Source organism: Variovorax sp. LjRoot130 (assembly GCF_964253755.1).
In the GTDB taxonomy this organism is placed as follows: domain Bacteria; phylum Pseudomonadota; class Gammaproteobacteria; order Burkholderiales; family Burkholderiaceae_C; genus Variovorax.
Genome location: NZ_CAXURM020000002.1, coordinates 1,292,221 through 1,348,285, shown reverse-complemented (window position 1 = coordinate 1,348,285; position 56,065 = coordinate 1,292,221). Strand labels below are relative to the sequence as shown.

Annotated in this window: 53 protein-coding genes and 1 pseudogene (2 of these 54 running past the window's edge); 23 read left to right on the top strand and 31 right to left on the bottom strand. The window is 66.0% G+C overall.

Features of this window, described 5'->3' with window-relative positions; all coding sequences use genetic code 11:
- The 6 genes from trhA to hemN all read right to left on the bottom strand — a co-directional run.
- On the bottom strand, positions 1–289 hold the 5' end (the start) of the coding sequence (gene trhA / locus ACSQ86_RS36230) for a PAQR family membrane homeostasis protein TrhA (RefSeq protein ID WP_436306428.1). Its footprint begins 329 nt before the window's first position; only the first 289 of its 618 coding nucleotides appear in the window; its start codon is at positions 287–289; its stop codon lies off the left edge, out of view.
- A 12-nt stretch (positions 290–301) separates the two neighbouring features.
- Complete coding sequence (locus ACSQ86_RS36225) at positions 302–1,201, bottom strand: acyltransferase (protein WP_436306429.1); 900 nt, start codon at positions 1,199–1,201, stop codon at positions 302–304.
- Positions 1,202–1,365: 164 nt separating this feature from the next.
- On the bottom strand, positions 1,366–1,917 hold the full coding sequence (locus ACSQ86_RS36220; RefSeq protein ID WP_436306430.1) for a hemerythrin domain-containing protein: 552 nt from the start codon (positions 1,915–1,917) through the stop codon (positions 1,366–1,368).
- Positions 1,914–2,540, bottom strand: coding sequence for a nitroreductase family protein (locus ACSQ86_RS36215; protein ID WP_436306431.1), 627 nt, complete (start codon positions 2,538–2,540; stop codon positions 1,914–1,916). The genes ACSQ86_RS36220 and ACSQ86_RS36215 overlap by 4 nt, the downstream gene beginning before the upstream one ends.
- A gap of 126 nt (positions 2,541–2,666) precedes the next feature.
- Positions 2,667–5,072: an adenosylcobalamin-dependent ribonucleoside-diphosphate reductase gene (locus tag ACSQ86_RS36210; RefSeq protein ID WP_436306432.1), complete on the bottom strand. Its 2,406-nt coding sequence runs from the start codon at positions 5,070–5,072 to the stop codon at positions 2,667–2,669.
- 297 nt (positions 5,073–5,369) lie between these two features.
- The gene (gene hemN, locus ACSQ86_RS36205) at positions 5,370–6,788 is read right to left on the bottom strand and encodes an oxygen-independent coproporphyrinogen III oxidase (protein WP_436307724.1); all 1,419 of its coding nucleotides are present in this window, start codon (positions 6,786–6,788) and stop codon (positions 5,370–5,372) included.
- A 132-nt stretch (positions 6,789–6,920) separates the two neighbouring features.
- Here hemN and ACSQ86_RS36200 point away from each other — a divergent pair, with 132 nt between their 5' ends.
- On the top strand, positions 6,921–7,055 hold the full coding sequence (locus ACSQ86_RS36200) for a hypothetical protein (protein WP_436310828.1): 135 nt from the start codon (positions 6,921–6,923) through the stop codon (positions 7,053–7,055).
- Between the two features lie 236 nt (positions 7,056–7,291).
- Here ACSQ86_RS36200 and ACSQ86_RS36195 read toward each other — a convergent pair whose 3' ends face one another.
- Entirely contained in the window at positions 7,292–7,810 is a 519-nt protein-coding gene (locus ACSQ86_RS36195; RefSeq protein ID WP_436310827.1) for a universal stress protein, read from the bottom strand.
- A 370-nt stretch (positions 7,811–8,180) separates the two neighbouring features.
- Here ACSQ86_RS36195 and ACSQ86_RS36190 point away from each other — a divergent pair, with 370 nt between their 5' ends.
- From ACSQ86_RS36190 to ACSQ86_RS36140, 11 genes are all read left to right on the top strand, one after another.
- Positions 8,181–10,094 carry a type IV pili methyl-accepting chemotaxis transducer N-terminal domain-containing protein gene (locus ACSQ86_RS36190; protein WP_436310826.1) on the top strand — a complete coding sequence of 638 codons (1,914 nt, stop codon included), beginning with the start codon at positions 8,181–8,183 and terminating at the stop codon, positions 10,092–10,094.
- 6 nt (positions 10,095–10,100) lie between these two features.
- Complete coding sequence (locus tag ACSQ86_RS36185; protein WP_436306436.1) at positions 10,101–10,784, top strand: response regulator; 684 nt, start codon at positions 10,101–10,103, stop codon at positions 10,782–10,784.
- 164 nt (positions 10,785–10,948) lie between these two features.
- Positions 10,949–12,238, top strand: coding sequence for an MFS transporter (locus tag ACSQ86_RS36180; protein WP_436306437.1), 1,290 nt, complete (start codon positions 10,949–10,951; stop codon positions 12,236–12,238).
- Complete coding sequence (locus tag ACSQ86_RS36175) at positions 12,235–13,887, top strand: MFS transporter (protein ID WP_436306438.1); 1,653 nt, start codon at positions 12,235–12,237, stop codon at positions 13,885–13,887. The genes ACSQ86_RS36180 and ACSQ86_RS36175 overlap by 4 nt, the downstream gene beginning before the upstream one ends.
- A 27-nt stretch (positions 13,888–13,914) precedes the next feature.
- Positions 13,915–17,733, top strand: a complete 3,819-nt coding sequence (locus ACSQ86_RS36170) for a nitrate reductase subunit alpha (protein WP_436310825.1) — start codon at positions 13,915–13,917, stop codon at positions 17,731–17,733.
- Positions 17,730–19,262: a nitrate reductase subunit beta gene (narH, locus tag ACSQ86_RS36165; RefSeq protein WP_436306440.1), complete on the top strand. Its 1,533-nt coding sequence runs from the start codon at positions 17,730–17,732 to the stop codon at positions 19,260–19,262. The genes ACSQ86_RS36170 and narH overlap by 4 nt, the downstream gene beginning before the upstream one ends.
- Before the next feature lie 2 nt (positions 19,263–19,264).
- Positions 19,265–19,960, top strand: coding sequence for a nitrate reductase molybdenum cofactor assembly chaperone (gene narJ / locus ACSQ86_RS36160; protein WP_436306441.1), 696 nt, complete (start codon positions 19,265–19,267; stop codon positions 19,958–19,960).
- Entirely contained in the window at positions 19,957–20,691 is a 735-nt protein-coding gene (narI, locus tag ACSQ86_RS36155) for a respiratory nitrate reductase subunit gamma (RefSeq protein WP_093110344.1), read from the top strand. The genes narJ and narI overlap by 4 nt, the downstream gene beginning before the upstream one ends.
- 20 nt (positions 20,692–20,711) lie before the next feature.
- Positions 20,712–21,536 carry a peptidylprolyl isomerase gene (locus ACSQ86_RS36150; protein WP_436306442.1) on the top strand — a complete coding sequence of 275 codons (825 nt, stop codon included), beginning with the start codon at positions 20,712–20,714 and terminating at the stop codon, positions 21,534–21,536.
- 19 nt (positions 21,537–21,555) lie between these two features.
- A complete protein-coding gene (locus tag ACSQ86_RS36145; RefSeq protein ID WP_436306443.1) occupies positions 21,556–22,284 on the top strand; it encodes a carbonic anhydrase in 729 nt (242 codons plus the stop codon).
- Positions 22,285–22,441: 157 nt separating this feature from the next.
- Positions 22,442–23,650 (top strand): NAD(P)H-dependent flavin oxidoreductase, encoded by a 1,209-nt coding sequence (locus tag ACSQ86_RS36140; protein ID WP_436307725.1) that lies wholly within the window; start codon positions 22,442–22,444, stop codon positions 23,648–23,650.
- Positions 23,651–23,673: 23 nt separating this feature from the next.
- On the opposite strand, the gene ACSQ86_RS36135 is transcribed toward ACSQ86_RS36140, so the two are convergent.
- The 4 genes from ACSQ86_RS36135 to ACSQ86_RS36120 are packed head-to-tail and all read right to left on the bottom strand — an operon-like array spanning position 23,674 to position 25,576.
- Complete coding sequence (locus ACSQ86_RS36135) at positions 23,674–24,075, bottom strand: ribonucleotide reductase subunit alpha (RefSeq protein WP_436310824.1); 402 nt, start codon at positions 24,073–24,075, stop codon at positions 23,674–23,676.
- Positions 24,072–24,461 carry a cupin gene (locus ACSQ86_RS36130; protein WP_436306445.1) on the bottom strand — a complete coding sequence of 130 codons (390 nt, stop codon included), beginning with the start codon at positions 24,459–24,461 and terminating at the stop codon, positions 24,072–24,074. Before ACSQ86_RS36130 ends, ACSQ86_RS36135 begins: the two co-directional genes overlap by 4 nt.
- A gap of 30 nt (positions 24,462–24,491) precedes the next feature.
- Positions 24,492–25,136, bottom strand: coding sequence for a hemerythrin domain-containing protein (locus ACSQ86_RS36125; protein WP_436306446.1), 645 nt, complete (start codon positions 25,134–25,136; stop codon positions 24,492–24,494).
- Positions 25,133–25,576: a group III truncated hemoglobin gene (locus tag ACSQ86_RS36120; RefSeq protein ID WP_436306447.1), complete on the bottom strand. Its 444-nt coding sequence runs from the start codon at positions 25,574–25,576 to the stop codon at positions 25,133–25,135. The genes ACSQ86_RS36125 and ACSQ86_RS36120 overlap by 4 nt, the downstream gene beginning before the upstream one ends.
- On the opposite strand from ACSQ86_RS36120, the gene ACSQ86_RS36115 reads away from it, so the two are divergent.
- From ACSQ86_RS36115 to ACSQ86_RS36105, 3 genes are all read left to right on the top strand, one after another.
- Positions 25,575–25,850 (top strand): hypothetical protein, encoded by a 276-nt coding sequence (locus tag ACSQ86_RS36115; RefSeq protein WP_436306448.1) that lies wholly within the window; start codon positions 25,575–25,577, stop codon positions 25,848–25,850. The genes ACSQ86_RS36120 and ACSQ86_RS36115 overlap by 2 nt on opposite strands.
- A gap of 272 nt (positions 25,851–26,122) precedes the next feature.
- Entirely contained in the window at positions 26,123–26,500 is a 378-nt protein-coding gene (locus tag ACSQ86_RS36110; protein WP_436306449.1) for a YbaN family protein, read from the top strand.
- A 77-nt stretch (positions 26,501–26,577) separates the two neighbouring features.
- The gene (locus tag ACSQ86_RS36105) at positions 26,578–26,862 is read left to right on the top strand and encodes a hypothetical protein (protein ID WP_436306450.1); all 285 of its coding nucleotides are present in this window, start codon (positions 26,578–26,580) and stop codon (positions 26,860–26,862) included.
- 26 nt (positions 26,863–26,888) lie between these two features.
- Here the strand turns inward: ACSQ86_RS36105 and ACSQ86_RS36100 are convergent, their stop codons facing one another.
- Both ACSQ86_RS36100 and ACSQ86_RS36095 read right to left on the bottom strand, forming a co-directional pair.
- Positions 26,889–27,389 (bottom strand): universal stress protein, encoded by a 501-nt coding sequence (locus ACSQ86_RS36100; RefSeq protein ID WP_436306451.1) that lies wholly within the window; start codon positions 27,387–27,389, stop codon positions 26,889–26,891.
- A 33-nt stretch (positions 27,390–27,422) separates the two neighbouring features.
- Complete coding sequence (locus tag ACSQ86_RS36095; RefSeq protein ID WP_436306452.1) at positions 27,423–28,298, bottom strand: hypothetical protein; 876 nt, start codon at positions 28,296–28,298, stop codon at positions 27,423–27,425.
- 137 nt (positions 28,299–28,435) lie between these two features.
- Between ACSQ86_RS36095 and ACSQ86_RS36090 the strand changes: the two genes are divergently transcribed.
- Positions 28,436–29,164: a Crp/Fnr family transcriptional regulator gene (locus ACSQ86_RS36090; RefSeq protein WP_436306453.1), complete on the top strand. Its 729-nt coding sequence runs from the start codon at positions 28,436–28,438 to the stop codon at positions 29,162–29,164.
- Here ACSQ86_RS36090 and ACSQ86_RS36085 read toward each other — a convergent pair.
- Entirely contained in the window at positions 29,158–29,307 is a 150-nt protein-coding gene (locus ACSQ86_RS36085) for a hypothetical protein (RefSeq protein WP_170855734.1), read from the bottom strand. The genes ACSQ86_RS36090 and ACSQ86_RS36085 overlap by 7 nt on opposite strands.
- A 30-nt stretch (positions 29,308–29,337) precedes the next feature.
- Here ACSQ86_RS36085 and ACSQ86_RS36080 point away from each other — a divergent pair, with 30 nt between their 5' ends.
- Positions 29,338–29,496, top strand: coding sequence for a hypothetical protein (locus tag ACSQ86_RS36080; protein ID WP_170855733.1), 159 nt, complete (start codon positions 29,338–29,340; stop codon positions 29,494–29,496).
- Between the two features lie 18 nt (positions 29,497–29,514).
- Here the strand turns inward: ACSQ86_RS36080 and ACSQ86_RS36075 are convergent, their stop codons facing one another.
- Entirely contained in the window at positions 29,515–31,977 is a 2,463-nt protein-coding gene (locus ACSQ86_RS36075; RefSeq protein ID WP_436310823.1) for a response regulator, read from the bottom strand.
- Positions 31,974–33,677: a SpoIIE family protein phosphatase gene (locus tag ACSQ86_RS36070; RefSeq protein ID WP_436310822.1), complete on the bottom strand. Its 1,704-nt coding sequence runs from the start codon at positions 33,675–33,677 to the stop codon at positions 31,974–31,976. The genes ACSQ86_RS36075 and ACSQ86_RS36070 overlap by 4 nt, the downstream gene beginning before the upstream one ends.
- Before the next feature lie 467 nt (positions 33,678–34,144).
- Here ACSQ86_RS36070 and ACSQ86_RS36065 point away from each other — a divergent pair, with 467 nt between their 5' ends.
- The gene (locus ACSQ86_RS36065) at positions 34,145–34,618 is read left to right on the top strand and encodes an SET domain-containing protein (protein ID WP_436294679.1); all 474 of its coding nucleotides are present in this window, start codon (positions 34,145–34,147) and stop codon (positions 34,616–34,618) included.
- A gap of 660 nt (positions 34,619–35,278) precedes the next feature.
- Here the strand turns inward: ACSQ86_RS36065 and istB are convergent.
- The 6 genes from istB to ACSQ86_RS36035 form a co-directional block, all read right to left on the bottom strand.
- On the bottom strand, positions 35,279–36,043 hold the full coding sequence (istB, locus tag ACSQ86_RS36060; RefSeq protein ID WP_436303544.1) for an IS21-like element helper ATPase IstB: 765 nt from the start codon (positions 36,041–36,043) through the stop codon (positions 35,279–35,281).
- A complete protein-coding gene (gene istA / locus ACSQ86_RS36055) occupies positions 36,040–37,647 on the bottom strand; it encodes an IS21 family transposase (protein ID WP_436303543.1) in 1,608 nt (535 codons plus the stop codon). Before istA ends, istB begins: the two co-directional genes overlap by 4 nt.
- A gap of 819 nt (positions 37,648–38,466) precedes the next feature.
- Positions 38,467–38,898 carry a YybH family protein gene (locus ACSQ86_RS36050; RefSeq protein WP_436310821.1) on the bottom strand — a complete coding sequence of 144 codons (432 nt, stop codon included), beginning with the start codon at positions 38,896–38,898 and terminating at the stop codon, positions 38,467–38,469.
- A gap of 444 nt (positions 38,899–39,342) precedes the next feature.
- The gene (locus ACSQ86_RS36045) at positions 39,343–40,461 is read right to left on the bottom strand and encodes a hypothetical protein (protein ID WP_436310820.1); all 1,119 of its coding nucleotides are present in this window, start codon (positions 40,459–40,461) and stop codon (positions 39,343–39,345) included.
- A 12-nt stretch (positions 40,462–40,473) separates the two neighbouring features.
- Complete coding sequence (locus ACSQ86_RS36040; RefSeq protein WP_436310819.1) at positions 40,474–41,496, bottom strand: hypothetical protein; 1,023 nt, start codon at positions 41,494–41,496, stop codon at positions 40,474–40,476.
- Between the two features lie 331 nt (positions 41,497–41,827).
- Positions 41,828–43,570 (bottom strand): winged helix-turn-helix domain-containing tetratricopeptide repeat protein, encoded by a 1,743-nt coding sequence (locus tag ACSQ86_RS36035; RefSeq protein WP_436310818.1) that lies wholly within the window; start codon positions 43,568–43,570, stop codon positions 41,828–41,830.
- 102 nt (positions 43,571–43,672) lie between these two features.
- Between ACSQ86_RS36035 and ACSQ86_RS36030 the strand changes: the two genes are divergently transcribed.
- Positions 43,673–44,338, top strand: coding sequence for a tetratricopeptide repeat protein (locus ACSQ86_RS36030; RefSeq protein WP_436306462.1), 666 nt, complete (start codon positions 43,673–43,675; stop codon positions 44,336–44,338).
- Between the two features lie 61 nt (positions 44,339–44,399).
- Here ACSQ86_RS36030 and ACSQ86_RS36025 read toward each other — a convergent pair whose 3' ends face one another.
- The gene (locus tag ACSQ86_RS36025; protein ID WP_436310817.1) at positions 44,400–44,579 is read right to left on the bottom strand and encodes a hypothetical protein; all 180 of its coding nucleotides are present in this window, start codon (positions 44,577–44,579) and stop codon (positions 44,400–44,402) included.
- A gap of 595 nt (positions 44,580–45,174) precedes the next feature.
- Complete coding sequence (locus ACSQ86_RS36020; RefSeq protein WP_436306463.1) at positions 45,175–45,387, bottom strand: hypothetical protein; 213 nt, start codon at positions 45,385–45,387, stop codon at positions 45,175–45,177.
- A gap of 373 nt (positions 45,388–45,760) precedes the next feature.
- On the opposite strand from ACSQ86_RS36020, the gene ACSQ86_RS36015 reads away from it, so the two are divergent.
- The gene (locus ACSQ86_RS36015; RefSeq protein WP_436306464.1) at positions 45,761–46,483 is read left to right on the top strand and encodes an SIR2 family NAD-dependent protein deacylase; all 723 of its coding nucleotides are present in this window, start codon (positions 45,761–45,763) and stop codon (positions 46,481–46,483) included.
- Positions 46,484–46,628: 145 nt separating this feature from the next.
- Here ACSQ86_RS36015 and ACSQ86_RS36010 read toward each other — a convergent pair.
- Positions 46,629–46,781: pseudogene (locus tag ACSQ86_RS36010) on the bottom strand (type VI secretion protein); the annotation flags it as partial.
- A gap of 519 nt (positions 46,782–47,300) precedes the next feature.
- Here ACSQ86_RS36010 and ACSQ86_RS36005 point away from each other — a divergent pair.
- Complete coding sequence (locus ACSQ86_RS36005; RefSeq protein WP_436306465.1) at positions 47,301–47,729, top strand: hypothetical protein; 429 nt, start codon at positions 47,301–47,303, stop codon at positions 47,727–47,729.
- A gap of 105 nt (positions 47,730–47,834) precedes the next feature.
- Here ACSQ86_RS36005 and ACSQ86_RS36000 read toward each other — a convergent pair whose 3' ends face one another.
- The gene (locus ACSQ86_RS36000; RefSeq protein WP_436307781.1) at positions 47,835–48,125 is read right to left on the bottom strand and encodes a hypothetical protein; all 291 of its coding nucleotides are present in this window, start codon (positions 48,123–48,125) and stop codon (positions 47,835–47,837) included.
- Between ACSQ86_RS36000 and ACSQ86_RS35995 the strand changes: the two genes are divergently transcribed.
- Both ACSQ86_RS35995 and ACSQ86_RS35990 read left to right on the top strand, forming a co-directional pair.
- Positions 48,024–48,692, top strand: a complete 669-nt coding sequence (locus tag ACSQ86_RS35995) for an EAL domain-containing protein (protein ID WP_436307726.1) — start codon at positions 48,024–48,026, stop codon at positions 48,690–48,692. The genes ACSQ86_RS36000 and ACSQ86_RS35995 overlap by 102 nt on opposite strands.
- A gap of 363 nt (positions 48,693–49,055) precedes the next feature.
- Positions 49,056–49,493 (top strand): hypothetical protein, encoded by a 438-nt coding sequence (locus tag ACSQ86_RS35990; protein ID WP_093110321.1) that lies wholly within the window; start codon positions 49,056–49,058, stop codon positions 49,491–49,493.
- 51 nt (positions 49,494–49,544) lie between these two features.
- On the opposite strand, the gene ACSQ86_RS35985 is transcribed toward ACSQ86_RS35990, so the two are convergent.
- The 5 genes from ACSQ86_RS35985 to ACSQ86_RS35965 form a co-directional block, all read right to left on the bottom strand.
- Positions 49,545–50,192, bottom strand: coding sequence for a nucleotidyl transferase AbiEii/AbiGii toxin family protein (locus tag ACSQ86_RS35985; protein ID WP_436310816.1), 648 nt, complete (start codon positions 50,190–50,192; stop codon positions 49,545–49,547).
- Entirely contained in the window at positions 50,189–50,899 is a 711-nt protein-coding gene (locus ACSQ86_RS35980; RefSeq protein ID WP_436306467.1) for a DUF6088 family protein, read from the bottom strand. Before ACSQ86_RS35980 ends, ACSQ86_RS35985 begins: the two co-directional genes overlap by 4 nt.
- 1,101 nt (positions 50,900–52,000) lie before the next feature.
- Positions 52,001–54,307 carry a molybdopterin-dependent oxidoreductase gene (locus ACSQ86_RS35975; RefSeq protein WP_436306468.1) on the bottom strand — a complete coding sequence of 769 codons (2,307 nt, stop codon included), beginning with the start codon at positions 54,305–54,307 and terminating at the stop codon, positions 52,001–52,003.
- A gap of 14 nt (positions 54,308–54,321) precedes the next feature.
- Positions 54,322–55,302 carry a Bug family tripartite tricarboxylate transporter substrate binding protein gene (locus ACSQ86_RS35970; RefSeq protein ID WP_436306469.1) on the bottom strand — a complete coding sequence of 327 codons (981 nt, stop codon included), beginning with the start codon at positions 55,300–55,302 and terminating at the stop codon, positions 54,322–54,324.
- Between the two features lie 44 nt (positions 55,303–55,346).
- Positions 55,347–56,065, bottom strand: the 3' portion of a protein-coding gene (locus ACSQ86_RS35965) for a sulfurtransferase (RefSeq protein WP_436310815.1). 151 nt of this gene lie beyond the right edge of the window; only the last 719 of its 870 coding nucleotides appear in the window; the start codon falls outside the window, past its right edge; its stop codon occupies positions 55,347–55,349.

Sequence of the window (56,065 nt, the reverse complement as noted above, 5' to 3'; positions counted from 1 at the left end):
CGCCACGCAGCGACACCAGCGCGAACGGCGTGTAGCTGCCGGCGATCAGCAGGTAGATGGTGCAGTGATCGAATTTGCGCAGGACATCTTTCGCGCGTCCCTTGAAGCTGTGGTACAGGGTCGAGAACAGGTAGAGCGCGACCAGCATCGCGCCGTAGATGCTGAAGCCTGTGATCTTCCAAGGGTCGCCCGCGCGACTGGCCTGCGTGATCAACCAGGCGGTGCCCGCCGATGCGAACCCGGCGCCGGCGAGATGGCTGATGCTGTTGAAACGTTCGCCGCGGTACATGCCTTGCACTGCTTATTCGCGAGCGCTGCGGCGCTCGCCCAGCAAGCGCTGGATCAGGCGGTCCTTCTCTGCCCATTGGGCCTCGACCCATTCGCGAATCCGCTGGCGGTGCGCCCTGTCGCCCGATGAATCCCCGCCCAGCAGGCTGGGCGGAATGGCACATCGACGGACGTCGACGGTGACGGCCTTCACCTTGCCGCACAGCAGCGCCCAGAAGCTGGGCGTCCCCTCGGGGTAGACGATGGTCACGTCGAGCATGGCCTCGAAGCGCTCGCCCATCGTGGCCAGCGCCACGCCGAGGCCACCCGTCCTGGGTTCGAGCAGATGGCGGTAGCTGCTGTTCTGCGCGGCATGCTTGGCCGCCGTGAAGCGGGTGCCCTCGGCGAAATTGATGACTGCCGTCGGAACGCGCTTGAACTTCTCGCAGGATCGTCGGGTCGCTGCCAGATCCCCTCGATGCGCATTCCGGCCTCGGCCGCGTTTCATGAACGGAAAGTCGAGCGCCCACCAGGCCAGCCCGATCACCGGCACCCAGATGAGCTCGCGCTTCAGAAAGAATTTGAGAAACGGGATGCGTCCATGGAAGGCACGCTGCAGCACCAGGATGTCGACCCAGCTCTGGTGATTGCTCGACACCAGATACCAGCCGCGGCGATTCAGGCCCTCGAGGCCCCGGATCCTCCATGGCGCCGGGCACGCGGGCGCGATCCACGCGTTGTTGACGGCCACCCATCCGGTGGCCAGGGTGTTCAGGATCCGGTCACAGCCGGTGCGCACGCTGCCGGCGGGCACGATCAACTTGACCAGCGCCGGTGGCACCATCAGGGTGAACGCGACCAGCGTGTTCAAGCCGAGCAGTGCAGCGCTGAGGGCACCGCGCAGCAGGGCGAGCATTGGTTGGAGGGCAGACAAGGAATGGCGTGCAGAAGGAGGAGCAGGGCGCCTGCGTTTGCGCAGACCTTCAGCCATTCTGCGTGGGCTGCACCTTTGACTTGTTGATCCCGCTCAACCTTCCATGGCTTGCCGGGCATCGATGGCTGCCTCGCGCAGCGTGGCGATCGAGCCCGTCGGTGCCGTCAGGAGGCCGCACCGCGGCGACGCCGCATCTCCGCGCCCATCGCGTCGCGCGCGCCATCGTCGAGCAGCGCGGCCGCAGCCGGATAGGCGAGCTGCTCTTCGGCTTCGATGTGAGCTCCATACAGGCGCGTGAATGCATCGATCTCCGCTGCACTGGCCGTCGAGATTGCTTGCATCTCTGCGCGCTCGAGCCGTTCGAGGATCGCGCGCACCGTGCGCCAGCGCGCATCCATCTGAAGATGTTCCTGCTGCAGGCGAGCGACCAGCGCGAGCATGGAAGGATCGCCGCGCACGACCAGCGTCGGGAACACATGCATCTCCTCGTCGAGATGGTGCTGCGGCGCGGCCATATCGAAGTAGCGCATGACGTCGCGGGCGGCCTGCCGCGCCTGTTGATCGGCGCCGTGACGCGCGACATGGGCGCGCAGCCGCTCGAGCAGCCCGAGGGTGCGCTCCAGGCGCTCATGGCAGGCTTCCATCATCTCGAAGGGTTGTTCGAATCCGGCCGCTGGCGATGCGATGAGAGAGGCCAGGCGCGAAGAGCGGTTCATGGCGCGGGGACCAGTTCGGAGACATAGCGCTCGAGGTCCGGCCGCGCCGGACCGGCCGCGTGGGCCAGCACGGTGCCCACGCTGATGAAGCAGAGCGGTTCCTCTTGTGGGTCCAGAGCGAACAGTGCGCGCAGTCCGGTGGATTGCAGCGCCTTGCCGGAGGTCAGTGCCGAACCGTAGCCCAGGACTGTCGCGGTCAGAAGCATGTTCTGGATGGCGCATCCGGCCGACACGATCCTCTCGGCGGCCGGAATCTCCTCGTTGTCGGGGCCCAGCCGCACGATCGCCAGCATCAGGACCGGAGCGCGAAAGGCCTTCTCGCGCGCCTTGCCCCGTTCGTCAGGCGTGGCTTGCTGCAGGGCCTGCGCGAATACATCAGCGAGGCGCCCGCGTTGCGGCGGCGGCACGATGACAAAGCGCCACGGGACCAGGCCGCCGTGATCGGGGGCCGCGGCCGCGGCGCCGAGGATCTGCTCGAGTTCGGACCGCTCAGGTCCGGGCGTGCCGAGCCGCTTGGGCAGTACCGTGCGGCGCGTGTGCAGGAGTGCTGCCAGTTGCCGTTCAGTGACAGGCGGATCAGCCAGGATGGCCGTCGAAGCGCAGGCGTCCGTATCAGGAGGCATGTCGAATTCCCCGGATGAGCATGAGAGCGGCTCGCGAGAGGGCAACGAGCGTCAGCATGGTCCGGCCGAGCCGGAAGGTCAAGGTGGCGGAAACACGCAGCAGCGTCGCGGCCGCCCGGGCCGCGTTCATCCGCAACTTCCGAGGTGCCCGCACTGCGTGCAGTAGTCGCAGCCGTCCTTTCGGATCATGGCGTGGGCGCCGCATTCCGGGCACTTGGCGCCCATCAAGGGCGAGGGTGCAGCAGCCGTCGGCGTCGAAACGTCCGGCGCCGTTGGCGCCGAGCCGCTTCGCTTCGCGATCAGCTGCTGAATCGCGTACGCGATGGCGCCGACTTCGGAGTCGTGCCACATGGGCACCTGGCTGCCATCGGCCTTCACGTGATGGCCCAGACGCACGGGACCGCGGTCCCATGCCACCTTGCGCATGTCAGCGAGCGCGCGTTCGAGGAAGCCCCCGCGTGCGGCCAGCGACAGCAGCCGCATGCTCGCGGTGATCCACTGCTGCGATTCGCCGCTCTGGCCCACGGGCATGAAGAACTCGATGGCCCGTTCCCGCCCGTCGGCCAGGGGCAGGAAGGACACCACCAGATAGAGCGTCTGCCGGCCCTGCTGCGTCCAGTACTCGATCTTCTCGGCGCTGGCATTCAAGGCACCCGTCGGACGGCTCTCGATCATCGCGCGCATCGGGTCGGCCGCGGCGTTGTCAGCGCGCGAGGGCGCGCCCTCTTGCGCCGTCGGCGCGACCTCCAGCACCGACCCCAGGATGCTGTTGGGCCGGTAGGTGGCCAGTCCCTTCAGGTTGGCGGTCCAGGCGTGCAGGTAGAGTCCCTTGAAGTCCTCATAGGGGTAGTCGGCGGGCACGTTGACCGTCTTCGAGATGGCAGTGTCGACGAAGGGCTGCACCGCTTCCATCATCGCCAGATGGCCGGCCGCGGGCATCGACAGTGCCGAGACGAAGTAGGCGGGTAACGCGTCGGTGTCCCCACCCAGGGAGCGGTACAGGCGCCAGGCGTAATCTTCAACCTCGTACTCGGAGATGCTGCCGTCGGCTTCGCGCTTCTTGCGCCGATAGGTCCAGGAGAACGCCGGCTCGATGCCGTTCGAGGCGTTGTCGGCGAACGCCAGGCTCACGGTGCCGGTGGGTGCGATCGACACCAGATGGCTGTTGCGGATGCCATGCATGCGGATCTGCTCCTGCAATGCCTGGTCCAGGCGGCTGGCGAAGGTGCCGCGCGCGAGGTAGCGCTGCGCATCGAATAGTGGGAACGGACCCTTCTCGCGCGCCAGCGCCACCGACGCCGCGTAGGCGGCGTCGCGCAGGCTGCGTGCAATGCGCATGGCCATGGCCCGGCCCTCGGGCTGGTCATAGCGCTGGCACAGCATGGCCAACGTGTCGCCCAGCCCCGTGAAGCCCACGCCGATGCGGCGCTTGGCCATGGCTTCGGCGCGCTGCTGCGGCAGCGGCCAGAAAGTGAGGTCCAGCACGTTGTCGAGCGCCCGAACCTGCAGTGCGACGGCTTCGTTGAAGCGCTGGAAATCGAACTGCGCCGTCCCGCCGATCCCGAACGGATGGTCGACGAAGCGCGGCAGGATGATCGGCCCGAGGTCGCAGCAGCCGTAAGGCGGCAAGGGCTGCTCGCCGCAGGGATTGGTCGCCTCGATGTGCTCGCAGTAGCGCAGGTTGTTGTCGTTGTTGATGGCGTCCGTGAACAGGATCCCCGGTTCGGCGAAGTCGTAGGCCGAACGCATGATCGTGTCCCAGAGTTCTCGCGCCGGCAGGCGCCGGTAGATCCAGTGGCCGTCCAGGGCCTGCGTGGCGCCTCGCGCGATCAGTTCGGACCCCGGCTTGGCGCTGTGCACGAGCGCCCATTCCTCGTCGGCCGCCAGCGCGCGCATGAACTGGTCGCTGACCGCGACGGACACGTTGAAGTTGTTCCAGCGCCCCGGCGTCCGCTTGGCGGTGATGAACTCCTGCACGTCGGGGTGGTCGATGCGCAGCACGCCCATCTGCGCGCCGCGGCGCGCCCCTGCGCTCTCGACGGTCGCACAGGACCGGTCGAACACGTCGATGTAGCTGCACGGGCCCGAGGCCAGCGAAGCGGTGGCGCGCACCTGGGCGCCGCGCGGTCGGATACGGGAAAAGTCATAGCCCACGCCGCCGCCACGGCGCATGGTCTCCGCGGCCTCGCGCAGTGCCTCGTAGATGCCGGCATAGCCGGCCTCGTCCTGGCCTTGAATGCAGTCACCTACCGGCTGCACGAAACAATTGATCAACGTGGCATCGAGCTCGGTGCCGGCGGCACTCATGATGCGCCCGGCCCCAATGGCTCCTGCGCGCAGGTTGGCGAGGAAGCGCGCCTGCCACTGCGCGCGTTCGCCTTCGGCCTCCACCGACGCCAGCGCGCGCGCGACGCGCGCAAACAGGTCCTCGGCCTCCTGCTCGCCGGGCTTGAGGTACTTTTCCAGCAGCACGTCGCGGCTGATGGGCTGCACCGGCAGCAACGAGCCCAAACCAAGGTCGTCACGCTTCATACGACGGTCTTCTTGGTCGCGGCGCCCGAACGGCACGAGCCGGCGCCCGGGTAGAACAAGCGGTGCTCTTCGCGAGCGCTTGAGCGGGCATCGCCGCGCGCGGCGGGCTGCTGCGAAAGGGTTGGGCTGGATATGACTGTGTGCTGATGCACGATGGGTCTCCTGAAGGGTGCTTGAGCTCGGGGATCAGACGCTCGAGCCGCCCGTGACCCGCGTCCGGCAAGAGCCAGTTGGGCCGTCGACGATTGGCGAGCTGCAGGCGAGGTGCATTTGGCAGGGCAGGGTGCGACGCAGTGGCTAGATGATTCGGGAGAAGCGAGCGCGCTTGCGATCCGTTTGCAGATAGCGGTCGAAGACCATCGCCACGGCCCGTACGAAGAACCAGCCTTTGTCGGTGACAGTGAGATCGCGGTCCGTGAGGCAAACGAGGCCGTCCGCCTCCAGCTGGCCGAGAGCGGCCAGTTCGGACGCGAAGTAGTCACGAAAGGTGATCAGGTGGGCGATGTCGATCGACTCGAAGTCGACATGGCCCTGGCACATGATGGCCATGATCACCGCGCGACGCAGCACGTCGTCGCGCGACAGCGCGAGCCCGCGCACCACCGGCAGCCGTCCCTGGTTGAGATGGTCGTAGTAGTCCTCCAGGGTCTTTGCGTTCTGGCTGTAGGTGCCACCAACCCTTCCGATCGCCGATACGCCAAGCGCGACAAGGTCGCAGTCCGGCTGCGTGCTGTAGCCCTGGAAATTGCGGTGCAGCCGACCTTGGCGTTTGGCGACAGCCAGGCTGTCGTCCGGCAACGCGAAGTGGTCCATGCCGATGTAGACATAGCCAGCGCAGGTGAGGGCGGTGATGGAGCGCGACAGCATCTCGATCTTCGTGGCCGCGTAGGGCAATTCGTCGGCGGCGATCCGGCGCTGCGGCTTGAACCTCTCGGGCAAGTGCGCGTAGGCATAGAGGGCGATGCGGTCCGGACGCAGCTCGCAGATCTGCGCCAACGTGCGGTCGAACGAGGCAGCGCTTTGACGCGGCAGTCCATAGATCAGGTCGACGTTGATGGACTGGAATTTCAGCTCGCGCGCCGAGGCGACCAGATCGAATACTTGTTGTGCCGGCTGGATGCGATGTACCGCTTGCTGGACGTCGGGGTCGAAGTCCTGGACGCCGAAACTCAGCCGATTGAAGCCCAGCCGGGCCAGGTGGGCAAGACGGCCGGCGTCGACCGTGCGTGGATCGACCTCGATGGAACATTCGGCGCCCGGCGCGAATGAAAAAGCTTCGCGCAGCATCCGCATCAGGTCGCTCAGCCCGTCATCGCTCAGGAAGGTCGGCGTCCCGCCGCCAAGGTGAAGCTGGCTCACCGGCGTCCGTGCGCTCAATTGCGCCGCGTGCAGGGCGATCTCCTTCTCCAGGTATCCCAGGTACTCACGCGCACGGGAGGCATGCCGCGTGATGATCTTGTTGCACGCGCAGTAGTAGCACAGCGACGCACAGAACGGAATGTGGACGTAGAGGGAGATGGGGGTCATGACTGCGCTGATGCCCAGCCTTCGCTGCCGCGCCGCGGCACCGTAGTCGTCGGGGCCGAAGGCCTCGACAAAGCGGTCCGCCGTCGGATAGGACGTGTAGCGAGGCCCGGCCACATCGAAGCGGGCCAGCACGTCGGCCGAGACCGAAGACGGTGAGGTTTCGTGGGGCGGAGCCAGGACAGTGGACATCATTGCGTTCAACCAAGGAAAGGCAGGTCTTCACTGTGCCTTCGTCGCGCCGGTCGTTGGTTGATGCTTGTCAACATAAGCAGCCGGACCGCTCGGCAGGAGGCATCTGAACAACGATCTGCACGAGCGCCGATGACGACGATGACGACGATGGCGACGATGGCGACGATGGCGACGATGGCGACGATGGCGACGATGACGCCGAGCGACTCGGCGCCCGGCGAGACGCTGGCGGGAGAGCGGTCGGATGCGGCGTCGAGGCCATGACTGCCGCGACGGTCAGGGGGCGACGTTGCGTTGTGCGCGGAGCTTGCACGCTGAAGCGCCCGCGCTGCGTGCTGCCTACGAGCAGCAGGTGGTCCAGATCAATACGGTCTCGGAGATCTCAACTTCAGCGCTCGTTCGCAAGGGCATCCACCTGGGGTTCGAGCCGGGCTCGGCAGCAAATGGATCAGCGCGCAGCGCGCCTTGGCGCTTATCAGGAAAGCGCGCGGGCCAAGGTATCAGCGCAGTACCAGCACGGGCACGTCGGAGTTCGCAAGCACATGCGCGGTTTCGCTGCCCAGGAAAGCGCGTGCCAGCCCTTTTCGTCCGTGCGAGGCCATCACGATGAGATCGCTGCCGTGCTTGATGGCGGCACCAATGATTGAATCGGCCACTCGATTCGATTTGACAGACGCCGTGCTGACCCGTACGCCGCATGCTTCGGCGCGCTTCTCGAGCGCCTCGAGCATGGTCTTCGCCTGCTCAGCGCGCCGGCACCCGATGCGGTCGATCTCCTCGGCTTCGAATTCGATGGTGCCGTCCATGTAGCTCTTGGCTTGCCGTCGTACCACGGTCACGGCCCTGAGCTCGGCCTTGTGCTCCGCAGCCAGGTCGATGGCTTTCGAGACGGCCTTTTCCGCCAGCACGGAGCCGTCAGTGGCAACAAGAATGCGCTTGAACATGAACTGTCTCCTCGGAGGTTGAGTTTCTGCAGCGTAGCCCCGCGGGGGCTTTGGAGCTTGATCCAGATCAAGCATGCACCCGGTTTCAAACGCAGAATGCGGCAAGCGAACGAGTACATGGACCTGCCGACGCACCCGAGAAGGCGACGACTGCGGGGAATGGTGAGCGCGCGTCGAGCGCGCGCAACATAGGAATGCAGCTGTATCCGAACGAGGAGCCGATCCCGATGACTGACCGAACTCGTGAGCCCGCCTGGGCCCATGGATCCCAGCAACAAGGCCGGGATCGGTGCGTCAGCAGTGGGGCGCATGCGATGTGCAGCATGTCCCACTTGAGCCTCGCTGTCTCGAACGCCTACGCGCGTCGACTCGTCGGCCGGCCGGATCTGCTGCATCGAACACGCTCCACTTGTGCGGCCGCTGCCGCAACGCTGACATGCGCTCGATGAACAGATCTCGGCAATGGACGCTGGGCGCCAAGCTGGCGCTGGTCGCCATGCCGTTCCTGTTGGCAGCCCTTGGCGCCATCGCGACCTTGGTCTACATGTCATGGCAGATCGAGGGGGGCGCCGCTGCGGTCAACGAAGCCGGGCGCATGCGCATGCAAACCTATCGGATGGTGCTGTCGGCTGGCGCGGGCGATGTACGGGCGCTGTCTCAGCAGGTGGCAGAGTTCGAGCGCAGCCTCCAGGGACTGCGCCGCGGCGACACCGAACGGCCGTTGTTCGTGCCCTGGGACGACACCGTGCGTCAACGCTTCGCCGTCGTCGAACGCGACTGGGCCGCCTTTCGCCGGCGCCTGAACGATTCGATGCCGCCGGGCGTCGCGACCCGCCTCGGCGAAGACGCCGTCGCGTTCACGTCGAGCATCGATGCATTCGTCGCCGGCATCGAGGCCCATTTGTCGCGATGGACTGCGCTGATGCATTTGCTGCAGGTCGCGATGATGGGCGTGGCGCTCATCGGCGCGGCGGTGCTGGTCCATACCGGTTACCGCTTCGTCCTGGAGCCGCTGGGATTGCTCAAGCGAGCGATTCACCGCCTACAGGATGGCGATCTCGGCGCCCGCGTCGAGCGCACCAGCACGGACGAGTTCGGCACCCTGGCGGAGGGATTCAACAACATGGCCGAGCAGCTGCAGGCCATGTACCGGAATCTGGAAGGCCGGGTCCAGGAGAAGACGGCGCAGTTGGAGAAAGAGCGCGGCCGGCTGGAATGCCTCTATGAGGTGACGACGTTGGTCGCCAAGGCCTCGACACTCGACAAACTGGCGCAGGGGTTCACGCAGAGCATCGCACAGATCGCACATGCCGACGGCGTCGCCTTGCGCTGGTCGGACGAGGCGAACCGCCGGTACCTGATGCTCGCCTCACAGGGCTTGCCGCAGGCGATGACCGATGCCGAGCATTGCCTGGCGGCAGGCGATTGCCATTGCGGCTCGCCACTGGCATCGCCGGGCGCGCGTGTCATTCCGATCCGTACCATGCACCCCCTGCGGATGCGACATTGCGCCCAGGCCGGCTTCGAGACCGTGGTGTCCATACCGATCCGGCTGCATGAGCGGCTGATGGGTGAGGTGGACCTCTTCTTCCACGCCCAGATCACGATCTCCGAAGCCGAGCGCTCCCTGCTCGAATCGCTCACGGTCCACCTCGCGGGCGCGATGGAGAACCTGCGCCTAAACTCGCTCGGGCTGGAGGCCGCCATCTCGCAGGAGCGCGGCTTCCTCGCGCGCGAGCTGCACGACTCGATTGCCCAGTCGCTCGCGTTCCTGAAGATCCAGGTCCAGCTCATGCGCGACGCGATCGCTGCCGGCGATCCGCTGAAGGTCCAGCACGTATTGGGCGAGATCGACGTCGGCGTGCGTGAGAGCTACGGCGACGTGCGGGAGCTGCTGATGCACTTCCGCACCCGGGCCAACAGCGAAGACATCGAACCCGCACTTCTCACGACGCTGCGAAAGTTCGAGCACCAGAGCGGCCTGAAGGCAAGCCTGCAGATGCTCGGCCAGGGCATGCCCTTGCTCCCGGACACTCAGATCCAGGTGCTGCACATCGTGCAGGAGGCGCTGTCGAATGTTCGCAAGCACGCCCGTGCCAGCCAGGTGTGGCTGGACGTGCAGCAGGCGCCGCAGTGGCGGCTCGAGGTGCGCGACGATGGCCTCGGGTTTCCCGACGGCCACGGCGCGCCCGACGAGACTCACGTGGGCCTGCGCATCATGGCGGAGCGCGCCGAACGCCTGGGTGCGCAGCTCGACGTGATGTCCTCGCCCGGCCGCGGCACCTCGGTCGTCCTGACCCTGCCAATGATGTCCCGCACCGGTGGCGCGGTGGCGCCACCGCAACGCCAAATCGCCTGAATCCCCATGACCGAGCTGCCCCCGAAGATCCGCATCCTGGTTGTCGACGACCACACGTTGTTCCGGCGTGGCCTGACGGCACTGCTGCATCGCGATCCGCAATTCGAGGTCGTCGGCGACGCCGGCGATGCGGGCGAGGCGCAGCGCCGCGCCCAGGAGTTGAAGCCCGACGTGATCCTGCTGGACAACCACCTGCCGGGCGTCACGGGCGTCGATGCCCTGCCAGCCCTGCGCGAAGCCGTGCCCGCGGCACGGGTGCTGATGCTGACGGTGAGCGAAGACGAACGCGACCTCGCGGGCGCGCTGCGCGCCGGCGCGAGCGGCTACCTGCTCAAGACCATCGAGGGCGATGCGCTGGCCGCGGCGATCCGTCGCGCCATGCGCGGCGAGAGCATCGTGGCCGAGGAGATGACCGGCAAGCTGGTGGCGGCCTACCGTGATGCCGCCGCGCCGCAGCCTGCCCAGGTTGTGGAGCCCGCGGCGCCGGCGTCGCCGCTGCACGCGCTGTCGCCGCGCGAGCAGGACATCCTGCGCGGTATCGCGAACGGCCAGGGCAACAAGGAGATCGCGCGCTCGCTGGGCATCGCCGAAACCACGGTGAAGATCCATGTGCAGCACATCCTGCGCAAGCTCGACGTGAGCTCGCGCGTGCAGGCTGCCGTTATCGCAGTCGAGCACGGCCTGGCTTGATCCAGCGCAAGCGCGCGGCGTTTTCCCACAGCGCTAGTTCTTCATGAGGATGCCGGCGAACGGCCGCATCGTTCTTGTGCCGCCCCGCGGCCCTCCCACCGAAGGATGTCGCAGAGCGCCGATGCTTCCTAAAGTCGGTTCATGAGCAACGAGCGGACTTCGTCATGAGCAAGAAGAGCCAGGCACTGGCGGTGCTGATGGTCAGCACGCTGGCATTCACGGTGTGCTTCATGGTTTGGATGATGTTCGGCGTGATCGGTATCCCGATCAAGAAGACGCTGGGTCTCAACGCCACCGAGTTCGGCCTGCTGACCGCCACGCCGGTGCTCACCGGTTCCCTGATCCGCGTGCCCCTGGGCATCTGGACCGACAAGTACGGCGGGCGCATCGTGATGGCGCTGCTGATGGCGCTCACCGTGCCCGCCATCTGGCTGATGAGCTACGCCACGGCGTACTGGCACTTCCTGGTCATCGGCCTGTTCGTCGGCCTGGCCGGCGGCTCGTTCTCGGTGGGCACGCCGTATGTGGCGCGTTGGTTCCCGAACAACCGCCAGGGCTTCGCGATGGGCGTCTACGGCGCCGGCAACTCGGGCGCGGCGGTCAACAAGTTCATCGCGCCGGCGCTGGTCGTCGCCTTCGGCTGGGCCATGGTGCCGCAGGTCTATGCCGCGGTCATGCTCGGAACCTTGCTGGTGTTCTGGATCTTCAGCGCGAGCGACCCGGCGCACTGCGTGCCCAGCCACACCCGCTTTTCGGACCAGATGCGCGCGCTGAAGGACCCGAAGGTCATCAAGTACTGCCAGTACTACAGCATCGTGTTCGGCGGCTACGTGGCGCTGAGCCTGTGGATGGTGCAGTACTACATTGGTGAGTTCGGCCTCGACATCCGCGCCGCGGCGCTGCTGGCCGCGTGCTTCTCGCTGCCGGGTGGCGTGCTGCGCGCGGTGGGCGGCTGGCTGAGCGACAAGTACGGCGCGCATTCGGTCACCTGGTGGGTCATGTGGGTCAGCTGGATCTGCCTGTTCCTGCTGAGCTACCCGCAGACCGACTTCACCATCGTCACCATCACCGGCCCCAAGACCTTTCATCTCGGCCTGAACGTCTACGCCTTCACCGCCCTGATGTTCCTGCTCGGCATCGCCTTCGCCTTCGGCAAGGCCTCGGTGTTCAAGTACATCGCCGACGACTACCCCGAGAACATTGGAACCATCAGCGGCATCGTCGGCCTGGCCGGCGGGCTGGGCGGCTTCGTGCTGCCGATCATGTTCGGCGCGCTGGTGGACTTCACTGGCATCCGCTCCAGCGCCTTCATGCTGATGTACGGCGTGGTCTGGGTGTCGCTGATCTGGATGTACTGGACCGAGGTGCGCGGCACCGAGGTCATGGGCCGGCACGCCCACGCCTTCAGCCTCGACGGCCGCAGCGCTTCCCCCTCCTTGCAGGAACCCGCATGAACACCACCATCGAAACCAAGGCTCCGGTGCGGCCCACGAACGGCGCCGACATCGCCGACTGGCGCCCCGAGGACGAGGCCTTCTGGGCGTCCACCGGCCGGCGCATCGCCTACCGCAACCTGTGGATCTCCGTGCCCAGCCTGTTGTGCGGCTTCGCGATCTGGGGCATGTGGGGAATCATCACGGTCCAGATGCTGAACCTGGGCTTTCCGTTCAGCCAGGCCGAGCTGTTCTCGCTCACCGCGATCTCGGGGCTGGCCGGCGCGACGATGCGCATTCCGGCCTCGTTCCTGATTCGCCTCGCGGGTGGCCGCAACACCATCTTCCTGACCACCGCCATGCTGCTGGCGCCGGCCATCGGCACCGGCATCGTGCTGCAGCACAAGGACTGGCCTCTGTGGTCCTTCCAGCTGATGGCGCTGTGGTCGGGCGTGGGCGGCGGCAACTTCGCAAGCTCGATGTCCAACATCAGCACTTTCTTTCCCAAGCGCCTGCAGGGAACGGCATTGGGGCTGAACGCCGGCCTGGGCAACTTCGGCGTGACGAGCATGCAAATCGTCATTCCGCTGGTCATGACCGTCGGACTGTTCGGCGCGCTGGGTGGCGAACCGATGACGCTCGTCAAGGACAGCGGCTGGATCTTCGGAAAGATCGCGGCCGGCACGCCCACCTGGATCCAGAACGCGGGCTTCGCCTGGCTGCTGTCGCTGGTGCCGCTGGCGGCTTTGTGCTGGTTCGGCATGAACAACCTGAAGACCGTCTCGCCGAACACGGGCGGCGCAATCGTCGCCTTCCTGAAGATCATCTGGCTCTACACGCTGTCGTTCGTTCCGGCCGGCCTCGGTCTGTACCTGTACCTGCCGCCGCCCACCGGCCTTGGGGTGCTGAATATGTGGGTCGCGATGCCGCTGATCATCGTCAGCACGCTGCTGGTGCTCAAGCTCACCGCGTTCGGCCCGATGAAGGAGAGCATTGCCAAGCAGTTCGAGATCTTCCGCAACCGGCACACCTGGGCGTTGACGCTGCTGTACATCGTGACCTTCGGCTCGTTCATCGGGTTCTCGATGGCGCTGCCGCTGGCCATCACGGTGATCTTCGGTGTCAGCCATGTACCCGACGCGACCGGCGTGATGCAGCACGTGCTGAAGAACCCGAATGCGCCTTCGGCCCTCACCTACGCCTGGATCGGGCCCTTCGTCGGCGCGGCAATGCGGCCGCTGGGCGGTTGGATCTCGGACAAGATCGGCGGCTCGATCGTCACCCAGATCATCTCGGCGGTGATGGTGCTCGCCTCGACGGCGGTGGGCTACGTGATGCTGCTGGCCTACCGCTCGGCCGCGCCCGAGCAGTACTTCCTGATCTTCATGGTGCTGTTCGTGGTGCTGTTCACCGCCAGCGGGATCGGCAACGGCTCGACCTTCCGCACCATCGGCGTGATCTTCGACCGCCAGCAGGCCGGCCCCGTGCTCGGTTGGACCTCGGCCGTGGCGGCCTACGGGGCCTTCATCGCACCGGTAGTGATCGGCGCCCAGATCAAGGCCGCCACGCCCGAGCTCGCCATGTACGGCTTCGCGGCGTTCTACGCCCTGTGCCTCATTCTCAACTGGTGGTTCTACCTGCGCGCCAACGCGTACGTGAAGAACCCCTGAGCCATTGAATTTTCCGGAGACCCTCCAATGAGCCATTTCCTAGACCGTCTCAGCTATTTCAGCCAGCCCAGGGAGTCCTTCTCCGGCGACCACGGCGTCACCACCGGCGAAGATCGCACGTGGGAAGATGCCTACCGCAATCGCTGGGCGCACGACAAGATCGTGCGCTCGACCCACGGCGTGAACTGCACCGGCTCGTGCTCGTGGAAGATCTACGTCAAGGGCGGCATCGTCACCTGGGAAACCCAGCAGACCGACTACCCGCGCACGCGCTGGGACATGCCCAACCACGAGCCGCGCGGCTGCGCGCGTGGCGCCAGCTACAGCTGGTACCTGTACAGCGCCAACCGCGTCAAGTATCCGATGGTGCGCAGCAGGCTCTTGAAGAGCTGGCGCGAGGCGCGCGTCGCACACGACCCGGTCGACGCATGGGCGTCGATCGTCGAGGACGATGCCAAGCGCCGCGACTACCAGCAGGTGCGGGGCCTCGGCGGCTTCGTGCGCTCGTCGTGGGACGAGGTCAACGAGATCGTCGCCGCGGCCAACGTCTACACGATCAAGAAGCACGGCCCCGACCGGATCATCGGCTTCTCGCCGATCCCGGCGATGTCGATGATCAGCTACGCCGCGGGCAGCCGCTACCTCAGCCTGATCGGCGGTGTGTGCATGAGCTTCTACGACTGGTACTGCGACCTGCCGCCGGCAAGCCCGCAGGTCTGGGGCGAGCAGACCGACGTGCCCGAATCGGCCGACTGGTACAACTCGAGCTTCATCATCGCCTGGGGGTCCAACGTGCCGCAGACGCGCACGCCGGACGCGCACTTCTTCACCGAGGTGCGCTACAAGGGAGCGAAGACAGTGGCGGTGACGCCGGACTATTCCGAGGTCGCCAAGCTGGCGGACATCTGGATGCACCCGAAGCAGGGCACCGACGCGGCGGTGGCAATGGCGATGGGCCATGTGATCCTGAAGGAGTTCTACTTTCCCGATGGCGGCCGCGAGCGCAGTGCCTACTTCGACGACTACGTGCGCCGCTACACCGACATGCCGATGCTGGTGATGCTCAAGGAACACCAGCTGCCCGGCGGCGAAGTCGTCATGGTGCCCGACCGCTATGTGCGCGCCTCGGACTTCAACGGCAAGCTCGGCCAGGCCAACAATCCGGAATGGAAGACCGTCGCCTTCGACGACGAGGGCAAGGTGGTGCTGCCGCACGGCGCGATCGGCTTCCGCTGGGGGCCTGACGGACGCGCGGACGAAGGGCAGTGGAACCTCGAGGCCAAGGAGGCGCGCCACGGCCACGAGGTGAAGCTTCGGCTGTCGGTGCTGGAGGGCGAGCAGCCGAGCACCGAGACCGCTCGGGTCGGCTTCCCCTATTTCGGCGGCATTGTCAGCGAGCATTTCCCCGGCAACGAGCAGGCCGAGGTGCTGGTGCGCACCGTGCCGGTCAGGCGCATCGCGCTCGGCAAGGCAGGCGAGCAGCGAGACGCGCTGGTGGCGACCGTGTTCGACCTGCAGGTGGCGAACTACGGCGTGGCGCGCGGGCTGAGCGGCGAGCTGGCGGCCAGCAGCTTCGACGACGACACCCCCTACACGCCGGCCTGGCAGGAGCGCATCACCGGCACCCCGCGCGCGCAGCTGATCACGGTGGCACGCCAGTTCGCCGAGAACGCGCACAGGACGCAGGGCAAGTCGATGGTGATCATCGGCGCGGCGATGAACCACTGGTATCACAGCGACATGAACTACCGCGGCGTGATCAACATGCTCATGATGTGCGGCTGCATCGGGAAAAGCGGTGGTGGCTGGTCGCACTACGTGGGCCAGGAAAAGCTGCGCCCGCAGACCGGCTGGACCGCGCTGGCCTTCGCGCTCGACTGGATCCGCCCGCCGCGCCAGATGAACAGCACCAGCTTCTTCTACGCGCACACCGACCAGTGGCGCTACGAGAAGCTGGGCATGGAAGAAGTGCTCTCGCCGCTGGCCGACAAGAAGGCGTACGCGGGCAGCATGATCGACTACAACGTGCGTGCCGAGCGCATGGGCTGGCTGCCCAGCGCGCCGCAGCTGCAGACCAATCCGCTGCAGGTGGTGCGCGACGCGCAGGCTGCCGGCATCGATCCGAAGGACTACGCGGTCCGTTCGCTGAAGGATGGCTCGCTGAAGATGAGCTGCACGGACCCCGACCACCCGGACAACTGGCCGCGCAACATGTTCGTGTGGCGCTCCAACATCCTGGGCTCCAGCGGCAAGGGCCATGAATACTTCCTCAAGCACCTGCTCGGCACCAGCAACGGCGTGCAGGGCAAGGACCTCGGCGCAGAGGAGGCGAAGCCCGAAGAGGTCGTGTGGCACGACAAGGCGCCCGAAGGCAAGCTCGATCTGCTGGTGACGCTCGACTTCCGCATGAGCACCACCTGCCTCTACAGCGACATCGTGCTGCCGACGGCCACCTGGTACGAGAAGAACGACCTCAACACCAGCGACATGCACCCTTTCATCCACCCGCTGTCCACGGCGGTGGACCCGGCCTGGCAGTCGCGCAGCGACTGGGACATCTACAAGGGCTTTGCCAGGAAGTTCAGCGAGGTCTGCGTCGGCCATCTCGGTGTCGAGCGTGAGCTGGTGCTGACGCCCCTGATGCATGACAGCCCCTCGGAACTGGCCCAGCCTTTCGAGGTCCGCGACTGGAAGCGCGGGGAGTGCGAGCTGGTGCCGGGCAAGACCGCACCCAACCTGCAGGTGGTCGAGCGCGACTACCCCAATGTCTACAAGCGCTTCACGGCGCTGGGACCGCTGATGGGAAAGGCCGGCAACGGCGGCAAGGGGATCGGCTGGAACACGCAAACCGAAGTGCGGCAGCTCGGCGAACTCGCCGGCTTCGTCACCGATCCCGGTGTCACCTGCGGGATGCCGAAGATCGAGAGCGACATCGACGCCGCAGAGGTGGTGCTGATGCTGGCGCCCGAGACCAACGGTCACGTGGCAGTGAAGGCCTGGCAGGCGTTGGGCAAGCAGACCGGGCGCGATCACACGCACCTGGCGATCCACCGGGAGGACGAGAAGATCCGCTTTCGCGACATCCAGGCGCAGCCGCGCAAGATCATCAGTTCGCCGACCTGGAGCGGCATCGAGAGCGAGACCGTCTCGTACAACGCCGGCTACACCAACGTGCACGAGCTGATTCCGTGGCGCACGCTGACCGGACGGCAGCAGTTCTACATGGACCATCCGTGGATGATCGCGTTCGGCGAGGGCTTTGCCAGCTACCGCCCGCCGGTGGACCTGAAGACCACCGCAGGGATCCAGGGCGTCAAGCCGAACGGCAACCCCGAGATCGCGCTGAACTTCATCACGCCGCACCAGAAGTGGGGCATCCACTCGACCTACACCGACAACCTGCTGATGCTGACCCTCAGCCGCGGCGGGCCCTGTGTGTGGATCAGCGAGGACGACGCGAAGCGCGTGGGCATCGTCGACAACGACTGGATCGAGCTGTTCAACCTCAACGGCGCCATCGCGGCGCGCGCGGTGGTGAGCCAGCGCGTCAAGCCGGGCATGGTGATGATGTACCACGCGCAGGAAAAGATCGTGAACACGCCGGGCTCCGAGATCACCGGCGCGCGCGGCGGGATCCACAACTCGGTGACCCGGATCGTGCTCAAGCCCACCCACATGATCGGCGGCTACGCGCAGTTCAGCTACGGCTTCAACTACTACGGAACCATCGGCACCAACCGCGACGAGTTCGTCGTGGTGCGCAAGATGAACAGGATCGACTGGCTCGACACGCCGGTCGCCGATGAACTGATCCGCCCCGTGCAGGCCCAAGGAGAAGTCGCATGAAGATCCGCGCACAGATCGGCATGGTGCTCAACCTGGACAAGTGCATCGGCTGCCACACCTGTTCCGTCACCTGCAAGAACGTCTGGACCAGCCGCCCCGGCATGGAGTACGCCTGGTTCAACAATGTCGAGACCAAGCCCGGGATCGGCTACCCGAAGGAGTGGGAGAACCAGGACAAGTGGAACGGTGGCTGGGTGCGCAAGGCCAACGGCGCGATCGAGCCGCGGCAGGGGGCGAAGTGGAAGCTGCTGATGCGCATCTTCGCCAACCCGAACCTGCCCGAGATCGACGACTACTACGAGCCCTTCACCTTCGATTACGGCCACCTGCAGTCGGCGCCGGAGATGAAGGCGACGCCCACGGCCCGTCCGCGCAGCCTGATCACCGGCAAGCAGATGGACAAGATCGTGTGGGGTCCGAACTGGGAGGAGATTCTCGGTGGCGAGTTTTCCGGGCGCAGCAAGGACAAGAATCTGGATGGATTCGAGCAGATGCAGAAGGACATGCTCGGCCAGTTCGAGAACACCTTCATGATGTACCTGCCGCGGCTGTGCGAGCACTGCCTGAACCCGGCGTGCGTCGCGTCGTGCCCGTCGGGCTCGATCTACAAGCGCGAGGAAGACGGCATCGTGCTGATCGACCAGGACAAGTGCCGCGGCTGGCGCATGTGCGTGAGCGGCTGCCCGTACAAGAAGATCTACTACAACTGGAAGAGCGGCAAGGCCGAGAAGTGCATCTTCTGCTACCCGCGCATCGAGGCCGGCCAGCCGACCGTGTGCAGCGAGACCTGTGTCGGCCGCATCCGCTACCTGGGCGTGCTGCTGTATGACGCGGACCGGATCCAGGAGGCCGCCAGCGTCGAGCACGACCGCGACCTGTACCAGGCGCAGCTCGACATCTTCCTCGACCCGAACGACCCGAAGGTGATCGCGCAGGCGCGCCTCGACGGCATCCCCGACAAGTGGATGGAGGCCGCGCGCAATAGCCCGGTCTACAAGATGGCGGTGGAATGGAAGGTGGCATTGCCGCTGCATCCCGAATACCGCACTTTGCCGATGGTCTGGTACGTGCCGCCGCTGTCGCCGATCAGCGCCGCGGCCAACGCGGGGCATGTGGGCAGCAACGGCGAGATCCCCGACGTCAACCAGCTTCGCATTCCGGTCAAGTACCTGGCCAATCTGCTGACCGCCGGCGACACCGTGCCCGTCGTGAAGGCGCTCGAACGCATGCTGGCCATGCGCGCCTACCAGCGCGAGAAGCATGTCGACGGGCGCATCAACCAGGCCGTGCTGGCGCAGGTCGGCATCAGCCAGGCGGAGGTCGAGGAGATGTACCAGGTGATGGCGATCGCCAACTACGAGGACCGGTTTGTGATCCCCACGACCCACCGCGAATACGCGGAGAACACCTTCAATGTGCGCGGCGGCTGTGGCTTCACGTTCGGCAACGGATGCTCGGAAGGAACCAGCGAAGTCAGCCTGTTTGGCAGCGAGAAGAAGCGCACGATTCCTATCCGGGCGGAGGTTTGACCATGTTCGCACTGAACTCCCCGCGCCCGATGACGAAGAGCCTGCGCGTGCTCGCGGCGCTGCTCGGCTACCCCGATGGGCGGCTGCGCAGCGATCTGCCGGAGATGCGCGAGCTGCTGCAGGACGAGCGTGCGCTGTCGCCTTCGCGCCTTGCCGAGCTCGATGCGCTGATGGACATGCTGTGGCGTGCCGACGCCCTGGAGGCTGAATCCGACTATGTCGAGCTGTTCGACCGGGGTCGTGGCACCTCCTTGCACCTGTTCGAGCATGTGCACGGCGATTCGCGCGAGCGCGGCCCGGCAATGATCGATCTGGGACAGACCTACGAAAAGGCCGGCCTGATCCTGGCCGAGGGCGAGCTGCCCGACTACTTGCCGGCCGTGCTGGAGTTTGTCTCCACGCAACCGGTGCGCGAGGCACGAGCCTTTCTCGGTGAGATGGCGCACATCCTGAATGCCATCTTCGGCGCACTGCAGCACCGCAACAGTCCCTACGCGAGCGTGCTCGGCGCGCTGCTCGAACTGGCCGGCGAGAAGGCACAACCGGTCAAGCCGCCGGCCGAGGAGGCGCTCGACGAGAGCTGGGCCGAACCGGTCGTGTTCGACGGCTGCTCGTCGAAGGGCCAGGCCAAGCCAGGCCAGGCGCAACCCATTCACATCGTGCGCAAGAGCCACGTGACACAAGGAGCATCGTCATGACAGGCGTGTATGGTTTTCTCTTCCAGGTCTATCCGTATGTCTGCTTCATGGTGTTCGTGATAGGCAGCCTGATCCGCTTCGACCAGAGCCAGTACAGCTGGAAGAGCGACTCTTCCCAGATGCTGCGGGCCGGCAGCCTGCGCTGGGGCAGCAACCTGTTCCACTTCGGCGTCCTGTTCCTGTTCTTCGGTCACATGGTCGGGCTGTTCACGCCGCACAGCGTCTACGGCATCTTCATGAGTGCGGCGACCAAGCAGATGCTGGCCGTCGTGGCAGGCGGCATCGCGGGCGCGCTGTGCTTCGTCGGCCTGACGCTGCTGCTGCACCGGCGCGTGTTCGATCCGCGCATCCGCCTCACCAGCCATCCCACGGACATCGCGGTGCTGGTGGTGCTGTGGGTGCAGCTCGTGGTCGGGCTGATCACGCTGCCGTTCTCGTGGCAGCATGCCGACGGCAGCGTGATGCTGATCCTGGCGGACTGGGCGCAGCGCATCGTCACGCTGCGGCCGGTGGATGCCACCGCGCTGGCCGCCCTGCCGTGGCCCTACCAGTTCCACATCGTGTTCGGCATGACGATCTTCCTGCTGTTCCCGTTCAGCCGCCTGGTGCATGTGTGGAGTGGCTTCGGGACGGTCCGATTCCTGTTCCGCTCACACCAGGTCGTGCGCAGCCGCCGGCTGAACGTGCCGGCTGGCCACAACCAGCCGCGTGAGCCCCGCGCCGGCGCATGAGCTCCAGGAGACATACCTTCATGAATGTCGATACTGTCAATCTCGGCGCCGCGCCCCACGCCATCGCGCCCCGGGTGGCGCGCATCAATGGCGTGGCCCTCCACGGCGCGGCCGAAGCCCTGTCGATCGAGGAACTGCGCCAGCGCGCGTGTTCCGAGTTGCTGCGTCAGGCAGCCATCCACGGCGGACTGCTGCCATCCACGGACGCGGCGCCCGGCGACGGCGTGCTCAGCGAAGCCGCCTCGCAGGCCATCGACGCCTGGCTGGAACGCGAACTGCAGTTGCCCGAGCCGTCCGAGGAAGCCTGCCGGCGCCACCATGCGGCGCACCCGGCGCGCTACCGCACGGGACAGCGCGTGCGGATGCGGCATGTCCTGTTCGCAGTGACGCTGGGCATGGACGTGGTGGCATTGCGCAACCGCGCAGAGGCCTGCCTGCTCGATGTCCGCTGCCACGACGGCAAGGCGAGTGGCGGCGCCAGCGCCGGCTTCGAGCGGGCCGCCCGCGCGCTGTCCAACTGTCCGAGCGGTGAGCACGGGGGTGAGCTGGGGTGGTTGACACCGGACGACTGCGCCCCCGAGTTCGCTCGGGAGATCTTCGGTCATGTCGAGGTCGGCGTTCTGCCGCGCCTGGTGCACAGTCGCTTCGGCCTGCACGTGGTGGAGGTGCTGGAGCGCGAGGGCGGCGAGCCGCAGCCCTTCGAGTCGGTGCGCGGCGCGGTCGCGATGGCGCTGCGCCAGCAGACCTATGTGACGGCGCTGCGCCAGTGCCTTCAGCTGCTGGCCGGCCAGGCCACGGTCGAGGGCGTGGACCTCGATGCGGCCGAGACGCCGCTGGTCCAGTAGCGCCGCAGGCGGGTGCGCGATGCCCGACGACCTGCTGCAGCGGCTACGGCGCTTCCACGACGACTATTTTCCCGGTGTGCAGGACCGGTTCCAAAGCCTGGTGCGCGACGGCCAGCATCCGAACATCCTGTTCATCGGCTGCTCCGATTCGCGCCTCGTGCCCTACCTGCTGACCGGCACCGGGCCCGGCGAGCTGTTCATCGTCCGCAACGTCGGCGCGCTGGTGCCGCCGCACGATGGCTCCGCCGGCTACCACGGAACGGCTGCCGCGATCGAGTTCGCCGTGCTCCGGCTCGGCGTCGAGCGCATCGTCGTCTGTGGCCATAGCCATTGCGGCGGCATCCGGGCGCTGTACGAGGAGAACGTGCCGCAGGCGACCAACCTCGCGGCCTGGCTCGACCTCGCGCGCGAGGCCGTACTGCCGGTGCGGGTGACGCCCGAGGCGCTGCGTCGCACCGAGCAGCGCTGCGTCGTGTTGCAGCTGGAACGACTGATGGGCTACCCGATGGTGCGCGAGCGCGTCGAGTCCGGCCGGCTCGCGCTGCACGGCTGGCACTATGTGATCGAGGAGGGCGAGGTCCATGTCTTCGACCTGCGCAGCGGAAGCTTCGTGCCGGCGTCCGACGCCGACCACAGCGGCACCGGCCCGTTCGACCACGCGCCGGTCGACGATGGCAGCGGCACCAGCATCTTCAACGAGATCGACGAAGCACTGGCGCCGGCGCGGCGCAGCGCGGCGCAAGGTTGACCTTCGTCAACACCACGTTCGCAGCGAAGCACTACCGTGCAGGGGTTTCAACACACACGCGGCGCGCACGCGCTTTGCCGCGGCCGCAATGACCACTGCCACCCACCTCGACCCCATCCCTGACACCGGCGACACCGCCGACACCGCCGCTCAACTGATGGCGTTGCTGCGCGAATGCGGCCTGAGACCGCTGCGTCTGGGTGAGCGAACCCTCCTGCCGATCGTCCAGGGCGGCATGGGCGTCGGCGTGTCGGCGCATCGCCTCGCCGGCAGCGTCGCCGCGCTCGGCGCGATGGGCACGATCTCGTCCGTCGACCTGCGGCGCCATCATCCGGACCTGATGGAGCGCACCCGCGACCTGCAGCCGGGAGAGGCCGCCACGCGCCATGCCAAGGAAGCCATCAACGCGGCCAATCTCGAAGCGCTGGCGCGCGAGATCCGTGCCGCGCGCGAGCGCTCGGGCGGGCGCGGCCTGCTCGCCATCAACGTGATGCGCGCGGTGGGCGAGTACAGCCCGTCGGTGACGCGCGCGCTCGAATGCGGGATCGATGCGGTGGTGGTCGGCGCCGGCTTGCCGCTCGACCTGCCCGAGCTCGCGCAGGACCACCCCCGCGCACTGCTCGTGCCCATCCTTTCGGATGCGCGCGGCGTGCAGCTGCTGGTTCGCAAGTGGGAGCGCAGAAAGCGCCTGCCCGATGCGATCGTGATCGAACACCCGCGGCTGGCTGGCGGCCACCTCGGCGCCGCGAAGATCGCCGATCTGGCCGACCCGCGCTTCGACTTCGAGAACGTCATCCCGCAAACGCTCACATTCCTGCGCGCGGCGGGAATCGAGAAGGAGATCCCGCTGATCGCGGCCGGTGGCATCCGCCGCTTCGAAGATGTCGCGCGCGTGCAGGCGCTGGGCGCCGCCGCCGTGCAGCTCGGCACGCCCTTTGCCGTCACGCAGGAGTGCGACGCGCACCCCGAATTCAAGCGCGTGCTGGCTCAGGCGCGCGAGGAGGACATGGTCGAGTTCACGAGCGTGGCCGGCCTGCCCGCGCGCGCCGTGGCAACCCGGTGGCTGAAAGGCTACCTGAAGGCCGAGGCGAAGCTGCAGAGCGTGGCGCACGTCAAGCCGCGCTGCACGCTCGCCTTCGACTGCCTGGCGCAATGCGGGTTGCGCGACGGGCTGGCCGGCTGGGGCCAGTTCTGCATCGACACCCAGTTGGCTGCCGCCCTGCGCGGCGACGTGAAGAAGGGCTTGTTCTTCCGCGGCGTGGGCGCGCTTCCGTTCGGCGACCAGATCCGCAGCGTGCGCGAGCTGCTGGCTCGGCTGTTGACGCCGCACGAGGCCGCGCCCTCGCTCGGCGTCAACGCGTCCTGAGCGGACGGAGCGACAGCGCTCTCTCATTCGAGCTGCACGGGCTGGCCTGCGCCGTCAAAGGCGATGAAGCCGGCGATACCGCCGGACTTGATCGACTCGACCATGCGCTGCAGCGGCACTTCGGCCTGGGCGCTGGTCGGCCCGTGGCCCGCGCTGCCCGACATCGCGGCGGCGAACACGAGGTCCCAGGCCTGGCCGAACTGCTGCGACTCTTCGCGCAGCGCCTCGAAAGAGCCCAGTTCGTCGGGCGCCTTGTCCACGCACATCAGCGGCGTCAGCGTGCCGCCTTGACCGGACTGGAAACGCTCGCGCTGCTCGGGCGTCGCGTGGTCCGGCAGGCCTGCGGCTGCGAAGACGAACAGCAGACGCTGCGGCCGTGCCTGTGCGCGCGCAAAACGCAGCAGGTCGTCGAAGCTTGAAATCATGGCGGGCTTTCGGTGTCGGGGAAATGGGTGAGGCGCTGGCCTGGGACGGCCGGTTGCCCCGTGTGCAGGAGGATCGTGACCAGCAGCGAAGCGTCCGTCAACGCGTGCACCGCGTGCGGTTCGCCTCCCTCGAGCGCCACCAGGCGGCCGGCGGCGAGATGGCAAGCGCGCGAGGGCGTCCTGACTGTCGCTTCGCCTTCCAGGCACTGCACGGTGATCGCGCCGGACACACTGTGCTGCGGTACGTCCGCGCCGGCGCGCAAGACCATGCGCATGAGCTGCAAGGCGGGCGTCTTGATCAGGCTGGTCGTGACGGCCCTGGGCAATTGGTCGCCCAGCGGGCTGATGTCGATCACGTCGAGGGCTCGGGCATGGGGAAGGGCCATGGAATCTCCTCAAGGGCGCGCGGTGTATTGTCAATGGCGCGGCGAGAACGTCGGCAGCGCGGCGCCTGCGAAGGCTTCGAGCACCGAGCCGACGCCGCCCGAATTCTGCAGCGCGCCGACGATCTTCTTGAAAAGCGGCCGGTAGGCCTCATCGGCCTCGTAGCCTGCGAGCGGATCGCGGTTCATTAGGAACGCCGCGTCGAGTTCGGCCCATTCGTCGGCACTGAGCACGGTCTCGGCCAGCGGCAAGATCTCGGCCTCCTCGACGTGCATGTGATCGAGGTAGAAGTCGGCGTACTGCTTCATCAAGGTCTCGAAGTTGTCCCGGCGGGCTTCACCCTGATCGGTCCCACTCATCATCCGAAATCCGAGCAGCGCGTGTTCGAGTTCACGGATCGCCTGCTCGCCACGCGCATGGTCGCGGTCAAGGCGGTCGAGCACGGCGTCGGTCTGCGCGTTGCGCCCGCGCAGCTTGGGAAAGAGCAGGCGGCTCTCCTTGGGGTGGTGCAGCTTCTCCGGGAACTCGTCGACGTAGAACAGCATGGCCTGCAGCGCATCGAAGTCGGGCAGCGTGCCCCGTCGCCGATGTTCACCGAGGAGCAGGGTGATCGAGCGCAGCATCGCCGACAGCGCCCGGTGTTCGTGGCGGATGATGGTCAGGCTGGGGTGCGTCATGGCGCGGTCTCCCTTGTGTTTCGACTGTGGCGTTCTGCCGCGAGCTCGCAACCCACTGCCGGGTGGTCGGCGCCATGCCGCGCCTGATATCCATACCAGAGGCTCCCGGCGATGCGGTGTGCAAGGTCGTCGGCCCGTTCCTGGAGATCTGCGTTGCCCAATGCCTGCGTGGTATCGCGAAACAGTGCGAGCCAGCGGTGGAACAGCTGCGCCGTGAGCCCCGGCAATGCAACATGCTTGGGCATTGGCGCGCCCCTGTAGCGGGCGGTGCCTCTCAGGGCAGACGACCAGAAGTCCACCATCTTCGCCAAGTGCCGGTCCCAGTCGACGATTCGCGATTCGAAGATCGGAGCGAGCATCGCGTCGTCGCGCAGCTTTGAATAGAAGGTATGGACCAGGCGGACGACGTCCTCTTCGGTACAAAGGTCAGGATCCGGCATGATGGAACTCGCCGCGTTCGAATGGGAGATCGTGCGCGATGGAACCCTGGTTCAGCGCTTGCCGGCCGCGGGCGGTGACCTCGAAGACCTTGGCCGGGTCCTGCCTTGTGCAGTCGTCAGGGTCGATGTGCACTGGCGCAATGAAAGCATTGACGTAGCCCGCCGCTTCCAGCAGTCGGACCTTGTCGATCTGGGACGGGCTGGCTGTCGTGAATGGAAGCTGCGCGTTCGCAAGCCTCAGCAATATTTCCATGCACATCCCACACCTCCTTGAATCCTGGCGGGCTGTTCAGCACCGGCACTCCAGCCTAGCGCGGCCAAGCCGTTGCGTCTTTGATTTGAAGCAAGCTTTCTGCCGGGCATCCGCTGTGCGGATCGAATCGGCCACGGGTGGATCGCGCCATCTCAGATCGGTGAGCGCCGCCGCAGATCACACTCAGCTGCACGCCGAGGCGGGCAAGCAGCCAATGTCGAGGGGCGATTGACCTACCATTCGCAGGTGCCTCCTTCGCAGTTCCCGGCAGATCGCTCCAGAGGGCTCGCTCGTTGAAGCGGCTCGAGGGTGCCATCGCAAGGCTGCTTTGGCGGGTGTTGGCCTTGGTACTTGTCGCTCTGGGCCTGCTCGGCGTCTTTCTACCCGTTCTGCCGACGGTGCCATTTCTGCTTGCGGCCGCCTGGGCGGGCGGACGCGGCTGGCCGGCGCTGGAGCATTGGCTACTCGACCACCCGCGCTACGGCGAGTCCATCCGGCGCTGGCGACAGGGGGGTGCGGTGTCACGCCGCGCGAAGTGGGCCGCGAGTTGGATGATGTTCTTCAGCACAGCCGTGCTGCTCGTCACCGACGCGCCGATCGTCGTGAAGGTCGCAGCGCCGCTCCTCATGGCGGTGATTGCGATCTGGCTGTGGAAACGACCCGAGCCGTGAACGCGTTGGCCGCAGCGGCGGCGCGGTCTGCCGACGGCAACGATTGATGTACGTCAAATGCGGGCTTGGGGAACGGCATGTACCTGTCCATGGGCAACGTGTTGGTCAATCCAAAGGTCGGGATCCTGTTCATAGACTTCGAGAAGCCCAACCGCCTGCGGATCAGCACAGAGACGTCCGTGATGAAGGATGACCCGTTGATCTCCGAGTACCCGGAAGCCCGGTTCGTGGTCCGGGTTGCCATCGGCCTTGGGCCTGCAGCCGAAGGTCAGAAGGTTCCGAGCGGTCGCAACGCGCGGTGTCGCCCCGACCGGAAGTGCAACCAGACGGCAGTGAAGGTGAAACGGTACGCCGGGGGCTGAGACAGTCGAGCCAGCCATCGGTCTCGTCACTCGAATGCAAGCGCTGGCGCGAGAGCTGCCTGTTGCCTGGTCGAGGAGCGCTTGTCGACAGCTTCTTCGACCGGCTCGGGAACCAGCATCACGGGAACTGTTGACGTTCGCAGGAAGCGCTCTGCATCGCTGCCCATCGCCCACCGCCCGCAACGCCCAGGCGTGCTCAGAACAATGAGGTCTGCCGGCCACATTCTTGCTTCGTATGCGACAGCGTCGGCGAGGGGAGTGGCAAAGTCGCTGTACAGCATCACATCCGCATGCACACCGCGAGCCTCGGCAGCTTTTTTCGCTGCTTCAAGGATCTCCCGCCCCCAATTGTGCAGCGTACCCAGCCAGGTGTCCGTATCGGTGGATCTGCGCGCGAGCGAGAGATCGTCCACCACGTGAACCAGCCGCAGCAGGCCCCTGGTGGTCCTTGCGATATCGATGGCCTCGTCCAAGCTTCTTTTGGAAGCCGGACTCCCGTCGATGAGAACCAGAATCCGTTTGTGCATGGCGAGTTCCTCTTGAGCGAGGTGAAGGAGCCATCAGTATCGAAGGAGCGAGGATTCGTGCCTTGATATGGCGCAAGAACCGGCGCGGGAGGACCCCTGAGTCCGGGCCGCCGCGAGCGCGCCCGAATTGACTTTGACGATCGTCTCGAGCAGTTCGGTTTGCATCATGCAGCGATGGTTTTCCGAACACCGAAGCACGTCCAGCGGGCCGGCCGGCCCGCATAGCGACCAGTGGGGACCATGGGTCGCATCGACCACGAAGGTCGCGTCCTCCGATCCCGCTTGCGGGCGTTCTTCGGTGCGCATCTCGAAGCCCATCGCCCGCGCAGCCGGCAGGAAGGCGCGTGCCCGCGCCGTCGTCGGGTCGCCGAGGAGCCGGATCGATGCGCCTGGCGCCGGCCGATGCTCGCAGAGCGTCATGAGATCCGCCAGCGCCCTTGCCGGATGATGGTCCAGGCCCAGTCCCTCGTAGACCGGGACGCCCGCCTCCTGCTCGATCTGGCGCACGGAGGCCGGAGCCAGCGTTCCGCAGTCGATGGCGTCGTACATGCGCCCCAGCATCCGGGCCAGGCCGCGAAGATCGTCCTTTGCCGACGCCGAGCCGGCCGGATCGGTGAACCGGACTTCGGAAACCCGCGCGCCCAGTTCCTGCGCGGCGCGATGGAGGGCCGACGTCTCCTCGCCGGGCGGGGTGTCGAGCAGCAGCGCCAGGTTCTTGCCGTGCAGCGGCTTGCCGATCGTGCCAGCTCGGGCGTCCTCGCGCAGGCGCCGGGCGGCCGCAAAGATCGCCAGGATGTCTTCCGCGGCCGGCGGCTCGCCGGCGCACCCGCGGTGAGAAGGAATGGAGAGAACGGATTCCACATCAGCGAAGGTATTGCCTGCTGCGATCGAGGCCTTGATCGCCGTCAACAATCCGTCATCCTGCAGCCGTCGATACCGGCCAGATACCAAGCATTCACCCACTGTTACCGAGGGGGCGACCGCATTGGCGCTGCTGTTGCAGTGGCCTTCTAAGCTTCAAGCCATCGATCTGCGAGGAACAAGTGATGACCGAAGCGACAAGCGCTCTCCAAGACAACCGGCGTGCCGTCCGGCGCATCGCCGACATGCTGCAACTGCTGCAGGACAGCCTGCCGATCCAGCGGCGCATCGTCCGCGCAGGCGACACGGTCTACCAGGTGGGACAGAAGTTCGGCTGCCTCTACGTCGTGAACTCGGGCTTCTTCAAGATGGTCAACCTCTCCGGAGAGGGGCGTGAACAGGTGGTCGGCCTGCACTTCAAGGGCGACTGGCTGGGCCTCGACGGCATCGCGGCCGGCCAGTACGGCTGTGACGCGGTCGCGATGGACACCGGCGAGGTCTGGGCCATCCGCTACGACGCGCTGTTGCAGGCAGCCCTTCGCACGCCCGCGCTGCTGACCGCGCTGCATGAGGCCATGAGCCGCGAACTCACGCGCGATCACGATTCGATGCTGTCCTTGTGCACGCTGCCCGCCGACGCCCGCGTGGCCGGTTTCCTGCGCTACTGGGCCGACGCGCTCGCACAGCGCGGCCTGCGCACCGACCAGATCACGCTGCGCATGACGCGCGCCGAGATCGGCAACTACCTCGGCATGACGCTGGAGAGCGTGAGCCGTGCGCTGTCGCGACTGGCGCGTGGCGACGTGATCCGCTTCACCGAGAAGGGTCGGCGCGACATCCATATCCCGCAGGTCGAGGCGCTGACGGGCTTCATGCGCGCCGTCGCGCCGCCGAGCGTCGTGGCGCTTCACTGAGCAGCGCTCAGGACCCGCGCACGCTCGAGTTCGCTGCGCGTGTAGGGCTTGCGCGGCAGGTCCCAGCCCAGCGGCTCGTCGAGCAGTCCGCTCGAATAGCCGAACATCAGCAGCATCGGCAGGCTGGGCAGCCGCGTGCGCACAGAACGTGTCTACAAGCTCGAGATCGGAAAATGGCGCTCTACCGCGGTGAAGGTCCGTATTGCGAGCGCATCCATGAGGCGGCGCTTGTCAATTTCGGTTTCCCGTGGAGGCGCGACCGCGCCATTCCTTCACAACCCGGATCGTCGTCCGGAGACAGCGTGACTGGCGAATGCGGCAAACGTTTTTGAACGGAAGGGACTTGCCCGTCAAGACGTTCCCTTGCGCCCCTCGAAATAAGCGGCCAGGCGCATCCGTTCCTGCTCGAACGCCGACATGCCGGCGAGGACCGCCTTCCAATCGCCGATGCGGCTGGCGCGCTCGATGTTCTCGCATGCGGCCGCGAACGCGAGCGCCCCGACCATCTTGCTGGCGCCCGCCATGCGGTGGGCGAACTGGGTGACCTGGGCAACGTCGTCGACGGCCACCGCCTGCCTGAGTCCGGCCGAGTCGTCCTCGCAGGTTCGCCGGAAGGCCGCAAGAACCTCGCCCACCATCGACGCGTCGCCACCGCATGTCGCCGTGAGGAGCGCCTCGTCGATCGGGCTGACGCAGGGGGCGGCCTCCGGGCTTGAGCCGGCGGGAGCGGCGGGCGGCGAGGGGGCCTGGGGAAGCGGCAGCCATCGATCGAGCTTTTCGATCAGCTGCGCCAGTTCCACCGGCTTGACCAGGAAGGCATCCATGCCGGCGGCGAAGCAGGCCTCGGCCTCCCCCTGCAGCGCGTTGGCGGTGCAGGCGACGATCGGCACGCGCTCGCGCCCCGCGTCGGATTCCAGAGCGCGGATGCTGCGCGCCAGTTCGTAGCCGTCCATGTGGGGCATGTGGCAGTCGGTGATGACCAGTCCGAAGCGACCCGACTTCCACATCTCCAGGGCCTGGACGCCGTCATCGGCGGTCTGGGCGGCATAGCCCAGCGTTCGCACCTGGCGCAGCAGCAACATGCGGTTGACGGGGTGGTCATCCACCAGCAGCACCAACGTTCCTTCCGTCTCGGCCTGCGCGGTGCCGGGCGCCATGCGGCGCATGGCCGTGGCCGCCGGAAGAGGGCGTGCGCTGTCGGCGTCGCTGCCTGGCGGGGGCTCGGCGACCGGCAGCGACAGTTCCAGGGTGATCGTCGTGCCCTTGCCCGGCGCGCTTTCCAGGCTGATCGAGCCGCCCATCATCTGCGCCAGCTGCCGGGAGATGACCAGCCCCAGGCCGGTGCCACCCGGCCGCCGCCGCGCCTCGTCACCGTCCGCCTGGCTGAACGGCTGAAACAGGCGCTGCTGGTCTTCGAGCGAGATGCCGATGCCGGTGTCCTTCACCTCGAAGCGCAGGTTGTCCTGTCCGTCTGAGCGCCCCAGCCATTGCACGTTGATGTCGATCCAGCCCTCGGAGGTGAACTTGATCGCGTTGCTGACGAAGTTGTTGAGGATCTGGCGCAGGCGCACCGGATCGACCCGCAGCGCCGCATTGATGCGCGGGTCGACCATCCGCCGGACGACCAGGCCCTTGCTGCTGGCATTGCCCAGATAGATGCTCTGCACCTCCTCGATCAAGCGCTTGATCGAGACGACTTCGGGGCGGACCTCCAGCTTGCCGGCCTCGATCTTCGAGAAATCGAGGATGTCGTCGATGATGCGCAGCAGCGACCGGCTCGATTCCCGCACCAGCCCGAGCGTCTCGCGCTGCTCGGCGTCCAACTCGGTCAGGCTCAGGAGTTCCAGCATGCCCAGCATGCCGTTCATGGGCGTCCTGATCTCGTGGCTCATAGTGGCCAGGAAGGTGCCCTTGGCGCGGTTGGCGGCTTCCACCTCCGAGCTGCGCTGCGCCAGGGCCGCGTTCAGCCGCTCGATTTCACGCTCCTTCTTCTTCCTCTCCGTCACGTCTTCCGTCATGGTCAGCACGTAGCGCGGCTGGCCGGCCTCGTCGAGGATCGGGATCTTCTTCGCGTGGAGGACGTGCACGCTGCCATCGCGCGTATGCAGGGTGCCCTCGGGGATGTCCACTTCCCGGCCGAGCGCCAGCGCTTCCTTGTCCTTGGCCGTGAAGAAGTCGGCCTCCTCCTTGGAACTGACGAACTCGTAAGCCGTCTTGCCCAGCAACTCCTGCTGGCTGCGCCCCGTCATCTCCTCCATGCTGCGGTTGACGCGGACGACCTTCAAGTCGGTGGCGTCCTTGACCATGACCTGATAGGGAATGTGATGGATCACCGAGTTCAGGAACGCGTTGGCTGTTTCCAGTTCGGCGGTGCGCAGGCGCACGCGCGCCTCCAGGTCGGCGTTCAGGGCACGCAGGTCATCTTCCACCCGGCGCAGCGCCGCTCTCTGCCTTTGTTCGGCGAGCGCGCGCCGAATCGAGAAACCCAGGCGCCGCAAGCGCTGCTTGAGCACGTAGTCCGTGGCGCCGGCCTTCATGCAATCCACCGCCTCGTCCTCGGTCAACGCAGTGGCAATCACGATCAGCGGAAGCTCCGGCTGCTGCTGCACCTGGCGCAGCAGCTCCAGGCCGCCGACTTCGTAGTCGGACAGCACCAGGTCGAAAGTTTGCCGCTGCAGGGCGGAGACGACGTCCTCCCTGGTTTGCACCCACACGATGTCACAGCCAAGGTTCTCGTCCTGCAGCCTGCCCCGGATGCGCTCCGCATCGGCCGGGTCGTCCTCGAGATGCAGCACGCGGATGGCAGCGGTCATCTCGGCCCGTCCTGTTCGCCACGCAGCGACTCGACGACGTCCTTGAACTCCTCGCGGTTGCGTTCGCTCAGTGCGGAGAGGGCCTCGTGCGCCTGCAGGATCCGCTTCTGCACCACGGCGTGGTCGCCCCCCGTACCCAGCGCGTAGAGCTCGGGCGCGGCGGGAATGTCCTCGCGCATCGCGGCCAGCACCTGCTGCATGCTCAGTTCCTCGAACAGGGCGTGCACGGCCGGTGTCACCCCCGCGAGCACCACGCCGCCCCGGGCGACCAGCTCGTGCACCGTGCCGAGGCAGGTGCTGTCCATGTACTCGCAGCCGGAGAAGTCCAGCACCAGGGGGCGTCCCCCGTCCAGCACGGCCAGGGCCGTTTCATGGAAGGCATCGCAATGCATCCAGCTGGCCCGGCCGCGCAGCGCAAGGTAGGCGGCATCGACTGTTTCGCCGTAGAACACCGCCTCGCCCTCGGGCCGCGGGGCGCCGGAAGCGGCAGCCGCGGGGAGCTCGGCGCCATTGTCGAACGAGGAGGCGCCCGCGTGCGCGTCGATGAGCAGGATGGTCACGTCATCCCGGTCCGCTCCCGCCGGCGCGTCACCGTGAAGCTGCGCCATCGCCTCCTGCGCACTGGAGAGCGGCTTGGCGAGCACCTGCTGCAGCAGTTCCAGCTCGCGCTCCGACCCGGAGGGCAGGAGCCCGTCGGTGTAGAGGAGGATCCGGTCGCCCGCCAGGAGCTGGAGACGCTCCTGCGCGAAGTGCGCGTCCGGCGCCAGCCCGAGCGCGGGCCCCATGCGGCGGATCAGGCGCGTTTCCCGGCCCTCGCGTGCGTGCAGCACGGGCGGATGGCCCGCGGATGCCAGCGTGAGGCTCGCGTCCGACGTATCCAGCAGGCCGAAGACGGCCGTCAGGAACAGTCCCGGCGCGGCGTGCGTCTCGCAGATCGAGCGGTTCACCGCGGCCAATACCTCCGCCGGCGGCAGCGCGAGGCCCGTCGCCGGGTCCACCAGGACCAGCCGCTGCTTGAACAGCACCGAGAGCATTGCCGAGGTGACCCCGTGGCCGGTGGCGTCGGCCAGGTAGAAGGCGAGGTGCCGCTCGCCCAGCCGGACCACGTCGTAGAGGTCGCCGCCCACATGCTGCCCCGGGCGGTAGACCGCCTGGATGCAATAGCCCTCCATCGGGGGCGGGCTGCGCGGCAGCAAGGCGCGCTGGATCACCTCCGCCCGCTCGAGGTCGCGACGCAGCAGTGCGGAGGTCTCCTGAAGTTCGCAGACCTTGCGCTGTAGCTCCCGGTGCAACCGCTCGCGTTCAGCCAGCAGTTGCCGCCGCTCCAGCGCGTTGCGCACCGCAACCCCCATCTCTTCCGAGCGCGGCGACTTCGGCAGGAAGTCGAACGCCCCCAGCCGGATCGCGGCCACCGCCGAGTCGAAGGTCTCCAGCCCCGAAAGGACGATCCACATGGTGTCCGGCACTGCCTCGCGTCCCCAGCGCAGCAATTCCAGGCCGTCCATCCGGGGCATCATGATGTCCGTCAGCACCAGGGCGACGTCCGGGTGCTCCCGCAGGACCTCCTGCGCCGCGATTCCGTCGGCAGCCTCCAGGACCGGAGCGCAGCCGAAGCTTTCCAAAGCCAGCTTCACCATCAGTCGGGCCACCGGCTCGTCGTCTACCACCAACGCGACGGGAGGGACAGGGTCGAGGTTCATCACATCCCCTAGCAGCGAGTGTGCCGTGCAAGAAAGAATTCTCCGAGCCGGCGGGCGCGATGGCAAGCCACTGACGCACAGGCAGCGGCGCCGCGATCGCGTTCGGATGTGGCAGCCGGCATCAGCGCGGGGCTGCCTCGAGAAGGACGGCAGAAGGGGACGCGCCAACGATCGTCATCAGCCGCTTGACATCAGATCGTCGGGTGCGCGCCGCCAGCGAGCCGCTACGAAGACTTTGTGCTTGAGGGCAGGAGCATCCGAATGGATGTGCATGATTGGCTGGCGAGGCGGCTGCCGAAGGGGTCTCTGCTCAATTGAGTTGGGTTCATGAGCGGTGCCGGGAAGTTCGCCTCAAAAGGGCGTCTCGATCGAGACGCCATTTTTCTCGGACCTCAGCTTGCGAAAATCTGCTCGGCGCTCGATCGCGGCCTCGGCAAGTCTGGGCTCCACCTACAATTTCCATCCGCATGGCAAAGCTTCGCAAACACACATCTCCCACCCCTTGTGTCAGGGTGGCGCCCAGTGGCGTCCACGGCCTGGGCGCCTTTGCAACGCGCGCGTTGCCCGCCTTCGCATTGCTGGGCCTCTACGAAGGCCGGCGCTACTCACCGCAGGAAGTCGCCGCCAGAACCTGGGATGATCAGCTCACTTACCTGTTCACCTTGTCCAATCAGGAAACCATCGATGGTGCCAAAGGCGGCAATGGCACTCGTCACCTGAACCACGCCTGCGACCCGAACTGCGAGGCGGTCGAGGAGTACGACGACGCAGGCCAGCTGCTGCTGAAGTTCCAGACAATCGTCCCTGTAGAGGCAGGGGACGAGTTGTTCATCGACTATTGCCTGACAGCGGATGACGGCTCGCCGCCCTCAGACTATCCCTGCCGTTGCGGCTCTTCGAATTGCCGTGGCACGATGCTCGCCCCTGTCGAAACCAGCTGAATCCGGCGATCTGTCTGCCGACGCGCAGGTCATTGCCCGCGAGACCGCGCGACATCAAAAAGCTTCCGAACCCCGTTCCAGCGCACGCTGAGCGGCGAGCAAGTGCACTGCCACGCAGCCTCGCATCCGCTCTTCGTCCTCGTCGAAGTGCGTGAACGAAGGCCGGTCCTCAAGGTGTCATGGGCATGCCGCCGACCATGGGCGCAGCCATTCGAGTCATCACGCCCGAGCCGGTTGCGCTACCGCACATGATGGGGTCAAGCTTCCTCCCCTTGGCGCGTCCCGGTCCCGGGGGGTCACCTGCGGCGAGCAGCAAAACCGCCTTGGCTGAATGACGGCAGCGAGCTCGCCCCGTGGCGGGCACTTCGCAAAGTCTGAGGACCCTAGATTTCCTTCAAGACCTCTGCGCCCGGCGCCGTCATGCTAGGTTTGAACTCGGTCACATCCTTCCGAGCACCTGCGTTCTGCACGAAAGGGTCAGCCTCGAGCTCCTTGCGGTCGCCTGAACGCGCGAGGATCACGCCGCCCTTGCGGGGCACTCGGGCGCAGCGTGATGAAGGCGCCCGGCCGCCAGGCGCAGCGTCCGCGCATCCTCCCCGATGGCCACCCCAAACTGCTCCACTTATGGCCGGTCAAACTGCTCCAGGCAGGACGGTCGGATTATGACGATTCGGGTGTGATGGCGATGCGCGCGGCGGCCTCCTTCAGACGGTAGCTCTTGCCCTCGAACTCCAGCATTGCGCAGCGGTGCATGAGCCGGTCCAGGATGGTGGTGGCCATGGTGGCGTCGGCGAGGTACTTGCCCCAGTCCTGCACCACCCGGTTGGAGGTGATGACGATGGCGCGGCGCAGCTTGTAGCGCTGGTGCACGATGGCCTGCAGCAGTTCGGCGCTCACGTCGGCAATGCGCCGGGCCAGGAACATGTCATCAAGGACCAACAGGTCTGGCTCGATCCAGCCCTTGAGCTGTTCGGCCTGTTCCGCCGTGCTGGCCAGCCCGTAGCGGGCGAACTCGGAGTCGGCCTCCACGTAGCGCACGTCATAGCCCTGCAACGTGGCCTGGTAGGCCACCGCCTTGGCCACGTGGCTCTTTCCGGTGCCGGGCTTGCCGACGATCAATGCGTTGGCCCCCTCGCCGATGAACTTCAGGGTGTGCAGCTCGAAGCAGGCGTTGCGCGGCAGCTTGGGATTGAAGCGCCAGTCGAAGTCCGCCAGCGTCAGGCGCTCGGCCAGGCCTGAGCGCTTGAAGCGGCGCTCCATCAATCGTGAGCGGCGCCGGTCGAGCTCGTCTTGCAGCATGGCGGCCAACGTCTCCAGGAAGGGCTGCTGGGCGGCCTGGGCCTGCATCACGCGGGTGGACAGGGTGTCGGCGATGCCGGACAGGCGCAGCTCGCGCAGGGCGCGTTCGATCTCGGTCATGTTCATGGCTGGGCGATCTCAGTGGGGTGGGAGGTTGTGCCGCCCGAGGTGGCGGTGGCGGCGTGGGCGAACAGATCGCCGTATTCGTCGGCGCTGCGAATGAGCTCGTGCTGCTGGGTGAGCGTTGACGCCGACTGTGTCGGCGTGCCGGCCTGCAGGGCGGCCAGCGCGTCGGCCACCAGCCGCTCGGTGAGTGCCTTGACGTGGCGGTAGCTGTGTACGCCTTGCTCCATGGCGGCAGCGCAGGCCGCGTCGATGAAGTGATTGGGGTAGCGCTTGGCCAGATTGACGATGCCCCAGAGCTTGCGCTGGCCCACGCGCCCCTCGATGGCGAACAGCATCTGGCACAGCCGAGAGGCCTGCGGCCCGATGGCTCGGGCCTGGGCCAGGATGAAGCGCGTCTCGCGAGAGGGGTTGAACACCCGCTCGGCCATGGGCAACACCACGGTGCCGGGGCGATCAACCCGGGCGTGGGTGCGCAGCAAGGCCTGGGTGCGCAGCTCGCGGATCTCGATGCGCCGCTCGAACAGCCGCACCAGCACCTTGGTGCCAATCGGGGCCGGGCGCGCGGCGTAGCTGCTGTGGTCGATGCGCACGCAGCTGTCGTCGCAGACCGTGCGCTGCACCTCGGTGAAGTACTGCATGCGCGTGGCTGGCAGCGGCTGCAGGTGGGCGCGCTCCTCCTCGAACATGGCCTGCACCTGACGCCGCTCGGCGCCGTGGATGCGCGAGGCGGCCCACTTGGACTCCCAGTGTTCCAGGAAGGCGTTCTGCTCTTCGATGGTCTCGAAGCGCCGCCCCTTGAGCGCGGTGGACTGGGTATGTTGGATCGCGTTCTCGACCGTCCCCTTGCGATTCGGATCCCGGACCCGAGCCGGGTCGGCCACCACCTCGTAGTGGGCCAGTGTGGCGGCGTAGACCGGATTGAGCGCAGGCTCGTACAGGTCGGGCTTCAAGACGCCCTCCTTCAAATTGTCCAGCACGACGTAGTGGGTCGACCCGCCAAAGTAGGCCCAGGCCTGCTCGTGCAACTCAGCCCAGACTTGCTGGCTGGACTTCCAGATCACGCGGCGGAAGCTGCGCCGCGAGTAGCGCAGCGTGGCCACGAACAGGCGGGGTTTGCGCCAGCGCTCGGTGCTCGGCACCCGGGTGGGGGCGCCTTCACCGTAGTCGACCTGCATCTCCTCGCCGGGCGCAAAGCTCAGACGATCGAACTGCTCGGGCTCCTTGTGGCGAAGCTGGGCGCAGAAGCGCTTGACGGAGTTGTAGGCGCCGTCAAAGCCATGTTGGTCGACCAGGTCCTGGTAGATGGCCGTGGCGTTGCGGCCCAGGCGCAACTGGGCGTCGATGAAAGCGCGGTGGGGTTCGCACTTGGAGGTGGCCAGCGGCGGCGCTACCGACCTGGAAGTCGGTGGCCAGGGTGGAGCAGTTTGACCACCGGAGTCGGTGGCCACCCCGGGGCAGTTTGCCGGATCGGCGGCGAAGCGCTGCTGATACGCCCGGATGGTGTGGCGCGAGATGCCGGTGATTCGCGCGATCTCGCGCTGGGTGGCGCCGCCCTTGAGCAGCGTCCAGATGGTGGTTTGCAGATGTGGCTTCAAGACGTTCACTCCGTTGTTCCCCTCGCTCAGAGGGGGTGGAAAGTAACGTCCTGCCTGTCGAGCTTCGCGGCGCCCGACGCACCGTGTTCAATGCGTCAGATCACCGTGGCCAGGGTGGAGCAGTTTGGGTGGCCATAAGTGGGGCACTTTGGGTGGCCGCCGGGGTCCTGAACCTGGTGGCGGTCGACACAGCAATAGGCATGAGCCCTTTCAGGGCGCGTCGGTGATGCCTCATGGAAGTCATCAGCCGGCGCGCCAGTGCTTACTGAATGCGCCATACCCATGCGACGCGCGCCTTGGCGCGCGGGGTCGAACTGACAATCGTGCGCGACAATCTGCGCCGCGACTCGCTGGTAACTTTGACCCATGGACCTCACGCTACAGTTCGTATCTCTGGACGGCTTCACCCGGGCTGATTGCCCAACCGAGGATGACGCGTCGCTTGTGTTTCCCCACGTGGCGATCACTGAGCGAAAGATCGCCGGCATCCACACCGCGATGCTGCAGGCCTCCGATCACCAGAGTTGGGGAGGGCAGTTCGTCCGGTACATCCGCACTGTCTACCACGCGCACGGAAGCTCGCCTGCCGCAGCTGGACGCTGCACCGTGTACGGATTTCCTACCGAGGGCGATCGCGACGCATTCTGCGATCTGACCAGAGCAACCCCTGGCCAGTTCTTGCGAGCCATTGCTCAGAGGCATTCGGCCTGAGCATCCGCTGCTCCAGTCAGGTCACAAGTGCGTGAATTCATTGCAGCCCTACTTTGCGTTTGCCCCAGATTCACGGACTCCCGGCTTAACAGGACGCTCAGACCCGCCTACATGGGGTTATCGGCTGATGACCGACGATGCCGGCCTCGGGGTCGTGATCGGGTCAGCGTGCCGATGAACGAGCTTCCACGCATCCTGCTTCAACCGAAATAAGCTGGTAACGCGTACTGCGACCGCGACGAGTTCCTCGGCACCTCCAACCTTGGTTCGGCCGCGCTCTACCTCGACAACGCACGCGAGTCCGTCCGAAACATATTTCGCTACGAGTTCGACGCCGGTGCCCTCTCCGTCGCGGTAGTGCGACGCGGCGCCCTCCAGGGTTGCCTCAACCTGCTTCCGACCGCGCGCGTACGGTCCGAAAGGATTGCCCAGAGTCACGTCTTCCGTATGGGAATACAGCGCCTTGTAAAGGCTAGGGTCGCCTTTTAGGATCGCGCTCAGAGCAGCGTGGCTCTGTTCAATTGCACTGTCGAGGTCATCCGACTTCATTTCACGACCCCTGTGTGAAGGCTTGCCTCGGTTGTTCGGCTACCCCCCGAAGCATTTTACCAAACGGATCGCGTTTCGACGACCGCTCTCGTGCAAATCGCGCGTCCAGGTCGATAGACCGAATGACTGGGGATGGCCGAACTCGGTCTAGTTCCCCGGAGCTCCATGGGAGCCGACCTCGCGAAGAAAAGCACCAACGCGAGGCCGACGGCCCCGGGACTCAGCCCCTCCTGACACCGCAGGATCGGAGCAGCAAATGCTGGACCGCAGATGCCGATGCTCGAGGGACTGAAGACATTCGGTACGCACCTGCCCCGCGTCGCAAAGTTCTTTTCTCTTGGTGCACACCCCGATGTCAGTTTTTCGATTGCGGGACTCCAACGCTGGGTCAGGATTGCATGGAAATCATCGGCGCATCCCAAGGCACTACCTGGTGATGTCGCGTCAAGGTTTTCCTTTGGGCCTTCCCACTCTCTGGCTGATTTCCTGGCCGGCCGATTGAAGGATCATGTTGCGCGGATACTGTGCTGCGTACTGGTTGGAGGCCGAGACCAATCCCGCGGCCGGCGAGCCGAGGCGCGCGGAGGACAGAATCGAGGATGCCTCGGGCATCAACAGATAGGCCGTGATCTTGCGAGGATCGGTTCCGGGAAGGCTCAGTCTCGCAACGATCACCGCATCCACGTCGGTCCCCTGGGCGAGGCTTTCGATTTGGGCGCTGGCGCGCAGCCAGTGGGCGTATCTCACGGCATCGGTGAGGCCGAAGTCTCCAGTGGCGCTGGCAAATCGGGGCTCGCTCTTGGCGAGCAATTGCCCGATCTCATTCACCGAGCGGGCGGAGTAGCCCTTCAGGATTTTCGGATCGTCATGGATCGAGCCGGCCAGAATGTCGGCCGCATAGGAATTCGCCGAACTGCGGATCGCCGACAAAAGTTCATCCTGCACGCCCACAGGGGCCAGCCGTGCCATGTGGGCCAGTTCGCCGTAGTAGTCGTCCGCACTCAGGACGTGGGTTTCGAACGCGCTCTTCAGCATCGCATCCGATCCCGGCAGATAGCCGATGCGCGAGAAGCTCAAAGCGGCCGATCGCGCGACCTCCTTGTTGTTGTCGCCGATCAGGCTGCGCAGATCCAGCAGGATGTCGGCGTTGTAGCCGGTCGCATTGTCCGACGAGTACAGGCGGCCCAGGATGCGGGCCAGCGCAATCTTCTCGTCGTCGCTGATCCCCGCCTTCAGCAGCGCGCGCGCAGCCAGAGCCGATCGAGAGGTGAGCGGCACGCCCTGCGCGAAGATTCGATCGAGCTCATTGCGTCCCTCGATGCCGGGCTTCGGGACATACGAGGCCAGGGAATTTTGCGAATCCTCTTTGCCCCTGGCGGCCCCGATCGCCGCCGCGTACCTTGCGGCGGCTGTGGACGGGCCGCCTCGATCGTCCCCGTGGAGTGCGGGCGCGGATGTACTTGGATACGACGCCGTCGACGCAACAGGTGGCGTCTTGAACCACCCCCAGATGATCCCGGCCAAGGCGATACCCGCGACGGCAAGGAGACCGGCCTTTTTCATGCCTGCCGCGCCTCAAAACCAGCCCTTCATGGTGTTGAAGAGCCTCGACGGCAGCATGATGCCGCTCTTGAGATCGCGATTGCGGTCCAGCCAGATTTGCGGAACCGGGTAGATCGACGGAATGCCTTCGTCATCGGCCGTCTTTTCATACAGATTCACGATGAATGTGTCGCAGCGGTACAGGCCCCGTTCGGCCGGACGGCCCCACATCAGCGGCTTGGCGCTCGTGTAGTGTTGACCGTAGGTGTAGTCGGCGCCGATGAGGTACGCCTGAAAGGCACGCTTGACCAATGCCATCCTGGCCCGCACATCCTCGAAGTCACCCGCTTGCAGGCACGCCGTCCTGAAGCATTTGTTCAGCAGGTGGTTGGGATTGTTGGGAGAGGCCGTGCCCCAATATGCCGAACGCGCCTTGAAGCTGGCCAGGGATTCGTACTGGATGGCATTGCTGCCCTCATTCAGCACCTCGACGACGACACTGCCGTCGAACATGCCGGTGTGTCCCAGCGAACCCAGGCCGGAGATCGACAGGTCGCGTCCAACAACGTCGCCGGCCCATTGGGGATCGCCGGCGACGAGGTCAGCGCCGATGTGCCAGAGCGCTCTGCCGTTGCCATAGATGACCAGGTTGCCGTCATCCTGTGCTGCCAGGTACGCACCCGGGTTGCCGCTCGTTTGCGAGTTCCAGATTGGGACGCCGTTGCTGGCATACACCACCAGGTTGCCATCGCCCTGCATTGGGGCGAACGCGCCGGGACTCTGCGTCTGGCTGTTCCAGCGCGGGGTCCAGTCAGATGTCCGATAGTAGACAAGGTTTCCATCGCCCTGCATCACAAGGACATAGCGGCCGTTGTCGGAACTGATGGATTGTCCAGGTGAAAGCGCTGTGTTGGGCGCCAGAATGCCGGCGCTGGTGAGACATGCGATGAGGGCCAGCGCGAGGGCACCCAGTGCCCGAAATAACGTCGCCATCACAACCCCCCCCCGGGCATGGCTGCCCGCGCCGCGTTGCAATGCGCCAGCGCGGATCGTCAAGGCGCTGGCCCCGGTCCCGCTTGTGAAGTGCGCCCAAGTGGGGCAGGCATTGTTCCGCGAAAAGCTGGCGTCCGCAAGCGCGACCGAGGGCAGATCAAATGGGCGGGCTGATCAAGGAGGCGGGAATCACTCCATGACCGTTCGCGCGAACATATTCTCTAGAGTGGACCCCGAAGGCATCCTCCGACACATCTGTTGGAACGCTTTCTATTGCCGCGATGACCATCTCGGGGCGCACCATCACGTCTACTCACTGACCAGGCCAAGCCCGATCAGGCTGCCCACGCTCAACTTTGACCGTCAAACCGCTGCTTGATCGGCCGCTGAAGCGCTATCTGCTATCGAAGGGCCGCACCGTCGCGACAATCACGTCGCGCCCAGCCACGAAATCCGGCTGCGTCGCGGGCCACATCGATGTCGCCTGGGTCAACGCGAACGTCGGATGCCGTGCGCGGAAATCAGCCCACACGCGGCGCGCCTCCTCCGACTGCCCGTCACGCTCCAGCGACGCGGCCAGCAGCAGCCAGTAAAACGGCAGGTGAGGCAGGCCACCGACGGTCAGGCGCGCCCGCTCGGCCGCCTCGGCGTAGCGCCCCTGCATGAAGCGGTTCATGCCGATCAAGCCGTGCCAGATCGGCACGCGCGAGTCGCGCGGGCTGATCCGCAAGGCGCGCTCGCAGGACGGCACCGATTCCTCGAAGCGTCCCAGGCGCAGCAGTGCCGAACAGCGGTGGTGGTGCGAGGTATGGTCGCTCGGAAAATGGGCGATCATCACCTCCGACAACTTGAGCAGGCCCGGCCAATCGCCGCGCCAGTTGGTCAGCGTGGCGCGGCCGTCGAGCGCGGCAAAGCTGGTCGGGTCGAGGGTCTCCAAGCGCGTCTGAGCTTGCTCGGCGCGCCGCACGGCCGCTTCGGGATCGTCGGTCCAGCGGAAGATCGCCCTCATGGCCTGGACGTTGACCACACCCCCCAACCCGCGCACCGAATCCGGGTCCTTGGCCAGCGCCTGCTCGAACAGGCGCAGCGCCTCGGCGAAGTTGTCGGGCCCGACGGCGCGAAGCATCACGGACGTGCCCTGCATCGCCAGGTCGTCCGCCTCCACCGCCTCCGGCTTCATGCGGGCAGCGCGCTGGCCAACCGACCTGCCGATCTCGACCAGCAGGGTGCGCGAGATGCCGCCGCGGATGTCGTCCACCGACTGCGCCAGCTGGGCGCGCTCGATCTGGTATTGCTCGGCCCATTGCGCAACGCCGGTGTCGCCGTCGATCAGGTTCATCTCGAGCCGGACCTGCTCACCGTCGCGCCGCACGCGGCCGTGCACCACGTAGCGCACACCCAGTTCGCGCGCCACGGCACGCGGATCGTCAGACCGGCCCTTGTAGCGCGCCGCAGTGCCACGGCCGATCACGCTGACTGTGCGCCACACTGTCAGCGCTCGCGTCAGGTCGCCGGTCAACGCATCGGCGAACCAGGCCTGCTCGGCGGCGTCGGCTTCGCTGTCCAGCGGCAGGACCACCAACGAGCGCAGCGGCACTGCAGGCGGTGCCGTGCCGCGCCATGGGCCCAGCGCAACAAAGCCGGCGATGGCCGCCGCCAGCATCAGCAGGGCGGCCGCGAAGACGATGCGCTGGCGCGCGGGTGGCGAGGCAGAAGCCGAGGCTGAAGCTGGAGATGGCGCTGCGGCGCTGTCCACTGGGTCTGGCGCTGGGCCTGGCGCTGCCTCGTCGGGTATCAACAGGTAGCCACGCCGCGCCACGGTGCGCACGCGCCGGTGTTCGCTGTCCCCCAGCACGCGGCGGATCTCGGCGATGGCCTGCGCCAGCGAATCGTCGCCCACAACCACACCGGACCAGACGCGGCGCATCAGTTCGTCCTTGCCGACCACGCGGCCGGCCTGCGACCCCAGCACCAGCAGCACCGCCAGCGCCTGGCGACGCAAGCCGGCAAGCTGGCCGTCGGCGCGGCGCAACTCGCCATCAGCCAGGTCCAGCACGAAGCCGCCCAGATGAAGGCGGGTTTGCGCGGTGTCGTCGAGCGTCTCGGCCTGTTCCATTGAGCGGAAGCCCCCCGGCATGAAGTTTCATCGTACTTCTTTCGTCCTGATTTCAGGCGTCTTTCAAGACCTGCGGCAAGGCGCCCGGCAGACTGGCCCGCCATTTGTCGCTGGAGCAAGGCCATGAACAAGTTCCTGATCACCCTCGCATTGGCGGCCGTCACCTGGAGCGGCCAGACGCCGGCCGCGTCAGCTGGCACTGAGGCCGCCCAGGCGCGCGCCGCGGCCGGCGCCGCGGCGTTTCGCCAAGGCCATCACGAGAGCGCGCTGGCGCACTTTCGACAGGCGGCAGGAGCCGGGCATGCCGTAGCGCAGTTCAATCTGGCGGTGATGCTGATGGAGGGGCAGGGCACTGCGCCGCGGCCTGCGGAAGCGATCGGCTGGCTGCGCAAGGCGGCCGAGAACGGCTTCGTCCAGGCCCAGAATGCGCTGGCCGCCCTGTTGGAGCGCGGCGAGCACGTCCCGCGGTCGCTGCCCGAAGCGACCCACTGGTGGCGCCGCGCGGCCGAGCAGGGCTCGCGCGACGCGCGCGTCAACCTTGCCACCCAGTACTTGCTGGGACGAGGCGTGGCGCAAGACGACGCGCAGGCAGCGCTCTGGTATCAGCGCGCCGCCGGGCAGGGTGACGCAGGCGCCTGCTACATCATTGCCAGCATGTATGACAAGGGCTACGGCGTACAGCAGGCCCCCGAACGCGCCGCCTTCTGGTACGGCCAGGCGGCGCTGCGCGGCGAGCCCGGCGCTGCTGACATGGCACGCGCGGCGCGCCGCAAGGCTGAGAGCCTGTAAAACGGGGACTTTTCTGGTGCTACCGATTCGATAGCCGACGGGCAAGCGGGGCGAGTTCGACTCAAGTGAGGCGCGAGATCGCAACCGGCGTCAGCGATGCCCATGTCGCGCGCTGGCACGAACTGGTCGGGACGTCCCGGATCGTGCGGAAGAACTCTGTCTGCTCCGCTGCAAAGCTCGCGTTGGCGCAAGCGATCATCGTCGAGAAATCCGCTGGGCCGGCAAATGCCCGAAAGCTCACGCTCTGCCTCCTGAGGGCTTTGAAGCGCGTACCGGGCTGGCCCAGGTTGGGCGCTACGCGCGCGCGCAGCTGCTCACCGATGCCGCCGGCATGAACCAGTCGGTGACCCCACGAACTGCTGAGCCATCTGCAGGCAACACGTGCCGCGCCATCGCTGATCGATGCTTGGGAGAATGCTTGGCACGGCGCCATGGACGGCCCCGGCGAGCCGTTACCTTGTCCTGAGTGCTTTTCTTGGGCACATGGTGTCCAAGCTTCAGCCACGACCCAGTTACAGGGATGTCGGCCAGGCCCGGTGTTCATGTTTCCAGGCGGATGACTTCACGACGGTGGCATTCCGTTGCAGACGCGGCCAACGAGGCCGGTAGCCTTCTTGCCGACGCGTCCATTCGATCTTGCTGGCCGCGCCGGAGCAAATGACTCAATGTGGCAAGACCTTCGCTTGCCCGTCCTGTTCGTCCGCGGTTTGTGGCTTTTGACAGTTCGAATGGGAGTCGCCGACCGGTGCGGCTTTCGTTTGGGCGTTCCGGCGGCCGAGCTCGGATCCTGGGGGCACTGGTTCGGTACTGGCAGCCGTCTGGTGGGCGTCATCGGTCTACTCCAACGCGGCGTTCCGGTACTCAGCCAACGTCGTGCGGCGGAATTCGATCACTGGTACCAGCTTGTCACCCGAATCCGGAAAGCGGGCGCGAATGTTGGCTTCTTCGCGGACCCAACATCCGCGGGAAGTCGTGCCATCCCACGACGTCAGGTAGCAAAGTCGATAGGGCGTGATGCATTCTTCCTCGGCATCGGTCAACTGCAGCATGTGGAACACGCTTCCGTGCGCCACGAATAAGACGCTGGGCTGCGTCTCGCAGCCGAGAACGAATGTGCAAGTGGCGACGCATGCCACGACTGAAGATGCCTTCATACCTGGCTCCAGTCGATGTCGGGGAAAGATCGATTGAGCGCTTTGGTATTAGGGTAGTCAACCCTCGATATGAGGAGCCACGCTGCCGTCGATAGTCGGGAGCTTTCGGTAACCTGGCCGCGACACCGAATAAGGCAAGGTTGCCGCATCTCGCAACGGCAACCGATCGATCTGTCACTTGCGTCCGATGCCGAGGTTCAGAGCCGAGTTCGGCGCGGTATCCGACTCCGGCGGTCCGATCGCCGCGGAAAACGCGGATGATGGTTGGATGACCTCGATCGATTCAGCAGCGGCGCTCCTGCACGCCGCCTCGCGCATCTCGGTACTCTCGGGTGCCGGTCTTTCGAAGGCGTCAGGGATCCCGACGTACCGCGATGCCGACGGCCTCTGGAGGGACGAGAACGCGGTCAAGTTTTCCCACATCGACGATCTGAAACGCGATCCCGAAGGCTTCCACAACTTCTGGGCGGCGCGGATGGCGGTGTTGTCGGAGGCCAGGCCCAACCCGGAGCACCGCGCGCTCGTCGAGCTGCAGATGCGCAGACCGGGCACGGCGCTCATCACGCAAAACGTCGACGGGCTGCTTGCCGAGGCCGGGGCTCAGGAGGTCTTCGAGCTGCACGGCAACCTGCGGCGCTGGCGATGCGACAGCTGCGGAAACCGGGAAGGGCCCTGGTTGTCGCAACGCTGCCCGCGCTGCGGCTCGCAAGCGAGACCCGACGTCGTGATGTTCGGGGAAATGCTCAACGAGGAACTCCTCACCCGGACGCAAGAGGTCGCGGCGCACAGCGACCTGTTCCTGGTCGTGGGAACCTCTGCGGCAGTTTACCCGGCGGCGGACCTGCCGACGATCGCGGCGACGAACGGTGCCAAGATCATCACGCTCAACATGGAGACGATTGATGTTGATGACGTGGCGGCCGTGGTGCTGCGGGGCCCCGCAGAGGAGCTCCTGCCCGACCTCATTCAGGCCGCCCGGCTCAGGCCGTAGGCAGTCAAACTTCGGCTTCACGAACCCGGCTGCGTTCTCGTCCGCGCCGGCTTCCCTTCGTCCGAGTGAGAGTTGGCGCTGCGAGCCAATGCCGCGATCGGCGGATTTGAGCTGGCGAGAGGACTGAAGGAAGGCCGCGGCGCCGCTAGGGCGCCAGCATCAACACCTTGAATTGGCTGGGCACGATGCGCATGCCCATGGCGTTGCTGCGGTTCTGAACCGAAAGACTCGTCATTCGAGTGGCCGTACTGCCTTTGAGCAGCGCGGCGAACGAGCCTGTCAGATGCCGCGACGGCCCCCCAGGGTGAAGTAGTGTGAATGCGTGATCACCCGGCCCCGCTGGCTGCGATCAGGATGATCGAACATCTGCACCTGCTCAACGCAACCTACGGCTTGAGCCACCCGATTGCCCGCTTCGGCTGGAGCCGGTTGATCTGAAGACTTTGGACTTCATGCCGGCATGCAGCGCTCCCAGCATGCGCGCTGACCATGGCCGGCTTCGCCAGAAACGCACGTTTTCGCTGTAGGACCGAACCCCAAAATACAGACGCGCCGCCCATCACAGCCGTACGATAAGACCCAAGTTCGAACGAGAACGCGGAGGGATTGAAGCATGAGCAAACGCAGGGAAGAACTGGAGACGGTGCCCCACGACTTGGTGCCTACTCCTTGGGGCCTAGAGTCCAAACGGACGCGAGGACGTTCGCGAACACCGTGGCCAAGTTCTGCCGCAGGAACGGCGGCGCGGACACTCCCGAGTCGATGGGCGCCACGGTCCTGCCTGCACCGGAGGTCATTCCTTGACGGGTAGGAACTCATGGCCACATCCTCGAGCTCTCTCAATTTGTTGGAAAAGGCGGTCAATGCTATTGAGCAGGCGGCCCACGAAATGCTGGACAGCGAGCCCGATGTACCGTTCACTGCATCGACCGATCTGCTTTCTCTTAGCCCGAATGAAGTAGAGCGCATCCGCAGCAAGGAGGAGGCAAGCTATCGGACACGGCCCACGCTGTCGGCCATCCATTTCTGCCTGACATCATCCATGGCAATGCTTGCCATTTGCCAGTCACTGATTGAGCAACCACCGACCCAGTCGCCGCGCGAACGCGAACGGCGGTGGAAGAAGCTGGCCTCTGACGCCAAGATAGCAGGCCGCACCGCCTACCGCGCGGCGCTCGTTCTTTCAGATCCTGGTGCGAATGAGGGCCCCGGAGGTCAAGGCGGTGCGTCCCCTAGCGGCACATAGTCTATGCCGACCTGAAGACGGGAAAGCCCACGGAAACAAGTGCCCGCAGAAGATCGTTCTGTCGCTGTCGGACGTGGGTAGTCCCTTCGTATTCGCCTGTGCCAGCTACAACGTCTGTACGAGGCCATGAAAGATGGAAGAATCAGCTTTAATGAGGGTTGCCCCGAAATCCGAAGCTCCGCGCCGCTCTTCGTCGCCGCGCCAGGAGTCCGATGCCCGGTGACATCCGAAAGCATCAACGACGTTGCCGTTGACGGCGTCGGACCGGCGTTCACGATCGCATTCCAGCCGATCGTGGACGTTGAGCGGCGGGAAGTATTCGCGCATGAGGCGCTCGTGCGAGGTGTTCACGGCGAAGGAGCGCTCCAGGTGCTCGGCAGAGTAGAAGCGCGTCATCGGTTTGCCTTCCACGAGGCATGCCGCGTGAAATCGATCGAAATGGCGTCGATGCTCGGCATGCAATCCAGGCTGAGCCTCAACGTTTCTCCCAACGACGTTGCGGGGCCCACGGAGTGTTTTCAGACCGCCATTCGCACGGCCGATCGGGTCCGCTTTCCCATCGATCGCCTGATACTCGAACTCACTGAGGGCGAACCCGTCGCCGATCTGCCCGCGCTGGCCGCGACTTTCCGAGCTTTCCAAAGCTTCGGATTCGCCTCTGCCATCGATGACTTCGGTGCTGCTTATGCAAGCTTTGAACTGCTGGCCGCTTTTCAACCGGACATCGTCAAGCTTGATAGGAGCTTCGTTCGAGACATCCATCTCAGCGCCGTGCGGTTCACCCTCGTGAAGGGGCTCGTTGCGATATGCGACGAGCTTCGGATCAAGGTGCTCGCAGAAGGCGTGGAAACTCCTGAAGAGGTCCAGGTGCTTCGTGGGCTCGGCGTGAGGCTGTTTCAAGGCTTCTTATTTGCCCGCCCCGGCATTGGCATGCTGCCGAATGTTGCCTGGAATGCGGCCTGACCCTCGCACGTTGGTGCAGCAACTGCGCATGCGCATCGCCGATGCGCGCCGCGAAAGTGATGCGGCGCCGCCCGTAGCCGAAGCCGAGAAGGCGTTTGCATGACCGCCGCCGAAACGTGGCGCACATCATCAAGCCCGTCGTTACGTGATCGGCACACGCGCATGTGCATCCCGATGGCCTGAACACTGCAACCTGCAGATCCGCCAAAACGGTATGGCGGCAGGTATGGGCATGTACCTACGACTGCTCCACGGGGCGTCCTACCTTCGCAGGATTCGGCCGATTTCTACATTGACGATGACGCCGAAGTTCAAGCAGGAACAGCGGGCTCCTTACACCCTGTCGGCGTCGAGGAAACCATCATGAAAAAGCTATTGTTGATGTTCACCATTGCGTCATCGTGCCTGGTTGCCGTCCAGACCAGCGCGCAGGTCAGCGCACCTCCAACTCCGGCAACGCTCGGTCCGGCCGACGCCGAATACAAGGCCGCCCGCGACAGGATCGCGGCCGACTCCAAGGCTGCCAAGGCTCAGTGCGACGCCATGAAAGACAATGCCAAGGACGTCTGCATCGAGGAAGCCAAGGGCAAGGACAAGATGGCCAAGGCCGAGCTCGACCAGCAGCGCAAGCCGAGCGACAGCAATGCGCGCAAGGTCGCCGAGGCCAGGGTGGAGGCTGCCTACAACGTCGCCAAGGAGAAATGCGATGCTCACAAGGGCGATGCCAAGGCCGCTTGTGTGAAGCAGGCCAAGGCCGAAGAGGCGAAGGAAAAGGCCGAGATCAAGGCCGTGAAGAAGTGAGCGGCAGGCCGCTGCGGTCCCCTCTCGCGCCACACCACACGTTTGTCACGGTCATGGCGCGTGGCAAGGACAGGCCGAGTTCCTCGGTCGAGACAGCCGCCGGCATCGAGGAACTGCCCGGACTGGGCGGTTGCCGAAGCCACCTCTACCAGCGCCGGACGACTGTCTGCCTGAAGTATGGTTCGCCAGTCTCAGAAGTCCACAAGCGCAGGCGCGCGCTGGGTACCAGAGCAGCAAGGTTTGTCCATCCGCATCATCGGGGTCACGCTCCAGTTTCATGCGGCCTTTGCCAACCACATCGACACGCTGCGCAAGCTGGCTTGTCAGCGAACCGCTGATGAAGGCCTGACAGGCCTCGCGAATTGCATCGAGTCTTTTGCGTTGCTGCTTGCCGCTGAGGCCATCAAGCTCTGCGGCATCGATGGCTTGGCCGATGTCTTCGCGGAACACCGTGATGTCGATGTCCTCAGAGAAGCGGGAGATGAGGTTGAAGGCCTTCGAGAGCGATGTCCCGCCTTTGAAGAGCAGGCGGGGACTACCGGCCTCAAGACCGTTGAACAACGCGTCGAGCGTCCAGCACACCCAAAAGTCCTTCTCGACGTTCTGCACGGCGGTGCCGAGGCGCGCGGCGGTTTCTACGAAGAGCGCCCCTCTGTCGGCATCGCTCGATGCAATCACATCGTCATAGGCTGTGTTCATCGCGGCACCGCCGGGTTGCGAGCGGATGAGGGCTTGCGCCGTGAGGCGGCCGTTGCCGGATCAGGTGGATCAGCGGGCATCGGGTCGAAGCCCGGAATGGTCCTCAGGAAGCTTTGCATCCACGCGGGCAAAACGCCGAAGCCTTGCTTCAAGTCGTTCCGGATGCTGTCACCGTGTTTCGGATCGCCGAGAAGGCGCGCCAGCGTCTTTCTGATGCGGTCGCCATCGGTCGGCAGCATGTCCTTGAGCCAGTGCAAGGCCTGGACGACCCGCATCGCCGGTCTGCCCGCCCAATAGAGGCGGCTTGGCGCTGTCGGCTTGAATTCAATGGTGAGCTTGTCGAGGTGGATGGAGCGAGGCTGCGTGTCTGTGTAGATCGTGACGCGCGCCGGAACCGCATCGGTCAGGCCGAGGTCGTTGGCTGCTGTCATTCCATCGACGAGGATGCGGGCTTGGTCGCGCCGCGCGAGCGCGTCAACGACTGCACGGTAGTCTGGTGAAGTGGGGCGCTTGGTGAGACTGTTAAGGACGGGGCGGTCATACAAGCCGCGGTCGATCCGGCGTAACGCGCCACGTGCGACCATGCGTTGCAGCGTCTTGTCGATGGCGGCGCGCGTTCCTAACGCGGCGAAGTCAGCGGGGACCCAGACATAGCCAGGCGCAGCGGCGTCGATCATGGCGGTGATGCGGTCTACGGTGTCGGACATTTGAACCCCTTGTCCGAAGTTTATATATAAATTTCGGACACTCTGGACTTCTCGTCCTGGGACAGCCACTACATCTAGCGCCTTCGTCGTCGTTCCGCCACTTATCTAGCGCTAGACTGGACGATCCGGGGCGAAGCCCCTTGCGCAAGGGCTCGGTTTGCTGACAGTTGGGGTCACCGGCGGAGCAGCGCCGCCGGCCAGCCGTTGCCCAGCGACGCAAACCAGGCACCCACAGGCCCTGTGCACCGAGCGCCGCCGGAAAGGCCAGCGCCGCCGCATTGCCGCCGCCGATTGCTGGCTGGATCGCGGTGGCGGAATCGGCCAGGCGCCAGCCAAGTTGAGAGTTCTGCTGCATCGGCGCACCCAGCCACGTGGTCACGATCCGGGGCAACAGCTGCCGGCTCGAATCGAAGGTCGCGCTGGCCTGATCAGCCCGACCAGTCCGAGTCGGTAAAGACAGATTGATCGACAACCCGGAGGTCAGTTTCCTGATGTCGCCAGGGGGGGTCAACTCCAGATGTCGTGACAAAGAGCGAAGCCGCTGGGCTGGATGCTCACCGGTTCCTGACCCAGATGACCTGTTTTTAGGTCGATGGCTCAACCACGCGGCTTTCAAGACGAAATCGCCCGTTCACTGCACTGTTATCCAATGGCCTATCCACAGCCTTATCCAATGACGTCAGGGCTGAGGCCACGTGCATACAAATGGTTTCTGGCAACGTCCACTGAGGGAGGCAACCGGGTGTGCTGCTCCACCAAATGGCGGAAGCGAAGACGCATGATCCTCGGCATGAATGGCCGATGGAAACGGAAGACTTAACGACGAACAACTGGCGGCCTCTGCGCACGTCTGGCGCCGAAAAGCATTTCACGGTGAGAAGCACGCGAGTTCCGTGGCACTGCATTTGCGCCGCGGTGGGCGATATACCAGCGACGCTCAGGTGGTGTATGGCGTCGTCGAAGCCACGCTTCCGACGATTGTCGTTAGCGCCGTAGCAGCCTTGACTTAAAGGCCGTGACAGCATGCGAAGGAATGGCTCGCCGCAGTTTGCGATTGGGCCTCGCTGTGCGTGCCTTGTCTCGATATCTTCTTGTTCCGCCTCAGCTAAAGATGGCCGCCGGAGGCTCGAAGGCGCGGATCGGCGGCAGCGCGCCGTCGTAGCGTTCGATTTGCACTGTGCTGAGCTGTCCCGCGCAGCCTTGCGCCAGCGACGAGGTGCCGATGTCGCGCGTCAGCACGTTGGGGTTGCCATGCACGCACATCGGGCGGCCCTGGTCGTCCATCGCAGGGTCGTACCAGGCGCCGGTGGGCAGTTGCACCACGTCTTCGCGCATGTCGGCACACAGGTGGGCGCTGGCCAGGCAGGCGCCGATCTCGTTGAAGAGCCGCACGATGTCGCCCTCCCTGACGCCGCGCGCCGCAGCGGCCGTCGGGTGCAGCGTGCAGACCTCGCGTCCGCGGCGCTTGCTGGCCTGGCTGTGCGCACCGAAGTCGAGCTGGCTGTGCAGCCTGGTGTGCGGTTGGTTGGCGACCAGCCACAGCGGATGCTCGGCGGTCGGCGCGAACTTCGGCGCAAGCCACGCCGGATGGCCCGGGCAGTCGGCGTAGCCGAAGGCGGCAACGGCCGGCGAGCTGACTTGCATCTTGCCGCTCGGTGTGGGCAGCGGCGCGCCGACGGGGTCGTTCCGGAAGGCGCGCAGCATGCCACCGTCGTCGTCCCGCTGCGGCAGCATGAGTTCGCCGCGCTGCCAGAAGGTCTCGAAATCCGGCGCTTCCAGGCCCAGATCCTCGAGCCCGGTGCGGGTGCGTTCGTACAGGTGGGCCAGCCATTCGCGCTTCGTGCGGCCCTCGCTGAAGGCCTCGAGCGCGCCGAGGCGCCCGGCCAGCTCACAGAAGATGTCGTAGTCGTCGCGCGCCAGGCCGCATGGCTCGGCGATGCGGTGCATCGCCACCACCATCGGATCGGTGGGCGTAGCGCCGATGTCCTCGCGCTCCAGCGTCATGGTGCTGGGCAGCACGATGTCGGCATGGCGCGCGGTCGCGGTCCAGGCGATCTCGTGCACGACGAAGGTGTCGAGGGTGCGGAAAGCCTCGGCCAGGCGCGCTAGGTTCTGGTGGTGGTGAAACGGGTTGCCGCCCGCCCAATAGGCGAGGCGGATGTGCGGGTAGGTTCGGCGCTGGCCGTTGTAGTCGAAAGGCTGGCCCGGATTGAGCAGCATGTCGCTGATGCGCGCGACCGGAATGAACGCTTTCACGCCGTTGGTGCCCTGGGGCAGCGCGGCCGCCGGCACGGCGTTGTTGCGCTTGCCGTAGTGCGCCAGCGTGCCCAGCGCGTAGTTGTAGCCGCCACCGGGCAGGCCCAGCTGGCCCAGCGCCGCGGCCAGCACCGCGCCCATCCAGACCGGCTGCTCGCCGTGCTCGGCGCGCTGCAGGGAGTGCGACACGACCACCAGCGTGCGCTTGCCGACGAGCGAGCGGGCCAGGTCGACGAGCTGCTGCGCAGGCAGGTCGCAGATCGATGCGGCCCAGGCGCAGCTCTTGGCCACGCCGTCGCTGCGGCCCATCAGGTAGTCCTCGAACGTGGCCCAGCCGGCGCAGCAGCGGGCAATAAAGTCGCGATCATGCGCGCCGTCGCTGACGATCTGGTGCACCAGGGCCAGCATCAGCGCCGTATCGGTGTTGGGCCTCGCGGGCAGCCATTCGAACTGCGCCTCCTCGGGCAGGTCGCTCCTGAGCGGGCTGATGGAGACGAAGCGGCAGACACGCGCCGCCGCTTCGCGCATGGAACCGCGCTCGATGTGGCGGCTGATGCCGCCCGAGGCCACGCGCGAATTCTTCAGCGCCATGCCGCCGAAGGCCAGTACCACCTCGGTGTGCTCGACGATCTGCTCCCACGTCACGTTGCGGCGCGCCACCTCTTCCATCGAGCCGAGGATGTGCGGCAGCATCGGGCCCGAGGCGCCGGCACTGTAGCTGTTGACCGAGCGCACGTAGCCGCCGAGCGTCGTGTTGAGGAAGCGGTGGACCTGGCTCTGCGCATGATGGAAGCGCCCCGCGCTCGACCAGCCGTAGGAGCCGCCGAAGACCGCGCCGGCGCCGTGCTGTTCCTTCACGCGCCGCAGTTCCCCGGCCAGCAGGTCCAGCACCTCGCTCCATGGCATGGCCACATACGCGTCCTGGCCGCGCATCGGATCGGGTCCCGGGCCGCGCTCCAGCCAGCCCTTGCGCACCATCGGGGTGGTTACGCGCGCCCTGTGGCGCAGCGCATCGGGAAAATTGTCGATCAACGGGTTCGGGTCCGGATCGTCCGGATGCGGCTTCACCGCGAGCGTATGGCCGTCCCAGGCGGCGGAAAAAACGCCCCAGTGGGCACTGTGCGGATGGAAGACGGGCGTGTCGGTCGGCATGGTGCGGATGCTTGCTACTCGGCCTTCAATCCACCGCGCTCGACGGCGCGCCTGTAGTTCGCAACGTCCTTGACGATGAAATCGCGGAACTGGTCGCCGGTCAGCGTGGCTTCCCGCGCACCATCGGCGCGGTAGACCTTGAGCACTTCCGGATCCTTCATGGCTTCCTTGACGGCGCGGCCGATGGTGTCGACTACCTCCCTGGGCGTGCCGGCCGGAGCGGCCAGGCCATACCACTGCGTCATCACGACGTCGATGCCCGACTCCTTGAGCGTGGGCACGTCCGGCAGCGAGGGCACGCGGCGCGGGCTGCTCACGGCCAGCAGCCTGAGCTTGCCGCCGGTGATCTGCCCCATCAGCGGCGTGTAGGGCGCGAAGAAGCTCGCCACCTGGCCGCCGAACAGGTCGTTGAGCGCGGGACCCGAGCCCTTGTAGGGGATGTGCAGGATGTCCAGGCTGGCCTGCTGCTTGACCATCTCCATCACGATCTGCGCCGCGCCGCCGGTGCCGGTCGAAGCGTAGGTGAGCTTGCCCGCCTTGGCCTCGGCCACGTAGTCCTTCATGGTCTCGATCTTCGAGTTGCCGCTCACCATCAGGCCGAAGGGCGTCTCGACCAGCTGGGCAATGGGCACGAAGTCTTGAGGCACCTTGTAGGGCAGGTTGCCGCGAATCGCGGGCGCGCTGCCCAGATTGCCGCTCATGGCGAGGATCAGCGTGTAGCCGTCGGGCCGGGCGCGCGCCACGGTCTCGGCCGCGATGTTCCCGCCGGCGCCCGCCCTGTTGTCCACGATCACCGCCTGGCCGATGTGTTTGCCGAGCGCATTGGCGATGACGCGGCCGTAGAGGTCGCCGCCGCCGCCGGGCGGAAACCCCACGACCAGCTTGATCGGCTGCTCGGGGTAGGCAGCGTGGGCGATGCCCGTCAGGGCCGTGAAGCCCGCCACGGCGAGCAGGGCCGCCGAGCGGCGCAGGAAATGGCGTCTTGGTGTTGGCACGAGGGTGTCTCCGAATGGGCGATCAGGGGATGCAGCCGGCCTCGTCAGGCTGCCGGTCCTGTTGCGATCGGCGCGCCGGGCTGTGCGCTCCATTCGCTCCACGATCCGGGGTACAGCGCCGCGCCCTTCAGGCCCGCCACTTCCATGGCCAGCAGGTTGTGGCAGGCGGTGACACCCGAGCCGCACTGGTTTACCAGGTCTGTGGCGGGCCTGCCGCCGGTGATGGCGTCGAACTCGGCGCGCAGCTGGTGGGCGGGCTTGAAGCGGCCGTCGGCGTCCAGGTTGTCCTTGAACAGGCGGTTCTTCGCGCCGGGAATGTGGCCGCCGACCGGGTCCATCGTTTCGTTCTCGCCGCGGAAGCGGTCGGGTGCGCGGGCGTCCAGCACAAGCTTGCGCCGACTGTCGATGTTGGCTTTCACCTGGTCGTAGGAAAAGGTCGTGACCAGCGGTTCGCGCAACGCGAAGTTGCCGGGCGCCCGCGCGGATGTCGCCTCGGTTGACACCGCATGGCCCGCGGCCTTCCAGGCCGCGATGCCTCCGTCGAGCACGACCACGGCGCGGTGCCCGGCCCAGCGCAGCATCCACCAGAGGCGCGCTGCATACATGCCGCCCGCGTTGTCGTACGCCACGACCTGGGTGTCGCCGGCCACGCCGATCGCGGCCATGGTGCGGGCGAAGGCTTCGCGGGTGGGCAGCGGATGGCGGCCGTTGCGGCCGGTCTTCTCGGCCGAGAGGGCATGTTCCAGATGGAGGTAGACCGCTC

Bases quoted from the DNA above. Each gene is read 5' to 3' on its own strand.
- ACSQ86_RS36050 (WP_436310821.1), bottom strand. From the start codon at position 38,898: ATGAAGTCGGATGACCTCGACAGTGCAATTGAACAGAGCCACGCTGCT.
- ACSQ86_RS36135 (WP_436310824.1), bottom strand. From the start codon at position 24,075: ATGATTTCAAGCTTCGACGACCTGCTGCGTTTTGCGCGCGCACAGGCA.
- hemN (WP_436307724.1), bottom strand. From the start codon at position 6,788: ATGTCCACTGTCCTGGCTCCGCCCCACGAAACCTCACCGTCTTCGGTC.
- ACSQ86_RS36080 (WP_170855733.1), top strand. From the start codon at position 29,338: ATGGCGCTCTACCGCGGTGAAGGTCCGTATTGCGAGCGCATCCATGAG.
- ACSQ86_RS36000 (WP_436307781.1), bottom strand. From the start codon at position 48,125: ATGACGCGCTTCTACTCTGCCGAGCACCTGGAGCGCTCCTTCGCCGTG.
- ACSQ86_RS36030 (WP_436306462.1), top strand. From the start codon at position 43,673: ATGAACAAGTTCCTGATCACCCTCGCATTGGCGGCCGTCACCTGGAGC.
- narJ (WP_436306441.1), top strand. From the start codon at position 19,265: ATGTTCGCACTGAACTCCCCGCGCCCGATGACGAAGAGCCTGCGCGTG.
- ACSQ86_RS36105 (WP_436306450.1), top strand. From the start codon at position 26,578: ATGTACCTGTCCATGGGCAACGTGTTGGTCAATCCAAAGGTCGGGATC.
- ACSQ86_RS36195 (WP_436310827.1), bottom strand. From the start codon at position 7,810: ATGCTTGATCTGGATCAAGCTCCAAAGCCCCCGCGGGGCTACGCTGCA.
- ACSQ86_RS36100 (WP_436306451.1), bottom strand. From the start codon at position 27,389: ATGCACAAACGGATTCTGGTTCTCATCGACGGGAGTCCGGCTTCCAAA.
- ACSQ86_RS36140 (WP_436307725.1), top strand. From the start codon at position 22,442: ATGGCGTTGCTGCGCGAATGCGGCCTGAGACCGCTGCGTCTGGGTGAG.
- ACSQ86_RS36150 (WP_436306442.1), top strand. From the start codon at position 20,712: ATGAATGTCGATACTGTCAATCTCGGCGCCGCGCCCCACGCCATCGCG.
- istB (WP_436303544.1), bottom strand. From the start codon at position 36,043: ATGAACATGACCGAGATCGAACGCGCCCTGCGCGAGCTGCGCCTGTCC.
- ACSQ86_RS36175 (WP_436306438.1), top strand. From the start codon at position 12,235: ATGAACACCACCATCGAAACCAAGGCTCCGGTGCGGCCCACGAACGGC.
- ACSQ86_RS36120 (WP_436306447.1), bottom strand. From the start codon at position 25,576: ATGCCGGATCCTGACCTTTGTACCGAAGAGGACGTCGTCCGCCTGGTC.
- ACSQ86_RS36180 (WP_436306437.1), top strand. From the start codon at position 10,949: ATGAGCAAGAAGAGCCAGGCACTGGCGGTGCTGATGGTCAGCACGCTG.
- ACSQ86_RS36125 (WP_436306446.1), bottom strand. From the start codon at position 25,136: ATGACGCACCCCAGCCTGACCATCATCCGCCACGAACACCGGGCGCTG.
- ACSQ86_RS36015 (WP_436306464.1), top strand. From the start codon at position 45,761: ATGACCTCGATCGATTCAGCAGCGGCGCTCCTGCACGCCGCCTCGCGC.
- ACSQ86_RS36115 (WP_436306448.1), top strand. From the start codon at position 25,575: ATGATGGAACTCGCCGCGTTCGAATGGGAGATCGTGCGCGATGGAACC.
- ACSQ86_RS35980 (WP_436306467.1), bottom strand. From the start codon at position 50,899: ATGTCCGACACCGTAGACCGCATCACCGCCATGATCGACGCCGCTGCG.
- ACSQ86_RS36065 (WP_436294679.1), top strand. From the start codon at position 34,145: ATGGCAAAGCTTCGCAAACACACATCTCCCACCCCTTGTGTCAGGGTG.
- ACSQ86_RS36035 (WP_436310818.1), bottom strand. From the start codon at position 43,570: ATGCCGGGGGGCTTCCGCTCAATGGAACAGGCCGAGACGCTCGACGAC.
- ACSQ86_RS36220 (WP_436306430.1), bottom strand. From the start codon at position 1,917: ATGAACCGCTCTTCGCGCCTGGCCTCTCTCATCGCATCGCCAGCGGCC.
- narI (WP_093110344.1), top strand. From the start codon at position 19,957: ATGACAGGCGTGTATGGTTTTCTCTTCCAGGTCTATCCGTATGTCTGC.
- ACSQ86_RS36190 (WP_436310826.1), top strand. From the start codon at position 8,181: ATGAACAGATCTCGGCAATGGACGCTGGGCGCCAAGCTGGCGCTGGTC.
- ACSQ86_RS36045 (WP_436310820.1), bottom strand. From the start codon at position 40,461: ATGAAAAAGGCCGGTCTCCTTGCCGTCGCGGGTATCGCCTTGGCCGGG.
- ACSQ86_RS35985 (WP_436310816.1), bottom strand. From the start codon at position 50,192: ATGAACACAGCCTATGACGATGTGATTGCATCGAGCGATGCCGACAGA.
- ACSQ86_RS36070 (WP_436310822.1), bottom strand. From the start codon at position 33,677: ATGAACCTCGACCCTGTCCCTCCCGTCGCGTTGGTGGTAGACGACGAG.
- ACSQ86_RS36005 (WP_436306465.1), top strand. From the start codon at position 47,301: ATGGCCACATCCTCGAGCTCTCTCAATTTGTTGGAAAAGGCGGTCAAT.
- ACSQ86_RS36130 (WP_436306445.1), bottom strand. From the start codon at position 24,461: ATGGCCCTTCCCCATGCCCGAGCCCTCGACGTGATCGACATCAGCCCG.
- ACSQ86_RS36075 (WP_436310823.1), bottom strand. From the start codon at position 31,977: ATGACCGCTGCCATCCGCGTGCTGCATCTCGAGGACGACCCGGCCGAT.
- ACSQ86_RS36200 (WP_436310828.1), top strand. From the start codon at position 6,921: ATGACGACGATGACGACGATGGCGACGATGGCGACGATGGCGACGATG.
- ACSQ86_RS36210 (WP_436306432.1), bottom strand. From the start codon at position 5,072: ATGAAGCGTGACGACCTTGGTTTGGGCTCGTTGCTGCCGGTGCAGCCC.
- ACSQ86_RS36170 (WP_436310825.1), top strand. From the start codon at position 13,915: ATGAGCCATTTCCTAGACCGTCTCAGCTATTTCAGCCAGCCCAGGGAG.
- narH (WP_436306440.1), top strand. From the start codon at position 17,730: ATGAAGATCCGCGCACAGATCGGCATGGTGCTCAACCTGGACAAGTGC.
- ACSQ86_RS36145 (WP_436306443.1), top strand. From the start codon at position 21,556: ATGCCCGACGACCTGCTGCAGCGGCTACGGCGCTTCCACGACGACTAT.
- ACSQ86_RS36090 (WP_436306453.1), top strand. From the start codon at position 28,436: ATGACCGAAGCGACAAGCGCTCTCCAAGACAACCGGCGTGCCGTCCGG.
- ACSQ86_RS36020 (WP_436306463.1), bottom strand. From the start codon at position 45,387: ATGCTGCAGTTGACCGATGCCGAGGAAGAATGCATCACGCCCTATCGA.
- ACSQ86_RS35990 (WP_093110321.1), top strand. From the start codon at position 49,056: ATGAAAAAGCTATTGTTGATGTTCACCATTGCGTCATCGTGCCTGGTT.
- ACSQ86_RS35975 (WP_436306468.1), bottom strand. From the start codon at position 54,307: ATGCCGACCGACACGCCCGTCTTCCATCCGCACAGTGCCCACTGGGGC.
- ACSQ86_RS36185 (WP_436306436.1), top strand. From the start codon at position 10,101: ATGACCGAGCTGCCCCCGAAGATCCGCATCCTGGTTGTCGACGACCAC.
- ACSQ86_RS36215 (WP_436306431.1), bottom strand. From the start codon at position 2,540: ATGCCTCCTGATACGGACGCCTGCGCTTCGACGGCCATCCTGGCTGAT.